We start from the raw sequence: 56,598 nt of genomic DNA, 5'->3' as shown, positions 1-56,598 counted from the left end.
GTTTGACGCCAAATGAATCAGAAAAGAGATATTGGAATTACTATAAACCCGTGGCCAAAAACACTTGACCACTACAAATCTAAAGCTTGTAACTATATCGTGATCAGTTTCGAATATGATGCCATTACCATTATTAAGCTTTACCTCTAGATATTCTCCTTCGGGGGCGATATAAGGATGCGGTGAAACAATAGTATTTGGATAGATAGCCACGACTTCCTTTTTATTTGAGCCCGCACCTAAACCATTGCCAACAACTATGCCTAATTCTTTATCAAATACGTCGAATCTCGCCACCATATCATCTACGACCATGATATGAACTCCCTTCTTACCCTTATTAGAAGAAAGATAATAGCAACTGTAGGGTTCATCATATGAAAGTCTGTCGGAGTAATAATGCTTCAACTGCTGTAAAGCAAGATCGGCTTTCATTCCAATTTTTACGCGTCCATACGCATCATCAGTTAGCTCTCCAGCTAAAGACACCTGACAGAAAAGGACTAAAGAAACTAGGATTAATCTCATAACTCTCACGAAATAAAACAATGTTAACAACACATCTAGATATGCTTGAATTGACAGACTCTAGATATGCTTTTGTGATTCAATTTCATGTTATAACAGAAGTAATGTCAATGTGCGGCTTATTCATTCGCTTCAATCATTCTTGAAAAAGGCTCCATGGAGTGAATTCTCGGTTTTAAAATTAAAGTCTAAAAAATAAATACTTAGTTAAATTCTATTGTTTTTTTGGACGTGTGAAGCCGAAATTAACTGTTTTGTGAGACGCGATTCTTCGCCTTTTACAAAGCAAAAGCCCGCAATATTTCTATAACGGGCTTCTTAATATAACTTGATCAACTTAATTGAGATTCTGTTTTACGAATAAAAAACCTCGGTTCAAGTTTAGTATTGCTTAAACCTTAAATTACTAAACGTCTAAGTTCTCAACGTTCAACGCATTAGTTTCAATAAAGTTTCTACGAGGTTCTACTTGGTCGCCCATTAGCGTAGTAAACAATTGGTCGGCGCTAATGGCATCTTCAATAGTTACTTGCAACATACGACGGCTGTTTGGATCCATAGTCGTCTCCCAAAGTTGATCTGGGTTCATTTCACCTAGACCTTTATAGCGCTGGATATATTGACCACGTTTAGCTTCACCCATTAACCAATCAAGGGCTTCCTCAAAGGTTTTTATTGGATTAACTTTTTCGCCTCGCTTAACATAAGCGCCCTCTTCCATTAAACCGTTGATAGTCTGGTTTAATTTGACGATTTTTTCATACTCAGGAGAAGATATAAACTCTTGATTTAAATGATATTCATAGTCAATACCGTGTTGCTTCATGATTATAACCAAATCATTTTTACCATTTTCATCCAGTCTAACTTCCATGGTAAAAGTATGTGATTCACTATCAGATTCAGTCAATGAACTAATAATTTTTTCACCGGCTGAAGTTAATGCGGCTTTGTTATCTAGTACATCTTGAGTAATAGCATCATTGTAAACAAGCTCAACTAAAATGGATTTTGGAATACGACGTTTGCTCATTCTATCAATCATAGCGAATGTCGTTTGATACAGTTGAACCATATTCTCTAACGCGATACCTTGTATTGCAGGTGAATCTTCTGCCACATGCAATTCTGCGCCATCTACTGCAATGTTAGTTAAGTATGCTGCTAGGCTATCATCATCTTTTAGATATTGTTCTTGTTTGCCTTTCTTCACTTTATAAAGAGGTGGTTGTGCAATAAAGATGTGACCACGCTCAATCATTTCAGGCATTTGACGGTAGAAGAAAGTAAGCAATAAGGTTCTAATGTGAGAACCATCCACATCAGCATCCGTCATGATGATAATGCTGTGATAGCGAAGTTTGTCAGGATTGTATTCGTCTCTTCCAATACCACAACCTAATGCAGTGATAAGCGTCGCGACTTCTTGAGAAGATAACATCTTATCAAAACGTGCTTTTTCAACGTTTAGGATTTTACCTTTAAGTGGCAATATAGCTTGATTCTTACGGTTACGCCCTTGTTTTGCTGAACCTCCCGCAGAATCACCCTCCACTATGTACAGTTCAGAAAGTGCTGGGTCTTTTTCTTGGCAATCCGCTAACTTACCCGGTAAACCAGCTAGGTCAAGAGCGCCTTTTCTTCGCGTCATTTCTCTAGCTTTTCGGGCAGCTTCTCTTGCTCTTGCCGCATCAATAATTTTATTCACAATGGTTTTACTGGCTGAAGGATTTTCTTCAAGGAATTCGGCCAGCTTTTCACCCATAGTAGTTTCAACAGCAGACTTAACTTCTGAAGATACGAGCTTATCTTTGGTCTGTGAAGAGAATTTAGGATCAGGCACTTTAACCGAAACTATTGCGGTTAGGCCTTCTCGAGCATCGTCACCGGTTGCATTCGTTTTGTTCTTTTTATTCAACCCTTCCTTTTCCATATAGTTGTTTAAGGTACGAGTTAACGCCCCTCTAAAACCGGCTAAGTGAGTTCCGCCATCTCGTTGTGGAATATTATTGGTAAAACAAAAAATACTTTCTTGGAAACCGTCGTTCCATTGCATTGCAACTTCTACTGCAATGCCATCTTCTCTATCTACAGTAAAATAGAATGGTGCATCGTGTATTGAATTTTTATTTTTATTTAAATATTCAACAAAGGCTTTAATACCACCTTCATAGTGGAAATGATCTTTACGTCCATCGCGTTCGTCTTCTAGCTTGATGGAAACACCAGAGTTTAGAAATGATAGTTCACGAATTCTTTTGGCAAGGATATCGTAATGAAACTCTACATTAGTAAAGGTTTCTTCGCTCGGCCAAAATCTTATGGTTGTTCCTTTACCTTCGGTTGTTCCGGTAACGGCCAAAGGTTTAACTGGCTCGCCCATAGCATATTCTTGCTCATGAACTTCGCCGTTTCGCTTAATTTTTAACGTTAATTTTTTCGATAATGCGTTAACTACTGAAACACCTACACCGTGCAAACCTCCGGAGACTTTATATGAATTGTCATCAAATTTTCCTCCAGCGTGCAATACAGTCATAATAACTTCGGCTGCACTAACACCCTCTTCTGGATGAATTTCAGTTGGAATTCCTCGTCCATCATCTGATACGGAAACAGAATTGTCAGAATGGATTTTTATAACTATATCCGAACAGTGTCCCGCTAAGGCTTCGTCGATAGAATTATCTACGACTTCAAAAACCATGTGGTGTAAACCAGTGCCGTCATCGGTGTCACCTATGTACATTCCTGGTCTTTTTCTTACGGCATCAAGTCCTTTTAAAACTTTGATACTGGACGAATCATAATTATTTTCAGACATCTTCACTCCTCAAACACGCGATCATGTTTCACGTGAAACACTTTTTTATTGTTATATGCATCAGCAAAAGAGAGTTGCTGCTTTTCAATTGCCGTTACAAAAAGCTGGCTGCTACTTTCAATCGCCTTATCGAGAAAAAACAAACGGGTTTTTTCATCTAATTCTGCGCTAATATCGTCTACCAAAAAGATACAGGTTTTATTACTTCTTCCTTTCAGTAGTTTTACTTCTGCAATTAATAGTAGGGATACAAGAACTCTTAACTGTCCTCGAGACAAAAATTCTGCTGCGCTCTTTCCATTTACTAGAATGTTTAAGTCAGCTTTGTGTGGACCTATTGTTGTGTGACCACGGAATAAGTCTCTATCTAATTTAGACTCCATCGCATCAGATAGACTAGTGTCTCTTTCCCATCCCTGATTATACCTAATTTCTACATTAATCTCAGGATTAAATTCGTTGTATAAGGCTTTTAATTCGTCGTTTAACAAAGAAATATAGTGTTTTCTAAGTTTATCTATGCTTTCGCCCTTTGAAACTATATATTGGCTCCAGGCGTCTTGCTGGACAAATCTTTCAATTGGTGCATTTTGATTTAATTTAAGTAACGCATTTCGTTGTAAAAGTGCTTTATTATATGCACTACTGATGTTGTGAAATTGATGTTCCACGTGAAACAATAACCAATCAATATATTTTCTTCGGGTAATTGGCGCGCCTGTAACCAGCTCACTACTCTGTGGTGTAAAAATTTGAACTGGTAATTTTCGAACCATATCACCTATGCGCTTCGACTTTTCACCATTAATATTAAAAACAAACCCTTCCAATTTATTACGTGAAAATCCTAAAACAGAATCGCCCTGCTGTTCATCTTTAAAATTTGAAAACACAGTGGCTGATTCAGAGGAAGGTGTTTCGTAATGAATAAGATTATCAGATTTGTTAGTACGAAAAGAACGGCCATATCCAAGGACGTGAATGGCTTCTAAAATACTCGATTTGCCTGCACCGTTATCACCATAAATTAGATTCAGGGAATCATTGGGCTGTAATTTTAAGGAAGGAAAGTTGCGGAAGTTATGCATCCGCAACTGAGTAATATGCATAAAAAAGTACTAGAGCCTCATTGGCATTATGACATATTGTGCTGATTCATCTTCTACTAAGGTGTCGTTTACTACTTTCATTCCTTGTACAAGCGTGCTGGCATTTGAGTCTGACAATTTAAAAATAACAGATTCACTTTCTATGACATTTAACGCATCTATTAAATAAATAACATTAAATCCAATTTCCATTGGATCATAATTAAAATCAACTTCAATGATTTCTTCGGCTTGTTCTTGTTCTGGGTTGTTGGCAGTAATCTTTAATTCGTTTTCTTCAAGGTTTAATCTGACACCCTTGAATTTTTCATTGGTTAAGATTGCCGCTCGTGAAAACGCACTTTTTATAGTATTACGATTAACCACTAATCCTTTATCAGCATCTTTAGGTAACACACGATTGTAATCAGGAAATCTACCATCAACCAATTTACTGGTAAAAATAAACAACTGACTAAACACTCGAATATGGTTACTACCAAGTTGTACTTTCACATTGGCATCTGAATCTTCAATCAGACGTGAAATCTCCATTACCCCTTTTCTTGGAATAATGACTTGTTTTTGTGGCAGTACAGAATTTTCGTATTCAACTACCGCCATCGCTAATCTATGACCATCAGTTGCGACTGTGCGAACTTGATTATCGCCAGTTTCTAAACTCATACCGTTTAAATAATAACGAACATCTTGCTGAGCCATAGAAAACTGAACAGAATCGATTAGTCGTTTTAACTGAGACTGGCTGATTTCAAATTCAGACTCGTCTTCGAAGTTTTCTAAATTAGGATAATCATCTGCTGACAAAGTTGATAATGTATATTTAGCTCTTTGTGCTTTTAAGACTGCCTTGTTATCTTGAATTAAAAAATTAATATCAACTTCTTCTGGCAATCCACGCACAATGTCTAAAAACTTTTTCGCAGGTACCGTGATGCTTCCATCCACATATTCCCCTTCTAGAGGAACACTCGACATTAATTCAACTTCTAAGTCGGTACCGGTTAACCAAAGTTTTCCTTCGTGAACACGCAAAAGTACGTTTGCTAGAATAGGTAAAGTGTGTCTACGTTCAACAGCACCTGAGACTAATTGTAGGGGTTGCAACAAATCTTCACGGCTAATAGTAAAATTCATTTTTATTCTCGTTTTGCGTGTAAATTATGATGAAAGCGTTCGTATCAAATTTTTATAATCTTCCATTACATCGTGATCACTAGCACGTAATTCTTCTATTTTTCTCACTGCATGCAATACTGTTGTGTGGTCTCTTCCACCAAAAGCGTTACCAATTTCCGGCAAGCTATGATTGGTAATTTCTTTTGCCAATGCCATTGCTAATTGACGAGGCCGAGCCACACTTCTTGTTCTTTTCTTAGATAATATATCAGCCACTTTAATTTGGTAATAGTCAGCGACCATTTTTATTATATTTTCAATAGTAACTAACTTATCCTGCAAGGCAAGTAAATCACGTAAAGCATCACGCACAAAATCTATCGTAATTGGTCTACCGGTAAAATTAGCATTTGCAATAACACGATTCAATGCCCCTTCTAATTCTCGTACGTTGCTTCGAATACGTTTGGCCATAAAAAAAGCAACTTCGTTAGGTAGCTCAATTCTATTTTCATTTGCTTTGCGCATCAATATCGCAACACGGGTTTCTAATTCTGGTGGTTCAATGACAACTGTTAATCCCCAACCAAAACGAGATTTTAATCTATCCTCAACCCCATCGATTTCTTTCGGGTAACGATCAGAGGTTAAAATAATTTGCTGGTTACCTTCTAACAATGCATTGAAGGTGTGGAAAAATTCTTCCTGAGATCTTTCTTTATTAGCAAAAAACTGAATATCATCAATTAACAAGGCATCAACAGAACGATAGAAACGCTTGAATTCTTCTATGGCATTGTTCTGTAGCGCTTTAACCATGTCTTGAACGAAGCGTTCCGAATGCATGTAGACAATTTTTGCGTCGGGATTTTTGGCCACAATGCCATTACCCACAGCATGAATCAAATGGGTTTTGCCTAGCCCTGTGCTGCCATAAAGAAACAAAGGATTGTAAGATTTTCCTGGATTTTCAGCAACTTGCACTGCCGCGGCTCGTGCTAACTGGTTAGATTTACCTTCGACGAAATTTTCAAAGGTATACTCAGTTTTTACATTACTCTTATGATTATTTAGCTTGGGTAAACTATTTGTTGCAACAGAAACCTCTGCGTTTATTGCTTCTTGATGCAACGGACGATCTGTAATGGCAGGCCCAACTTTGAGTTTATGTGAACCAAACTGATTCCCAGCATTACCAAAAGAAGTTTTATTATGCTCTTCAGTTTGTTTGCTAACCGGCATTGCCGAGTTTGAAGCTTGTGGTGTTGGCGCTCCAACTTTTAATTCTAATTGTGGCGCGTCATTTCCATACAACTGTCTTAAAGTTGCGGAAATCAAATCAAAATATTTATCACGAACCCAATCTAGGATGAAGTGATTACCTGCGAACAATTGAAGTGATGCACCATTATTCTGAGATTTAAGAGGTTTGAGCCACATGTTGAATTGTTCTGATGACAATTCGTGTTTTAGCAGCTCCAAGCATTTATCCCAATCAGTGTCCAAAGTGAAAGCCTTTTCTATTTTTTATGTGCGAGTTTTTAAAAATGGTCGGATAATATAACTAACCTATATAATTTTATCCACAGCTAAGACGGATAATTTGCTATTAATCATACAACTTACCCACATATTTCCATATCTCATTGATTAATATAATTATATTCTAACGATTTTTTCAAAATATACTTATTCACGTTTAGAATAAAGGTTATTTATAACCAATAATTATAGAAATTTAGGAATAAATCTCTTATAAGATGTGGATAAATATGATAAAGAACACCTATCCTGTGGATATCAATTAAACAAAGTGCATAAAATTACAATATTTTATCCATTTTATAGTTGACATTAGGCCGCTAGATCTCTAGTATTCGCCGTCCAAATAAACAGGTGTAGCGGAGCCAAATCTTAGGTACGCGTAAAGTCACCTCAAACTTAAATGAGAATAGGTCATGAAAAGAACTTTTCAACCCAGCAACCTAAAGCGCAAGCGTTCTCACGGTTTCCGTGCTCGCATGGCCACTAAAAACGGTCGTAAAGTGTTAGCAAATCGCCGTGCAAAAGGTAGAAAGCGTCTTTCTGCTTAATGCCAAGCTTTAGTGAAAAAAACACTATATAGTTTTCCGAGGGAGTCACGTTTGTTGACTCCTTCTTGCTTTTCTAATGTCTTTGAAAAAGCCATTCCAGCTGTATCTCCACAACTTACCCTACTTGCTCGACATAATTCACTTGAAAACCCACGTTTAGGCATCACTATAGCTAAAAAGAAAGTGAAGAAAGCTGTACAACGTAATCGCATTAAACGCTGTGTTCGTGAAAGTTTCAGATTAGTCGCGCACAACTTGCCAAATGTTGATATCATCGTGGTCGCAAAACAGGGCGTAGATAGTTTGGATAATAAGGCTATTCACCAGTTATTGGAAAAACAGTGGCAAAAGATAATAAAACGATGTCAGTAGAAACGAGTAAAGCGAGTACTTTCCATAAGGTTACCAGCTTACCATTCGTGGGTGCCATTCAATTTTATCAAACATTAATATCTCCAATGTTAGGGCAAAACTGCCGCTTTCATCCGAGTTGTTCTTGTTATGCCAGTGAAGCCTTAAAACAACATGGTGTAATAAAAGGCTCTGCATTAGCAATAAAACGAATTTCTAAATGCCACCCACTACATCCGGGTGGTTTTGATCCCGTGCCGAGTGCACACAAGGACAACAATTAAATTTTAAATACGAGAGAGTTATGGAATCCCAAAGAAGTATTTTAATTATTGGACTGGCGTTATTCACATTTTTATTGTGGCTTGAATTTCAAGATGCCAACGCTCCAGCACCTGTGAAAACTCAGGAACAAGTTCAACAGGAAATAGCTGCTAATAATGCCGGAAGCGTTCCAGGTGAATCCAGTGATTCCGAAGACAATTTCGTACCTCAAGCAACCAATGCTGCCTTACCCCAAGTAACAAATACAGCTGCTAATGCAAATCGCATAGTTACCGTTACTACAGACACCTTGTCTTTGGAAATAGACACCCATGGTGGTGACGTAATAGAAGCTGACCTACGCAAATATCCTATCACTCAAGACGGTGATGATTCTTATCCTTTGCTAAGCAAAGAAAACGCTACTTATTATGTAGCCCAAAGTGGATTAATTGCGAAGGGAATAGATACACAACAAGGCCGTGCACGCTATTCAGTTGCACAAAACAGTTATGAAATGACTGGGGATACATTAGAAGTTCCTCTGACCATAACCACTGCTGATAACTTAACCGTAGTTAAAACTTTTACTTTTACCAAAGGCAGCCATGCTGTTGATGTTAGTTACACAGTGACAAACAACGGTAACGACGCTGTCCAAGTACAGCAATACGGTCAACTTAAACAAAGTTTAGCTGAGCGTTCAGGCGGAAGCATGTTCATGCCTACCTACAGAGGTGGTGCATTTGGTACTCAAGACGACAGCTATGAGAAGTTTTCTTTCGGCGACTTCGAAGATGAAAAGCTTAATCTAGTGACCACTGGTGGTTGGATTAGTATGTTGGAGCACTATTTCATTTCTGCTTGGGTACCACCACAGGATTTAAGCAATGAAATGTATTCTCGAGTTATCAATAACAGAGCTATCATTGGTTTTAAAGGCGAAGCAGCCAACGTTCAAGCTGGTGAAACTAAAGTTATTTCAAGTATTTTATACATGGGGCCAAAAGACCAAGATGTACTATCAGGTCTTTCAAAAGGACTAAACTTAACCGTTGATTATGGCATCCTTTGGTGGATTTCAGTGCCTTTATTTACCTTCTTGCAATGGATTCACAGCATTGTAGGCAATTGGGGTGTAGCTATCATTATTATCACCCTAGTAGTAAAAGGTGCCATGTACTATCTGACCAAGAAACAGTACGAATCTATGGCGAAAATGCGCGTACTTTCACCCAAGCTTCAACAGTTGAAAGATCGCTTTGGCGACGACAGACAAAAAATGTCACAAGCCATGATGGAGTTATACAAGAAAGAAAAAGTAAACCCCATGGGTGGTTGCTTCCCTCTGCTTCTTCAAATGCCAATATTCTTAGCGCTTTACTGGGTGTTATTAGAAAGTGTGGAACTTCGACATGCAGATTTTGCGTTTTGGATAACTGACCTATCGGTTGCTGATCCCTATTTGGTATTACCAATACTGACTGCGATTTCTATGTACTTGCTGCAAAAGCTTCAACCAATGACGGTTCAAGACCCTATGCAACAAAAGATTTTCCAATTTATGCCAGTAGCCATGGGTATTTTCTTTATGTTCTTCCCTGCTGGTTTGGTTCTGTATTGGTTAATCAGTAACATAGTAACCTTGGTACAAGCGAAAATGATTTACGCTTCAATGGAAAAGCGCGGCTTAAAAACCCGATAAAAAATCAGCATTAATTGAACAAAAAGCCTAAGTTCTACTTAGGCTTTTTTGTATGGACTAGGTTAGAATTAATATACTAGCCTCAGACTTTGTTAGATGTTCTGAACTTCGATTGTAACTGTACACAATATTGCCATTTGAAAGACGCTGTAAACCCATCCATGGGCGCTCTACGAAATCATCCATGATTTCGAAGCTTTCAAATGGCAATATTGTCCACAGTTTTTTACATCAAGTTCTGAACACCTAACAAAGTCTGTAATTGAAAGATATAAGAAAGAAAATGAAACAGGAGCAAGTATGCCGTCTTTTGACATAGTGTCTGAATTAGACAATGTAGAAGTAAAAAATGCCGTCGACAATGCAAACCGTGAATTAGCCACTCGTTTTGATTTTAGAGGCGTTGATGCCTCAATAGAATTTGCAAATGAAGTTGTTACCCTTAAAGCCGAAGGTGACTTTCAACTCCAGCAACTGCAGGATATTTTGCGAAATTCTTGTGCAAAAAGAAACGTGGATCCTCGTGCAATTAAACCTGGTGATAAAGACCACACTGGTAAAACTCACAAGCAAACCATTAGCTTTGTGCAAGGCATTGATCATGAAATGGGTAAGAAAATTAACAAGCTGATCAAAGATAATAAGCTAAAAGTACAATCAAGTATTCAAGGTGACCAAGTCCGCGTTACGGGTAAAAAGCGAGATGACCTGCAAAGTGTTATCGCGATTTTAAAAGCCGAAGATTTCGGTCAACCTTTACAGTTTAAAAACTTTAGAGACTAAGTCTGTTGTGAAAAAAGATACTATTGTCGCTTTAGCCACAGCGCCCGGACGAGCCAGTGTCGGTATCATTCGGGTGTCGGGTCCTAATGCCAAAGCTATCGCAGAAGCCATACTAGGAAGCTGTCCAGCACCTCGACAAGCGGTGTATCAAGCGTTTTACGACCAAGACAAAAATGTCATCGACCAAGGCATAGCATTGTTTTTCGTTAACCCACAGTCTTTTACTGGCGAAGATGTGTTAGAACTGCAAGGTCACGGCGGTCACATCATCATGCAAATGTTATTAGATGCATGTTTAGCTACTGGATTAGTACGTTTAGCAAAGCCTGGTGAGTTTAGTGAACAAGCATTTTTGAATGACAAACTTGATTTAACCCAAGCAGAAGCCATAGCAGATCTTATCAATGCATCTTCAGAGCAAGCAGCGAAAAGTGCGGTGCGAAGCTTACAGGGGGAATTTTCAAAACAAATTCACACCCTAGTGGAAAGTGTTATTCATCTACGCATGTATGTAGAAGCGGCAATTGATTTTCCCGAAGAAGAAATCGACTTTTTAAGTGATGGAAAAATCCAACAGGATTTATTTAGCATTACAGACCAATTGACCAGTATTAAAACTCAGGCGAAGCAAGGTAGTTTATTGCGTGAAGGCATGCACGTGGTTATCGTTGGCAAGCCTAACGCTGGTAAATCGAGTTTGCTAAATGCCTTATCCGGCAAACAAAGCGCCATAGTAACTGAGATAGCCGGCACCACTAGAGACGTATTAAAAGAACAAATTCATATTGATGGTATGCCACTGCATATTATTGATACCGCTGGATTGCGTGAATCAGACGATAGGGTCGAACAAATTGGTATCGAGCGAGCTTGGCAAGAAATAGCCACGGCAGACCGCGTACTCTTCATGTTAGATAGTACCACTGAAAAAGATGCCTTACCTGAGGATATATGGCCAGAATTCTGTGCCAAACTGCCAGCTGAAATTCCGGTTACCATTATTCGCAATAAGGCTGACATTAGCGAAGAACTAATAGGAATCGAAGATAGTCACTACCCCACGATTCGCTTGTCAGCAAAAAGCGGCGCAGGCATGGGTATTCTCAAACAACATTTAAAAGATGCTATGGGGTTTGAGCAAGCAGGTGAAGGTCAAATAATTGCCCGTAAACGCCATTTAACCGCCTTAGAAAATGCAGAAATGCATATTCAAACTGGAAAGTCACAATTGGATGACAACATGGCAGGTGAATTGTTGGCGGAAGAATTAAGAATTGCACAACAATTTTTGAATGAAATTACTGGTGAATTCACATCTGATGATTTACTGGGTAAAATTTTCTCGTCGTTTTGTATTGGTAAATAAGGAATATTAAATTGCACTTTGAAATAGTGGTTGGGTCAGTGTTAGGCGCTAGTGAATATGTCGCAGATGCGATGAATGACCTTTTAATATCAAAGGGTCACAGTTGTAATATCCACTTAGCACCTGTATTTGAAGAAGTAGATTTTTCTCAATCGCTCATGGTTATCACCTCAACCCATGGTGCCGGAGAATTACCTGACAATATTCAGCCATTCGCTGAACAGCTTGCAAATGCAAAATTAGAAAATACCCAATTTATTGTTATTGGTTTAGGTGATACCTCCTATGACACCTATTGCCAAGGTGGGAGAACCATGCAGGAATTGCTTATAAAAGCTGAGGCGAAACCCCTACATGATCCTTTGTATATCGATGTCTTACAACATCCAGTGCCTGAAGAATTAGCAGAAGACTGGTTCTCAAAAGTATTAGAAACACTGTGAATTCCCTTGAGATAGAAGCCCTACAACAACCTTTAAGTAATGAGGCTAGAACCCTGTATTGCGTGTATTTACGCCCGCAATGGTCAATAAATTCACAAAAGATCACAGTAAAAAACAAGACGATTTTGCAGCTATTAAATAGTAAAAAAGAAACTATTACCCTTGGTCGTCAGATTAGTGCTTTGTTCAAAGAATTAGTGGATATTGGCTTGGTAAAATTTATCGAAAACATTGAGTTTTCAAAGAGTTTAAATAATCAGTATATTTATCTTCCGCTGGCAAAAGTGCCTAAAGATGACAAGCATCAAAACTTGCATCAGCAACATGGCAGTATGAGCATAAGTTGGCGACCCGACACTGAATCTTTTACCATGTTGAGCGATTTAGTAGGTTTAATTGATAAAGAATACAGTGCTGATGAGCTGGGAGAATTTATCGCTTACTGGTTGGGGAGACCGGAAGTGACACAAACTCCCTATCAATGGACACAAAAATTTGTGTTACAGTTAAAGCATAGAAGAATAAAACGACCGGTTCACCAAGAGCAAACAAAAGCAGGCCATCAATGGATAACGCCACAAGCGGGAATCGCCTTTGATGAAAATGTTGAAAAACTGGTAAACAAATACAGCGATAAACTATGAAAAGCTTTCAAGATCAGTTGGCTGAATTCAGCAAAAGTATAGGCAAAGATATCAAAGACCTTCCGCAGCAAGAGGCAGGGCTCTCGTATCAGGAACGTAGAAAACTATACGACCAACAAGCAAATCAAGACATTGCTCAGTTACAACAAAAAACCAAACAAGCTCGAATAGAAGCATTGTATGGCGCATCTGATTTGAACAAAAGCTGGACCTTTGATCGCTTGGTCGAGGATTCACAGGATGCTAAAGAAGCTATTAGCATTGCCCGTTCATTTATAGCGGCACACCAAGATCCCAGTTGGCGCAACAGCCGTGCCCACATGATGCTATTTTATGGCGATTATGGACGCGGTAAATCCCATATTGCAGGCGCAATTGCCCATCAGCTCATCAATCAATTTGAAATCACAGTACTTTATCGACAGCTGCAAACCTTGTTGGAAATGCGCTTTTTCTCTTATGATTATCAAGCCAACGACAATGCCTCAGCGAAATTCAGAGAAATCAGCAAACAACTACTAGAAGTCGACCTGCTGATATTGGACGAAGTCTGTGTCAATGAAACCATTCTTAAACAATCCGCACAAAGCTGGTTAGGCAACCTACTGCGTCAACGTTGTGCTGAAAACAAAAACTGCATTTTGATCACCAATCATAATTTAAATGATTTGTCTCATGCCTTAGGTAAATATTGTTTTGAATCCATTAAGGAATACGAAACCTACAAAGTACATTTCCAAGGTCCAAGTCGAAGAGGCGCAGACAGAAACCAATTCGAACCTGAACCTACCCCGAAAAAACAAGGCTACGTCCCCAACCAATTTTAAATAATGAACTACGGCTCCATTTTTTTAATAATGGAGCCGTAGTTCATTATTCATGTTCAATAAGAACCCCGAACTAAAATTCTATTTCCATGTAAATTTTTCATCTATTTTCAAAAATACTACAGTTTGCAAACTGTAGTATTTTGAACTTCAAACCATTAATGACATTTTTAACACAAGTTTTTATCCCAAAGCTCATCTTATAATTTGTGAAATACTATAATTAAAACAGCCAGTTAATCCAATTCAAAACAATCAATATTCACAACCAAACAAGGCTCGCCCTGTTGAATGATGCTCCTTAACAATCAGCTCCTCAATGGCACATAACCTGCTCTAGAAATGAGTATTTAAGAATATTAATGGGTTAACACAAAGTTCTCGGAAAGATAATGACAAACGAAAACAAATACATGATGTGGATTATTAGCCTACTCGGGATATTTATCTTGTTAAGCATTGTTGTGATGTCGGGCAAAACTGCCGGATTTGATGAAGCCATTTTGTTGGTAATGCGCAATGCTGATGATCTGAGCATCGCAATTGGACCTCAGTGGTTAACCGAGACCGCCAGAGATATCACCGCCTTAGGCAGTATCATCTGGCTATTCGGTGTTTCTTTTATGTTCGCACTGATAAGCTTTTTGGGAAATCACAAGCGCATAGCTTATTTCATTATGACAAGCACATTGGGCAGTTGGCTGATCAGCTTTTCCCTTAAATACTTGTTTTCCCGGGCTAGACCTGACCTTATCTCGCGTGAAGCGGAAGTATATTCCCAAAGCTTCCCCAGCGCCCATGCACTGATGACAGTTTCTATTTACAGCGCCCTTTGCTTAGTCATAAGCCGATATTTAATCAATGCAAGTCAAAAAGTGGTTTTGTGGGCGAGCTTTATATTTCTCATTTCCGCGGTGGGCGTTAGCCGCCTATATCTAGGTGTGCATTGGGCAACAGATGTATTCGCCGGATGGATTCTTGGAAGTTTGTTCATAATCATATTGTGCCGTTGGCTCAATCCTATACAGCATGACTCACTGCAAGTGTTCAAACAAAAACAGTATGAATACCAGAATAAATCTGAGGCCTGATTGATAAATGAATACTCAAACTCCTATCAGTTATTTTGCGAAAATTGGCTACAGTGCCAGAGGTGTTATTTATCTAATCATTGGTAGCCTTGCATTAATGATAGCTTTGGGACTCGGCGGCAAACAAACCAATGCGAAGGGCGCAATTTCTACCCTATTAGAACAACCTTTTGGATGGTTTTTTCTCATATTATTTATCGTCGGCCTTTTTAGTTATTCTGGTTGGCGATTTTACCAGGCCATATTTGATCCCGATGAACATGGGTATAGCGTAAAAGGTTTAATGGTGAGATTAGGTCTTTTCGGCAGCATGATTTCTCACGCACTTTTAGGTTACTGGGCAAGCAAATTAGCAATAGGTCTTAAATCCGCTGAAGACAAAAACGTCTCAGTGGCGAATTGGCTTGGTGAAGATTATGCAGTGGCAATATTAGGTGTTTTCAGCCTAGTTACTGCCATTATAGGTGTATCGCATTTGGTAAAAGCGCTAAAAGCGAAGTTTGACGATTATATGGAAATACCAGAAAACCATCGTATTTGGATTTTGCCTCTGTGCAAAACGGGATTAATATCCCGCGGTATTGCTTGGCTTATTTTGAGTTTATTGTTTTTGCAATCAGCGCTCATCACCAAAGACCATTCCATTAAAGGCATGCAAGATGTGTTAACAGCTGTATCAGAAGACACTTTATTCGGAGATTGGTTACTCTCTGCGCTTGCTCTAGGATTAGTTTCCTTTGGCATTTACAGTTTCCTAGAAGCTATCTACCGTAAAATCGAGTTTTAGTGCCATGGCTAAAACATCAAACCCATTTAACCATTAAAATGTTATTTACTCGCGCTAACCTAAACTCAGGTGTTTGTATTGGTAATTCACAGGCTTTAAGGTTTATTAATTGGCCAAGACTGTTTCTAGACTCTTCATGTAAAGTTTGAATGTGATCATTTACTCGTTGCCATTTCCATAAATTAAATGGAAACACATGACGTTTTTCTTCGACCTCGCCTATTTTATAGGAAAGTGTACTTATGCTACGCGGTATCTCGCCTTCGCCATTATCGCTAACCCATTGACTAACTTCTTTGAACGTTTGTTGTATCACGGGAAGCAATTCTAATTGCAACCTTTGTAATATTGGATGCAATGTATTTGGGACCTCATCATTGTCTAAAAACTTGCCGCAAAGCGGATATGGTGTAAGTAAGCGGTCAATCCAAGCACAAAGATTTGGTGCATGCTCTTGCATTAGTCTACCCGACGCTGGATCTCGATAAAGGTGTCCATAAAGCGGGCCAAAGAAACTAAAATCAGCAATGCTTGGACGAGAGCCCAATAAGAATTCATGTTCTTGAAAATGCTTGTTTAAATCTTCCAATAGCTGCAGGTAGCTAGTTTGTATCGCCCCGGCAGATTTATCTGTGATCCCCAAATACGGAAGCGCCCCAGCAAACGGCCCCGCATTTTTTTGACCGATAGTAAATTGTTCTGCCGGCGTTAAATTTGGCGCCGATGTTTTACCAAATTCTCTTAATGCGAAGGCTTTATTTTCTTCAATCCGCCAACGATAAAGCATCGCCGGATTCACCAACCATTCATCACCATAGGCCTCTAATAAATGGGCGACCAAGCGCTGCTTAGGCGTTGAAGGAAAGATATTATTTTGAGTGAACAAGGCTTCTAAATGGTCAATAATATCCGTGGTGTCCTGAAGATAATGACCTTCAGGGGTTTTTAAAACAGGGATAAAAGCCACTCCAGTATTTGGCAAAATAATTTTTTTGTACACTTCACCGGTACTCAAACATTCACTAAAAGGAATCGCTTTATAGCGTAAATAAGCTCTTAATTTCGCTGTGTATAAGGAAACCGGTGACCCAATAAGTTGATACATGCCAAACCTCTGTTGAGTTGATTGCATTGAACATAAGCTGTCTGCATCTTAATAAAATAAAGGGTTGGCAATAATTTTATTTAATCCATAGATCGCCATATCCATTATGAATGGAACATCTAATAATGGAGCCTGACGCCATTATTAGTTTTTTAGCACTATTTCGGTGAGTAGCGGGAAATGGTCTGAATCAATACTAGATAGTCGCTGAATATTCCCTAATACAAAATGATGGCTGATAAAAACATGATCTAATGGCCATCTCAGAAACAGATAATCTGCATGAAAGGTATTAAACATTCCGCGGCCAATACGCGGGTCTAACAAACCACTTTTTTGCCTAAATTGCCTTGTGGTTGGCGACCATGCTACATCATTTAAGTCCCCTGCTACTATGGTTGGCTCATCTTCTGATTGTTCAGATACCTGTTTTGCAATCAATAACAATTCAACATCACGGGGAGTAGATTTTACATTTTCCGTCGGACTAGGAGGCGCTGGATGGGTAAAGTGACATTTCACTTTATAATTTTCATTTAAGCACAAATATCCATGCATTGAGGGAACATCTTTTTCAATTAAATCTACAACCTCAAAATCCTCGAGCGGGTAACGACTGTACAAATGCATACCATAGAGATTTTCTAAAGGTCGAAATTTTCGATAGGGATAATCATCATGAATTTCCTCTAATGCCTCTTGCCACCATTGGTTTGACTCTAAGGTAACCACCACATCAGGCTTGTGTGTATGAATATGTGCAAGTAACTTGTCAGCAGACTTGTTCGGCATTAAAACATTACTGGTCAAAATTTTTAAACGAGGTCCTTTATCATGTTGATTTGAAGATCTCACCTCAATATCCATCAATCCGGTATAGGGCACAATCCACACCAAATGATAAAAAAGAGATAGGACTAAGCCGATAAATAATACGATAAAAAGGGGATCAGGAAACAAAAAGAGACAGGTTGCTGCCGACACAACACAAAGCACTGAAATCTGTACTCGAGGAAACTCCCAACCGCGAAAAAACCAATGATTCGAAGGGAACAAGGGTAATATCGTGATTAAAATTAACCCAAAAAATACTACATACAATGCAGTGTGTAACATAACAAACCTTTAAATCTAATCGCTCGTCCCTCTGGATTAACTTAGGTAAAAAGCCCTAAGTTAATCCAGAACAATTACCTTATATTTACTCGCGCTTAACTCGTAGTGACAGGAATTATTTTCAATTCAACACGTCTATTTTGCTCTCGAGAAGACCGAGTTTCATTGCTAGCAATGGGCGCAGTTTCTCCCATACCTAGCGTTCTTAATCTTGATTCATCGACATTCCGTTGCGCCAAATAAGCAGCGACACTGTTCGCTCTACGAATCGATAAATCTTGATTATAATCTGAATCTCCTACTGAATCCGTATGACCTTCTATGCTCAATCGGGTCTTATCAAACTCTTTAAGCACTGCAGACACATCATTCAATACTGGATAAAAATTAGCAGAAACGGCTGCGCTATCTGTATCAAAGGTAAGATTACCTGGCATTACCAATTTTAACTCATCACCTTGTCTCACGACCTGAACACCAGTATCAGATAATTCTTCTCTTAGCTGCTCTTCTTGCTTATCCATGTAATCACCAATAGCGGCGCCGGCGATAGCACCAATGGCTGCGCCCCACACATAACGACTTTTATCATGGTCACCTGTGGCCTTACCCGCAATTGCACCCACAACTGCGCCAATACCAGCGCCTCTTTGCGTGTTCGATGTATTAGAACAACCTACGGTCAAACTGCAGGCAACGGCTATGGCTAACAAGGTTTTTGTAGTGTACATTTTCATAAAATCTCCTTCATAAATGTAATCTTCTATCCAACACTTACGGCGTTAGATATATTGGAATTGCGAGTTGAAGCTGTGGCTAAATTTTCAATCTTCTCGAATCTAAACTGAAAAATCTGTTTGTCTTGGTCGCAATGCTCAAGCCGCATAAATGCAGCCTTTAACATTTTGACTTGGGCAAAAACTACGACACGCTTTTCTTTGTCTCTCAAGTTGTGCAGAACTAGAATAATGGCGTCCAAAAAAGCTAAAGACACGTCGACTTGTTTTACAGCGTTTTGACGAATCTGACTTAAACCGGTCTCCACTATGCCTTCAAATTTAGCCACAGACCGAATAACCCGCATTTTCCCAGACTGTCCAAGCAAAACAGGTAAGGGTAAATCTCGATTACCAATTAACACTAAACTGCTCGCTATCCTGTTTAAGCAAGTAGTGGCTGTGAAAGGGTCATTAAGGCTAGGAGATAGAGCGCGAAGTGCAATTTCAACCATCTGATTGATGGCAAACTCAGGATCTTGCACAGGGGTTCTATTCCCTCCCACAATAAAAGCGTTCGATAGCTTGTCTTGCAAGTCATCACTATTGTGAGAATTGCCAAGGTGTTTTTGTTCTGTGTAGAAATGTGCAATATCATGTCCACTGCACACATATTGGCCAGGTTTAACATGAATAACGACTAACAGGTCTAATTCTTCTGCGCACCCATTAATTGCATCATAGTCGATACCCTGTACATATCCGTCTGAAGACGCTTTGATTGTGCAATCCACAAGTGAATATTCTGATAAAGAATACGCCTCTCTTTGATCGCTGGTGTCATTGGGAAAGATACGTTCAATATCTTCACAAAGCTTTTGCCAACAGGCACTAATCACATTTTCCGCTTGAATTGCGTTGGCCACATGATGAATTAAAAATATGATGGTAATTAATACAGCGATACTAATGCCAAAGGATAAAAGTAGACCAACGCCTGGCACATATTCTTCGACATCTTGATCTCGGATAAATCCAAGTAATATGAAACAAAAAGCAAAACTCGATACTAAAATCCCTAAAGAGACTTGAGTGTTTTTGTCTTGCATAAAATTGCGGATCAGCCTGGCCCCGAATTGTTTCGACGCTAATGTGAGGGTCACAATGATCATTGAAAAAGCGATACCCGTGACTGAAATGATAGCCCCTGACAATGAAGACAACATAGCTCTAGCATTGTCTGGCCCTATGCTATACATCCAAGATAACACCGGCAGTTCTGTGACGCCTTGAACCGAATCTAGAAACCGAACCACAAATACCATGGCGATTGCGGTAAATAAAAATGTAAAAGGAATCGCCCAGAAATTTGTGCTTAGGTTTTCTAAGACTTTAAAAAGTTTAGGCTTAGATATCTGCATGGGATAAAAAGACAAAAAAGCCCTTTGCATTCATGCAAAGGGCTATGGTGATTACTATTCGCTGTCGGCTGCGTCTTGAATTTCTTCACCTGCTGATTCTATATCTTGTCCCATACCATCGACGGTAGCACAAGCGGACAAAAGCGTTGCGAAAATAGCGAAGAAAGCCAATTTTAATTTTACATAGAATGAATTTCTCATGATGTTCTCCATGACAATTTTTTAAATTAATCTTTTGTGGTTCATGGAAAGCTAAAATAATGCCAATAGTTAAATTATTGATTTAATTGTATATTTTTAAATTTATTAAAACAGATTAGGAATATTATTCACTATAGACAGAAAAATTTTCCAAATGAAAGTTGCCTGTGGATAAGATGCTAATAACCTTGTTCATAATTCAAGGACAGGATCTGAATAAAAAATTATGTTTTTTTCGCTGTGGATAACTAGGGTGGTTATACATAAGATTTCAGCCAGATATACCAGATTTATACATGGATTATGATCGCTGTAACGATATGAAAAATAATATAAAAAATGAGTTTTCCACAGAAACCCTTGTGCTTAATAAGAATAATAATAGAGATCTATATAAAGAGATCTTTTTATATTTAAAATCGAGGTAATTTTAACCAAGGTGAAAAACTCGATAAAAAAACGCCTATTGTTCAATTAATAATCATTTAAAATAAGCGCAGACTCATATACACTATGCGCCCTTTTTTGAGGGTGTCGATAATTTCTATTAATGAGAGTAACCAATGTTTTTCCAAAAAGACTTTGACGTAATTGTTGTAGGTGGTGGTCATGCAGGTACTGAAGCTGCTCTCGCGGCTGCGCGAATGGGTGCGGATACTCTATTATTGACTCACAGTATTGAGACTCTTGGGCAAATGTCATGTAATCCAGCTATCGGAGGCATTGGTAAAGGACATTTGGTCAAAGAAATTGATGCCTTAGGTGGTGCAATGGCAAAGGCCATTGATAAAGCTGGCATTCAATTTCGTACCTTAAATTCATCCAAAGGCCCTGCGGTAAGAGCTACTCGTGCTCAAGCCGATAGATCTTTGTATCGTATAGCTATACGGCAAATGTTGGAAAACCAAGAAAATCTGACACTCTTCCAGCAATCTTGTGATGATTTAATTGTAGAGAACGAAAAAGTAACAGGTGTAGTGACTAAGATGGGGCTTAAATTTAAAGCCCGAACTGTTGTACTTACTGTAGGTACTTTTTTAGGCGGTACAATTCACATTGGATTAGAAAATTACAAAGGCGGTCGCGCAGGCGATCCACCTTCCATTGCACTTGCCCAACGTTTACGCGAAATGCCGTTTCGAGTGGACAGGTTAAAAACGGGTACACCAGCGCGATTAGATGCTAGAACTCTCGATTATTCAGTCATGCAAGAACAACCTTGGGACACTCCACTTCCTGTATTTTCTTTTATGGGGAAGGTAGAAGATCATCCTCGTCAAATTTCTTGTTACATCACCCATACAAACGAAAATACGCATGAGATTATTCGTTCTGGATTAGACAGATCACCTATGTATACGGGTGTTATTGAAGGTGTTGGTCCGAGATACTGCCCTTCAATTGAAGATAAAATAATGCGTTTTTCTGATAAAGATTCACATCAGATTTTCGTAGAGCCTGAAGGCCTTAACAGCATAGAAGTCTATCCAAACGGGATATCGACTAGCTTGCCATTTGATGTGCAAACCAAGCTCATCCACTCTATTAAAGGGTTTGAAAACGCACACATAATTCGTCCAGGCTATGCTATTGAATATGACTTTTTTGATCCTAGAGACTTAAAACAAAGTCTGGAAACTAAATTTATCCAAGGCCTGTTCTTTGCTGGTCAAATTAATGGTACAACAGGGTACGAAGAAGCAGGTGCTCAAGGCCTAATTGCTGGCGCAAACGCTGCCTTACAAGCAATGGAAAAACCGGCTTTAGAAATTCGTAGAGACCAAGCTTACATGGGCGTTCTTATAGATGACCTAGCGACCTTAGGTACCAAAGAACCTTATCGAATGTTCACCAGTCGAGCCGAATATCGTTTATTGTTGAGAGAAGATAACGCAGATGTTCGTTTAACAGAACTTGGTAGACAAGTAGGCTTAGTTGATGACGAGCGATGGGCAGCATTTGAACAAAAAATGGAAGCGGTTGAACAAGAAAAAGCGCGCTTGGCCAAAACTTGGGTGCACCCTAAACATGCCGCGACTGAAAGTTTGAATCAAATTCTTAAGAATCCAATCAGCAAAGAAGCCTCATTAGAGGAATTATTGCGACGTCCTGAAATCAGCTATGAAAAATTAATGACGATTGATTCTTTAGGTCCATCAGTGCTGGATGAAAAAGCGGCTGAGCAAGTGGAAATCCAAATTAAGTACGCAGGCTATATTGCTCGACAACAAGACGAAATTGCTAAGACACTACGCCACGAAAATACCTTGTTACCGGAAGATTTCGATTATAAAAGCGTGAGCGGACTTTCAAATGAAGTTGTCGCAAAACTTGAACAAGCAAGACCTGAAACCATTGGTAAGGCATCAAGAATTTCAGGCATAACCCCAGCGGCGATTTCATTGTTATTGGTGTACTTGAAAAAACATCAAATGTTGCGGAAAAGTGCTTAATGTCGGATTTGCTTCCCGCGCTGCAAGCGCTGATTGCTGAAACAAATTTGTCGGTAACGAATAAACAAGAGCAACAACTCGTAGGCTTAGTGAATCTTATGCATAAGTGGAATAAGGCTTACAATTTGAGTTCAGTACGAGATCCTAACGAGATGTTAGTGAAACACATTATGGATTCCATTGTTGTGACGCCTTTTGTAAGCGGTGCTCGGGTAGCTGATGTAGGCACCGGACCTGGACTACCAGGTTTGCCACTTGCCATTATGTTACCTGAAGTTGAGTTCACTTTGATTGATTCTTTAGGTAAACGTATTCGGTTTATAAAACAAGCGCTGTTTGAGTTAGACATAAAAAATGTCAACGCAATTCAAGCGCGTGTAGAAGAATTTCAACCTTCGATAGGCTTTGATTGCATTTTATCTCGCGCTTTTGCGTCAATGTCTGATATGCTAAGTTGGTGTGAACATTTAGTCGCACCCACTGGCGAATTTTTAGCTTTAAAGGGGCAGTTAAACAAGGCTGAATTAGCAGACATCCCAGCCGGTTTTACCGTTGTAAACACTGAAAAGCTTGTAGTGCCTCAATTAGAAGGCGAGCGCCATTTGGTTAAAATTAGACAACAATAGCAGGATATATTTTGGCCAGAGTAATTTCCATCGCAAATCAAAAAGGTGGTGTAGGTAAAACTACGACTGCGGTGAATGTTGCTGCGTCTATGGCAGCGACTAAACGTAAAGTATTGCTTATCGATCTTGACCCTCAAGGCAACGCTACTATGGGATCAGGGGTTGATAAATATGAAGTCGACAGTACCTGCTACGAACTTCTTATCGAAGAAAAACCTGCGTCTGAAGTGATCATTAAAGATACGTCAGGTAAGTATGATCTAATTGCGGGTAACTCAGATGTTACTGCTGCAGAAATAAAGCTGATGGAAGTCTTCGCTCGAGAAGTCAGGCTTAGAAATGCGATTGCACCTATTTGCAAAGACTATGATTTTATCTTTATTGATTGTCCGCCTTCGCTGAATCAGCTCACGGTGAATGCTCTAGCAGCATCAGATTCTGTATTGGTACCAATGCAATGTGAATACTATGCGCTGGAAGGGATAACCGCGCTTATGGATACCATTGGCAAATTGGCATCAGTGGTAAATCCTAATTTAAAGATAGAAGGTGTGTTACGCACCATGTATGATCCACGTAATCGCTTGGCGAATGATGTATCAGAACAACTGAAACGACATTTTGGCGATCAAGTATATCGCACTGTGATTCCGCGTAATGTTCGCTTGGCTGAAGCGCCTAGTTTTGGTTCCCCAGCCATGTACTATGATAAATCATCAGCAGGTGCAAAAGCTTACTTAGCACTGGCTGGTGAAATCATTCGCAGGCAAAAGCAAACAGAAAAAGCTGCACAATAAAAATAAACAAAAGGTTTATCGAGGTTAATCAATATGGCGCCAAAACCAAAAGGGCTCGGACGAGGACTAGACGCATTGCTTGCCACAAGTCAACGCAGTGCTGATAAACATAATGCCGAAAATGCTGATGCAAATGTTGAAGAAAGTGAACTCCAACAATTGCCAATTGAGTTTTTGCAACCTGGTAAATACCAACCAAGAAAAGACATGGCTACCGAAGCCTTGGAAGAATTATCAGCTTCAATTAAAGCCCAAGGCATTATTCAACCAATAGTGGTTAGAGCTGTCGGTAAAGACAAATACGAAATTATCGCAGGTGAGCGTCGCTGGCGAGCAGCTCAGCTAGCAAGACTGGAAAAAGTGCCTTGTTTGGTTAAGAGTATTCCAGATGATGCTGCTGTTGCGATGGCACTGATTGAAAACATTCAGCGTGAAGATCTAAATGCCATGGAAGAAGCGCAAGCTTTAGAGCGCCTAATGGTAGAATTTAATCTTACTCATCAACAAGTTGCAGATGCAGTAGGAAAATCGCGCACCACAGTCACCAATATTCTTCGCCTCAATGGCTTAGAAGCTGAGGTTAAAACACTGCTCGAGCACGGCGATATCGACATGGGTCATGCTAGAGCGTTGCTAGCCATTGATGGTCAAGAACAAGCCAACATTGCAAAACAAATCGCTGAAACTGGACTTACCGTACGCGAGACTGAAGAGCTGGTACGGAAACTACTGTCTGGTGAACAAGCCCCTGCCGCTGATAAAAAAGCCAAACCTGAAGTTGATCCTGATGTGAAGAGATTAGCCAACAGTCTTACAGACAAGTTCGGTGCACCTGTTAAGATTGCACACAATAATCGGGGTAAAGGCAAGGTGACCATCGAATTTTCCAGCTTGGATCAATTAGACGGCATACTGGCACATTTACAAACCGAAGAGTAAATAAAAAGTGCATTCTTCATTGATTGCACCTTTTTAGTGAGAAGCAAAGTGCAAAGGTATTGATTTAAATACTACTATTGCGCAAATTAATGTTGAAAATGCGTTTAATAATTTGGCTTTATGGTTGAATTTTTTTGCATTCAAAGTATACTTCTCGCGCTCTATATAAAGGTATGACACCTAAGGTGTATAGGTGAATGCAAACACATTTAGCAGCAGATGGAAAATCCCTAGCCTTAAAAGGAGTTTTGGTACAAATACTTACCGGAATCGGGATAATAATTTTAACTGCACTTTTTTGGTCAGCATACGTAATCGCTGTTGTGTTTGGTGTTCTCAGTTTTATCATACCGCATAGTATTTTTGCGTATTGGGTATTCCGATATGCAGGCGCAACCAAGAATCAGGAAGTTGCGCGTAGTTTGAGTCAAGGAATGAAGATTAAGCTTGCTCTTACAACCCTATTTTTTGTTATTGCTTTTGCACAATTTGGCACCCACCCGTTATTTTTATTAGGTGCCTATGCAATAACCATGGTGAGCCAGTGGGCCGCTATGTTTTTTTTACGTCACAGTGCTTAGTTAAAATGGCAACTGAATAAAAGAACGTAGAAAAGAAAGTAAAGATTTTTAAATTACACAATTTGGGGTAAACAATGGCGTACGATAGTACCGAAGAATACATCAAACACCATTTAACCAATGCAAAAATGTGCTCTACCGAAGAAGGTATCGGCTTCAACTATGCTTGTAACGATGCTGGTTTTTGGGTTTGGCATATAGATACGCTTGCGATATCGATTTTGCTAGGTTTGGTATTCATTTTCATTTTCCGTAGCGTTGCAAAAAAAGCCACTACTGGCGTGCCGGGTAAGTTACAGGCATTTGTCGAGTTAGTGTACGACTTTGTTGACGACAACGTAAAAAGTACCTTCCACGGTAAAAGTGCATTAATTGCACCACTAGCCTTAACCATCTTTTGTTGGGTTCTGCTCATGAACCTTATGGATTTGGTGCCGGTAGATGTACTTCCAATGTTAGCGGGTTTAGTTGGGCAATATGGATTTGGAATGGAGCCTTCTCAGGTATATTTCAAGTTTGTACCTACTACTGACTTAAACCTTACATTTGCACTTGCATTAGGTGTGTTTGTACTAATTCTATACTATTCAATCAAAATGAAAGGTGTGGGTGGTTTCACTAAAGAACTTACTATGCAGCCTTTTGGTCATTGGGCGTTTATTCCAGTGAACTTTATTCTTGAAACCGTTACCTTGCTTGCTAGACCATTGTCGTTAGCACTGCGTTTGTTCGGTAACCTATATGCTTCAGAATTGATATTTATTTTGATAGCGACAATTGGTTTAGCACAATTGCCGTTACACTTTATGTGGGCCGTATTCCACATTTTGGTACTTCCATTACAAGCCTTTATTTTCATGATGTTGACCATCGTGTATCTAAGCTTGGCTAGTGAAGACCATTAGAAATAACTGTTTTTAGCTATATATTTTTTAACTTTTAATTTTTAACTTAACTATAAATCGGAGATTTAACATGCTTGCAATCGCTGTTGCTATTCTAATTGGTATGGGTGCCCTTGGTACCGCTATCGGTTTCGGTCTTTTGGGCGGCAAATTCCTTGAGTCTGCAGCTCGTCAGCCTGAATTGGCACCTACTCTACAAGTAAAAATGTTTATCGTAGCAGGTCTTATCGACGCCATCGCGATGATCGGTGTAGGTATCGCATTATTCCTATTGTTCGCTCCACCGGAATATTTACTTTAATCCACGTTTTTAGCGAACTTATTAAGGAGGAGCGGACGTGAATATTAACGCCACTCTTATCGGTCAGTTAATTGCTTTTGCTGTGTTTGTTTGGTTCTGCATGAAATATGTATGGCCACCACTGATGAAAGCAATTGAAGATCGTCAAAAGACTATTGCAGATGGTTTGGCTGCGTCAGAACGTGCTGAAAAAGATCTAGAACTTGCTCAAGCGAAAGCAACTGAGCAACTTAAAGATGCTAAAGCACAGGCTGCAGAAATCATCGACCAAGCGAAGAAGCGTGCTAACCAGTTAGTTTCTGAAGAAACTGAAAAAGGTAACGCTGAACGCGAAAAAATTATTGCGCAAGGATACGCAGAAATCGAAGCAGAAAAGAACCGTTTGAAAGAAGAACTTCGCAAACAAGTAGCAGCATTAGCTATTGTGGGTGCAGAGCGTATTCTTCAACGTGAGATTGATGCTCAGGCACAAAATGACATTGTTGAAAAACTTGTCGAAGAATTGTAAGGGAGAGCGAAATGTCTGAATTGACAACTATCGCTCGTCCCTATGCAAAAGCTGCTTTTGATTTTGCGGTAGAAAAATCCGACGTAGAAAACTGGCAACAAATGTTAGTTTTTGCTGGTGAAGTTGCGAAAAATGAAGAAATGCAAGGCTTACTTACTGGCGCAGTAGCTGCCTCTAAGCTTGGCGAAATTTTTGTTGCTGTATGTGGTGACCAATTAAATGAACATGGCCAAAACTTAGTAAAAGTTTTAGCTGAAAATGGCCGTTTAGTTGCACTACCTGCAATAGCAGATAGCTTCATTCAACTTAAGACAGAGTATGACAAAGTATTAGATGTTCAAGTGACATCTGCTACAGAACTTAGCTCTGAGCAACAAGCCAACATCGGTGCCGCACTAGAAAAACGATTTGCGCGCAAAATACAGCTTAATTGTAACGTGGATCCAACATTAGTTGCCGGGGTAATTATCAGAGCCGGTGACACAGTGATCGATGGTTCCGTACATTCTAAATTGAACCGTCTAAAAGACGCGTTGCAAGCATAACGGGGATAAGAGCATGCAACTTAATTCCACTGAGATTGCAGAACTGATCAAAAAGAGAATTGAACAGTTTGATGTAAAAAGTGAAGCGCGAAATGAAGGAACTATCGTTGGTGTAACTGACGGTATCATTCGTATTCACGGCCTTGCAGATGTTATGCAAGGTGAAATGATTGAACTTCCTGGCGGACGTTACGCCATTGCACTAAACCTTGAAAGAGATTCAGTAGGTGCGGTTGTAATGGGTCCATACGCAGACCTTCAGGAAGGTGTAAAAGTTAACTCAACAGGTCGTATTCTTGAAGTACCAGTAGGCGAAGCTCTACTTGGTCGCGTTGTGAATACGCTTGGTGAGCCAATTGATGGTAAAGGCGCAATTGACGCTGAAGGTTTTGAACCTGTAGAAAAAATTGCCCCTGGTGTAATCGAGCGTCAATCAGTAGACCAACCAGTACAAACTGGTTATAAGTCTGTTGACTCTATGATTCCAATCGGTCGTGGTCAGCGTGAGTTGATTATCGGTGACCGTCAAACAGGTAAAACGGCTTTAGCTATCGATGCCATCATTAACCAGAAAACTACTGGTGTTAAATGTGTATACGTAGCTATCGGTCAAAAAGCATCTACTATTGCTAACGTAGTACGTAAGTTAGAAGAACACAACGCAATGGCGCACACTATTATCGTTGCTGCTTCTGCGTCTGAGTCTGCTGCATTACAATATTTGTCAGCATATTCTGGCTGTACTATGGGTGAATACTTCCGTGACCGCGGACAAGATGCACTTATCGTATATGATGATTTGTCAAAGCAAGCGGTTGCTTATCGTCAAGTGTCACTACTTCTTCGTCGTCCGCCAGGTCGTGAAGCTTATCCTGGTGACGTTTTCTATCTTCACTCACGTCTACTTGAGCGTGCAGCTCGTGTAAACGCGAACTATGTAGAAAAATACACTGACGGTGAAGTGAAAGGTAAAACAGGTTCATTAACCGCACTACCTATCATCGAAACACAAGCAGGTGACGTATCAGCCTTCGTACCTACAAACGTAATATCAATTACCGACGGTCAGATCTTCTTAGAAACTGACTTGTTTAACGCGGGTATTCGCCCTGCGGTTAACGCCGGTATTTCGGTATCTCGTGTTGGTGGTGCTGCACAAACCAAGATCATCAAAAAGCTTGGTGGTGGTATTCGTCTAGCACTAGCACAGTATCGCGAACTAGCAGCTTTCTCTCAGTTTGCATCTGACCTTGACGAAGCAACGCGTCAACAGTTAGAGCACGGTGAGCGAGTAACTGAATTAATGAAGCAAAACCAGTATGCACCACTGTCTGTGGGTGAAACTGCAGTTTCATTGTTTGCTGCTGAAAAAGGCTATCTAAAAGATATCGAGCTAAACAAAGTATTAGATTTTGAAGCTGCCCTACACTCTTACATGAACAATGAAAGAGCTGAGTTGATGAAGACAATCAACGAAACGGGTAACTACAACGATGATATTGAAAACCAACTAAAAGAAGCTTTTGATACATTCAAAGCAACCCAAACTTGGTAATCAATTCGCCTCGTTAAATGCGGGGCGCATTGTTGAGTAATCGGAGAGATTGTCATGGCTAGCGGAAAAGAGATAAAAGGTAAAATTGGGAGTATTAAAAATACTCAAAAGATTACCAGTGCAATGGAAATGGTTGCTGCTTCAAAAATGAAGCGTGCACAAGAGCGTATGAGCTCTGGCCGTCCATATGCAGAAGCAATGCTAAAAGTGATTGGTCATATTGCAAACGGTAACCTCGAATATCGCCATCCATATTTGGAAGAGCGTGAGGTGAAAAACGTAGGTTTTATCGTAGTGTCAACGGATCGCGGTCTATGCGGTGGTTTGAACACTAACGAGTTTAAAGCTGTTGCTCAAAAAATTCGTCATTATAAAGAACAGGACGTAAACGTTAAGTTTGCAGCCCTTGGTTCAAAAGCGATTGGATTCTTTGGGCGATACGGTGGTGAAGTACTTGCTGCTGAATCAGGCTTAGGTGACAAACCAACGTTAAGCAGTGTCGTTGGTGTAGTAAAAGTCATGTTAGAAGCATACGACAAAGGCGAATTAGATCGCATTTATTTATGCTACAACAGCTTTGTGAATACTATGTCGCAAGAACCATTGATCAATCAACTGTTGCCTTTGCCTAAATCGGAAGATCAGGCGCTGCAACATCGTTGGGACTACATCTATGAACCAGACCCGAAAGAAATTTTAGAAGGTTTGATGAAGCGTTACATAGAGTCTCAGGTTTACCAAGGCGTGGTAGAAAATGCAGCTTCAGAACAAGCTGCGCGAATGGTAGCAATGAAAGCCGCTACCGATAACGCTGGTAACCTTATTGATGAGTTGCAGTTGGTATATAACAAAGCGCGTCAGGCCGCAATTACGCAAGAAATCAGCGAAATTGTCGGTGGTGCTGCTGCGGTTTAGGTAAAGAATTTTAAGTTTAAGAGGACAAATTATGAGTCAAGGTAAGGTCGTCCAAATCATAGGTGCTGTTGTGGATATTGAATATCCACAAGATCAAGTACCTCGTGTATACGATGCACTAAAAGTGACCGAAGGTGACTTAGCAGGACTAACATTGGAAGTACAACAACAGCTTGGTGGTGGTGTTGTGCGTTCAATCGCGCTAGGTACTACCGATGGTTTACGACGTGGTATCCCAGTAGATAACACTGGTGAACCAATTCAAGTTCCAGTAGGTACAGCTACTCTAGGCCGTATCATGGACGTATTAGGTAACCCTATCGATGAAGCTGGCCCAATTGGTGAAGAAGAGAAAATGTCTATTCACCGTGAAGCGCCAAGCTACGAAGACCAATCAAGTTCAGTTGAATTACTTGAAACTGGTATCAAAGTAATCGACTTGGTATGCCCATTCGCGAAAGGTGGTAAAGTTGGTCTGTTTGGTGGTGCCGGTGTTGGTAAAACTGTTAACATGATGGAGCTTATCCGTAACATCGCAATCGAGCACAGCGGTTATTCAGTATTCGCTGGTGTTGGTGAGCGTACTCGTGAGGGTAATGACTTCTACCACGAAATGAATGAATCAAACGTACTAGATAAAGTATCACTAGTATATGGTCAGATGAATGAACCACCGGGTAACCGTCTACGTGTTGCTTTGACAGGTCTAACTATCGCTGAAAAATTCCGTGATGAAGGCCGTGACGTTCTTTTCTTCGTAGATAACATCTATCGTTATACTCTAGCGGGAACAGAGGTATCTGCATTGTTAGGTCGTATGCCTTCTGCGGTAGGTTACCAGCCAACACTTGCTGAAGAAATGGGTGTTCTACAAGAACGTATTACGTCAACTAAAACGGGTTCAATAACTTCAATCCAAGCGGTATACGTACCAGCGGATGACTTAACTGACCCATCACCAGCCACTACCTTTGCTCACTTAGATGCAACAGTTGTATTGTCTCGTGATATCGCGTCTTTAGGTATTTATCCAGCGGTTGACCCACTAGATTCTACTTCACGTCAGCTTGATCCTCTTGTAATTGGTCAAGACCACTACGACACTGCACGTGGTGTTCAATCAGTTCTTCAACGTTATAAAGAATTGAAAGACATCATCGCAATCCTAGGTATGGACGAGCTTTCAGAAGAAGACAAGCAAGTGGTATCACGTGCTCGTAAGATTCAACGTTTCTTATCTCAACCTTTCTTCGTAGCAGAAGTATTTACTGGTTCTCCTGGTAAGTATGTAGCGCTAAAAGATACGATTGCTGGTTTTAAAGGCATTCTTGAAGGTGAGTACGATGACCTACCAGAACAAGCGTTCTACATGGTTGGTTCTATCGAAGAAGCAATTGAGAAAGCGAAAAAGTAATCACCTAACGGCTAGATTACAGGAGGCCCAACATGGCAATGACAGTTCACTTGGATGTAGTTAGCGCAGAGGATTCGATTTTTTCGGGTCTTGTTGAGCACATGCAAGTTACAGGTACAGAAGGTGAGTTAGGTATTTATCCTGGTCATACACCTTTAATTACTGGAATTAAGCCTGGTATGGTGCGAGTCGTTAAGCAATACGGCGAAGAAGAGCTCATTTATGTAGCCGGCGGAACGCTAGAAGTTCAGCCTGGTCAAGTGGTTGTACTGGCTGATACAGCAGTACGAGCTGATGACTTAGATGAAGCTGCTGCCCTTGATGCTAAAAAACACGCTGAAGATAAAATAGCAAATGCTAGTGCGTCTGACTTCAATTATGCTGAAGCAGCCGTAGAATTAGCAGAAGCCATTGCGCAACTTAGACTGATTCAAAAGTTACGTAAATAATCGCTTTACCAGTCAAATCTAAAAACCGGTGCATCGCACCGGTTTTTTTATGCCTGTGAATATGTTCCATATGGAACATATTTGATCAATGGGTATAAAAGAAGAGTATATTCTAGAATTAAGCAAATAATGTTTTCTCAATAGCATAAACCTGTAGTCTATGCCGATGAGCTTCACTTATCTTGAACCAACTGGATTTAAAAATGGCAAAAAAATCAGACAAATTCGACTTTATTCTTTATGGAGCGACTTCATTTGTAGGTCAAATCATGTGTGAATACTTGGCAGACTATGATGACGAAAAGATAAGCTGGGCGATGGCCGGGCGAAACGAATCGAAATTGCTAGAAGTAAAAGAAAAATTCGGATTAGAACAGGTACCGCATTTTGTCGCTGATGCAGAAAACGAAGTACTAATTGAACGAATTTGCCTAAAAACAAAGGTAATTATTTCAACCGTGGGTCCATATGCTTTATATGGCGAACCTATGGTGAAAATGTGTGTTAAAACTGGCACTGACTACTGTGACTTAACCGGCGAACCACAGTGGATTTACGCAATGATTAATAAATATCATGAACAGGCTAAACAGACAGGTGCACGTATTATCAATAGCTGCGGTTTTGATTCCGTTCCTTCTGATTTAGGCGTTTTTAAGTCGCAACAATTAGCCTTAGAGAAAACCCAACAACCAGCCCTAAGCATTAAAATGCGCGTGAGAAAGTTAAAAGGCGGTGCATCTGGTGGCACTATTGCCAGCATGATGAATATTTTGAAAGAGACTAAACGTAATCCAAAACTAAAAAAGGTATTAGTGAATCCTTATGTTTTATGTCCAGAAGATCATAACTACACCCAGCGCCAGAAAAATCATAAAAAAGCCGAATTTGATAAAGAACTGAATATCTGGACTATGCCCTTTGTGATGGCTTCGATCAATGAACGTATAGTCCACAGAAGTAACGCACTTTTGGGCGATATGTATGGGGAAAACTTTTTATATGACGAGGCGATGTCGGCTAAAAACAGTAAGCAAGCGAAGAAGTTTACCTTTGGCTTAGGTGCCTTTTATTTAGGTGCGAGTATCAGCCCAATTCGCAGCATATTGGAAAAGTATGTGCTTCCCAAACCTGGCGAAGGTCCAAGTAAAAAAGAACAGTTAAAAGGGATGTTCGACATGCGTTTTTACGCTGAGCTATCAAATGGCGAAAATCAAGTAGTGCAAGTAACAGGTGATAGAGACCCTGGATACGGTTCTACTGCAAAAATGTTAGTGCAGGCAGCTCTATGCATTGCTAAAGATATACCAAAGGTAAAAGGTGGCTTCTGGACACCCGCTTCTGCTATGGCTGAACCCCTGACGCAAAGACTGGAAAAGCATGCAGGTATTGAAATACAGCAGTTAGACTAAGTTCTATGAAGGTGAACCTGATTCAGAGCTTGTAGAATATTTGTATTTGGTACTGAATCGGTTTCTAACCAATAATGTTCGGGTTCATACTCAAGGTAAGCTTCTGAAAACTGTAGAATTACAGTATCAACAAGGTGGTATATGGCAACCGGTGTTCTAACATCACTTAGCAAGGCGAAGCAGCGAAGCTCAAGCAATAAGCGCTTGTGCTTGACTTCTATAACGTTCAGTCGCTGTTTGCGACGTTAGCTATTCTAAGGGAGAGAGTGATTGACGGTGAAAACTTTCAAATATTTTGTATTCATATCTATATTAAGCCATTTGGTTATTCAAAATTGCTTTGCAACATCTGATTTCTTTGAGCAATCAAGTGACGAACTTAAGGAAGGGATCGAGAGCAAACACCCAGCTACTTACTTGATCCTAGCAGCCAAACTTTTCGGAGAAGATGAGAAAAACGAGGCTGTAAAATGGTATTACGTTGGTCAGATTCGATTTAGGGCATACTTAATGGCGAATCCAGAATTAGAACCATCTGGAGATCCTGCTCTTTATTCTTCTCTTAAATATATGATTGGCTCCCCAATAAATGAATATGCAGGCTCAGACCCTGACAATTGGGTTGCACTGATTGATAGTGCTTTGATTTGGCATGCTGAAAAACCAAACCATTTCACACCCAAAGACACAAATAAGGAAATTTATAAAGAAATCGAAAATGGCTTCAATGAAATTCGTAACAGAGTTGAATCAAGCAAAGACGAAATCAGAAAGCAAAGAGCAGAAAATGGGCTGGAGAACGGCTAACGACACGTTTAACAGAAATTATCATCACGATAAGCTACTTGCTTCCGTAACAGTCACGCCATAACTGGCTAACTCGTTTACCAACCGAGATAAGCGCTTTTACCAAAAAAGATTCTCCCATTAAAAGAAATGGATCATCTTCAGAACACTATCGCTGGCATAGGCTTCATATATTTGTTATTAGTAAAGAAAAGAGGAACATGGGCTTACTTTTGAGATAATAACGTTCCTTTGGGTCAAGATTTAATTGTCATATAGCTAAGAGGATTGAATAGCATTGGAAACAAGCACCATTATTTTAATTCTCACAGGCCTTGTGTACTCATCGATACTCATTTCTGTCGGTATCTCAGTTGCTGAGGATTTATTTCTATCTTCCTTAGCAAAAAAGTGGCTTATTTTTATCATGATAGCTGTTCCAATATTTGGAGTAATACTAGCAAAGTTCAAAACGCGACAATTAGGATTATCCCCAAATTGCAATTCCCATGGCGATACATTATCAACGTCGGGAAGTAATTACAGTGATTCTGGTGATTGCGGTGGCGGCGGTGAGTAAATGTCATATGTAGACAGATGTTCCACCAATGCGCCGTCCTACAGCTTAAAATGGCGTTATATGCTAAAGAGTAGATTACTTACTATCTTTATTTTTTTAGTAATGTCATTTCATGCAAACTCCGGTGGTAGTACATTTCCTGTTAAAGTTATTGAATTGCGAAATACTGAAACTGAGTTTAAATTGATTGCCAAAGTAGTAGGCAAATTTAATTATGATTCTTCTGGTTGCGAGATAATTTCAATCACTGGCAACTATGATTCCGAAAAATGGAAATCATACGTGAATTTGATCAATCGAAGTCTTCACATAGAAGCTTTGGGAATATTAGAACGAGCAAGCAGAACGCAAAGTCTAGTTAATTTTGGATATATTGGTGCTGGTTTAAAAAAGAACGGTGAATGTAAATATGAGAGCAAAGGATTGTTTCATGATGAGAATGGTGTTTTTTCAATTTACGAAAACATATAACAAGTGTTAAGTAAAAAATGATAACTCGCGACTTTGATATTTCAGTAGATTTAAAGTTTTTGAGCACTAGTGATGGTGGCAGAAAAACACCAGTATTTTCATCATACCGTGGAAAGCATGATTTTGGATTGGAAGAGGTTTTATTAGATGCTGTCCATGAATATGTAGGGACAAATCAAATAATGCCTGGTCAGTCTGCTTATGCTTATTTTACTTTTTTAAGTCCTGAACTCTTGAATGGTAAGTTAACGGAAGGATTTAAGTTTAAAGTTCAAGAGGGGAATAAGATTGTTGCTACGGGGAAAGTATCAAAAATATTCAACAACGCACTTCGATGTAACGCCAAACAATCGATTAAAAACGAATAATAGGCTTTTAGATTAGCAAAGATAGAATAAGGTAAGTATTCACCATAAAAATATCCCTAATTTCTAGGTATGTGTATATTAGCAATAAGTATTTGATTAAATTGTTGGCAATGTTCCCTAGTCAACTTTCCTTATCTAATACCAAACTCAAATAAGGCTGATGCAAGGATAAAACTTAAGGAACAAGATGATTAGAACTCTTTTTGCTACCGCTAGACCCCCATTTTTAGTTCTAGCACCGCTTTGTGTATTAGTGGCATTAGCCTATGCTAGTCACAAAGAATATTCCTATGATCTTGTTAGTGTTGTTTTATGCTTTATTGCTGCTGTGCTCGCTCACGCTAGCGTGAATATGCTAAATGAATATCAAGATTTTAAATCAAACCTAGACACCAACACACAACGTACACCATTCAGCGGAGGGAGTGGCGCTCTACCTATAAATCCCAAAGCGGCTAATGCAGTTAAATGGACAGGTTATTTACTTGCAGTAATAGTCTTCTGTATAGGTTTATTTTTTGTGATCAAAGTAAGCTGGGTGCTGATTCCATTGGGCTTACTTGGTTTAGCTTGCGTGTTATTTTATACACCCTTGATCAACCGAATGCCTATCTTGTGTTTGATTGCTCCTGGTATTGGTTTCGGGCTAGTAATGGTGGTTGGAAGCTTTTTTGTAATGACAGGAAGTTTTGATGACCAACTGCTTATTTACAGCATCCCGGTGTTTTGCCTAGTAAACAATTTATTGTTATTGAATCAATATCCGGACGTAGAGGCAGACAAACAAGCGGGTCGTAAACACTTCATCATATTTTATGGAGAAGAAAATGGGAAATGGATGTATCTGTTGCAGTGGATAATCGCAACCTATACCTGTTTTTTAATTTTGACGCTTAACGACCTCCCAAATTGGTCTTACCTTTTATTAGTTTTGATGTCACTGGGCTTATTTTGTTTTAAAGGCTTATCAAAATATTTGAAACACAGGGATATAAGAAAATTAATCCCTTTTATGGGAATAAATGTGATCATCAGTCTTGCCTATCCGCTACTAATGTCGGTAATATTGTACGTTGATTAATCAAATGATGCGCGAATAATAATCAGAGAAAACTATGAAATACCAAGGAAGTTGCCATTGTGAATCGGTGAAATTCGAGGTTGAATTGCCCGATTCAGTAGAGTGTGAAAGATGTAATTGCAGTATTTGCAAAATGTTCGGCTTGGTACAGATTATTATTCCACTACGAGACTTTACACTATTGTCCGGTGACGATTCTCTTAGCAATTATAAGTTCAACACTGGTGTTGCCCAACACACTTTTTGTAAACATTGTGGCGTTAAAGCATTTTATACTCCGCGCTCAAATCCAGATGGCATTAGTATCAATGTGAATGCGCTTAAAAGATTGCCCAAATATGTCAGTATCGTCGACTTTGATGGGCAAAACTGGGAACAAAATGCAGCTAAGCTTGCGTATAAATCAAGGTAGCTTTTTACAGATTAGTAGTATTTCAATTCGTCCGCTTTTCCTCGGAAAGTAAAATACGCAAACACTGTGTAAGCAGCAATCACAGGTACAACAAATACCGCGCCTATAAATATAATATTCAGAGACTCAGCTGAACTCGCCGCTTGATAAATAGTTAACTGATTCGGTACCACATAAGGGTAAAAGCTCAAGGCTAATCCGACAAAGCTGGTAAAAAATATTACGCAACTCATTAAAAATGGCAGTCCAGCACCCTGATCATCCTCTAGAGGTAAATCTTTCAACACCTTGTATCCAATGGCAAACATGGCGAAACAAGTGATAGGGATAATGGCAAAGAAGTAAGCAAAAGGTGGAGACGTCCACACATTCAGCACATTGACGTTTACAATAGGATTAATCAAGCTTACCGCTAAGATACCGAAAAAGGCCAACATGCCTGACTGCCTGCAGCGCTTGATAGCGTGAAGTTGAATTTCATCTGTGGTTTTTAATATCAACCAAGCGTTTCCGATCAACGCATAAGCAGCAGTGACACAAAAACCACTGAACAAAGCAAAAACCACATTAAGATAGGTATATTCCAATCCAACTACATATAAACCCAGCATAAAGCCTTGGCTAAATGAGGCGATTATTGAACCAATTTTAAATACCCAATCCCAACGTAGTTTATGTTCAGGTTTTACCTTGGCACGAAAATCAAATGCCACTCCGCGCAGTATCAAGCCTATTAACAAAAATGAGGCTGGTAAATAAAGCGCTTTTAGGATGGCACTATGGGCTGCAGGGAAAGCAACCAAGAGCAATCCTACGGCTAATACCAACCAAGTTTCATTCGCATCCCAAAAGGGACCAATAGAAGCAATAGAAGTGTCGCGCCATGCCTCATTGTTCATTGGCAGAGTGATTCCGACGCCTAAGTCGTATCCATCTAGCATTGCATAAAGTAAGATCGAAAAAGCGGTTAACCCTGCAAATATCAATGCTAATGTGTGTTGATCTAACCAGTTCATGCTGCTACCTCCTGAGCGTCACCTTTTTCACTTTCAGGAAGTCCCGGTGGCGTTAAATCATATTCTTCTTCTTTCACCGCTTTTCCAGCCATGCGGAAAATGGTGCTGATATAGGCAATAAGTAAGACTATATAAATTGAGATATACATGGCCAACGTAAAGGCGACGTTTTCACCCGCGATAGTGGTTACCGCATCAGCAGTTTTTACCACGCCATGCACAATGAAAGGTTGCCTGCCAATTTCGGTTACATACCAACCGGCTAAGGTAGCGACCCAGCCAGAAAAGGTCATACCAATTAAGATTTTTAGTTGTAACTTACTCAACGATTTTTTCCGTAAGACGGTAGCTGTGCTCCACCAAGAAATAAAAATCATCAGCAACCCTATGCCAACCATGACACGGAAACTAAAAAACACCGGTGCCACGGGCGGATGTTCACCTTCAAATTCATTTATGCCTTTTAACTCGCCATCGAAATCATGGGTTAAAATAAAACTGGCCATTCCGGGTATTTCCAGAGCATATTTATTAGTTTGCGTTTCAGCATCTGGGATGCCAAATAACACCAAAGGTGCACCATTTACGGTATGCCACAAACCCTCCATAGCAGCCACCTTCGCCGGCTGATGTTCAAGGGTATTTAGACCATGCATATCACCTACAAAAGCTTGAAGAGGAGCCAGTATGGCAGCTGTAATCACAGCGGTTTTTAACGTTAATCGTGGGGCTTTTTTATGATCTTTATATAGCAAACGATAAGCCGATATACCTGCCACTAAAAAGCACACTGTGAGACCAGAACTTAACAAAGTATGTGTGAGTCTGTAAGGAAACGAGGGATTAAAAATAACGGCAAACCAATCAGTGGCGTGAGCGATTCCGTCTCGCATTTCAAAACCGTCTGGGGTTTGCATCCAAGAATTTAGGGCCAGAATCCAAAAAGCTGACATTGTTGTACCAAAGGCTACTAAAAAGGTGGCTAGGGTATGTACCCAACTAGGTACCCTATTTGAACCAAACAACATTATGCCTAACATGGTGGCTTCTAAGAAAAATGCTGTGAGTATTTCGTATGCCAACAAGGGGCCAGCAATATTCCCCACTGACTCCATATATCCAGGCCAATTTGTGCCAAATTGAAAAGACATTGTGATGCCGCTGACAACTCCCATAGCGAAAGACAAAGCAAATACCTTGACCCAAAATCTATAAGCGCGCATCCACACTGGATGGCCGGAAAAATTAAAACGCAGTTTAAAATAAAACAGCAGCCACCCAAGGGCGATAGTGATGGTAGGAAACAGAATGTGAAAACTAATGTTCGCAGCAAATTGAATGCGCGAAAGGATGAGGGCATCCATTAAAAATACCTCGATAAAAAAATAAAAAATCTATTAATGGCTAGCTAATCGACTTTCTTTTGGATCAGCTTATCTTTTAAATCCAACACCTTACCTACACCAGATCCCAGCTTCATTAAGGCATTGAGTTTTTCTGGCGAAAGACTTTGTAAACTTTGGGTCCAGTGGGTGATGTTTTCGAGCAAATCGTGAATCTGATGAATTTGCTGTTGTGCATAGGCTTCTTTTTGATTCGCCGCTTCGTCTAGCATAATGTCGCGCAAAATAGACATGGTAGGGTCTATTTCCCGTTTACGACGTTCTTCGAATACTTTATTGGCCATATCCCAAATACTGCCTTTGGCTTGGTAATAGTCTTTACGATCACCGGCCTTGTATTGGGTTTTCACCAATTGCCAACTGCTCAGTTCTTTTAATCCCATGCTTACATTACCGCGAGATATTCCAAGGCAGTCGCCAATATCGTTTGCACTTAAAGGTTCTTCAGAAATCACCAGTAATGCCAGTATCTGACCAACGGTTCGGTTAAATCCCCATCTGCTACCCATTTCACCGAAATGGAAAACAAAGGTCTCTATCATAGGTGTCATTTGCATCATTTAATTAATTCGGAAGTTTCAGAAATTATTGAAAGTATATAATAAGATTGATTTAGATCAATAAAAATTTCACCATAATTTAAAAATAACAGGTTTGATTTTTAAAAAGAACGCAGCTTATTAGGCGTTAAACCGGTCCAGCGCTTTACCGCTTTTCTAAAATTATTCACGTCGGTAAAACGCATTTTACTGGCTGTTTGCTCGTTTTTTAATTTTTGAATCTGCAAGTAATACATGGCTTCTTGGCGGCGCAATTCATCATGTAATTGTTGAAAGCTGGTACTATGCTCTTTTAACAGACGTTTGAGTGAAGCAGGGCTCATATCAAATAATGCAGCAGCATCAGGCAAGGTGGTTTGGGGCGCTTTTCGCAATATTAAGCGTACTTGTTCAAGCAAACTGTAGCGAACTTTGTATTGGGTTTTAACTTGCTTAAGAGCGTAACTATGTAATTTAGGATTGGCGTCTTTGCAAGTAATTTGGGTGTCATTGTGCGCTATTTTGACCATCAAGGTTGGTGCTTGAAATTCCAATCGCGTGCCTAAGCTTTCTTCATACTCATACATATATTTAGGTCGAGCAAACGGAAAACTAAAGGAAAATTTAAGGCGTCGCCCCGTACAAAGTTTAGATAAACTTACTAGAGCTGCACAACTAGCTTCTTGAATAAACCGCTGCTGTTTCCCAAGCCCAATGGGATCAAAAAACTGTAGGTATAGGGTATCTTCATCTATGTGGTTAAAGGAAGACATAAAGGGATAAAGTTGGGGTTTTAGTAAGGCCATCAACTTTAAGCAATGATGGAAATCCTTAGCGCTAGAAAGCACGTCTTGAATGTCATCAGGCAATAAGTCAATTAGGGTGCGCCCAAACTGAAAACCTAGATCCTGACCCTGACTCAATGTTTGTGCGTTAGCAATTAATGTCAGTAACTGATTACAACTTACTTGAGAATCGTTTTCAAAATCTTGTAAGAATATTCCCGTACCAACAAGCAATTTTTGAGCATCAGCACCTCTTGCTACTGCTAGCTCATATAAGGCTTTAGGCAGCAAGTTAGCCGGTAAAAATTTATCCTTGTTGGTGAAATATTCTAATGGCATCAAGCAGCAACTTCACTCATATTATCAATAGCTTGGTTCAAGGCTTGTAAACTTTGTTCCAGAGGTTGGCCTTGGTTCAAAGTATCAAAGACAAATCTCATGTGGGTAAACAAGGGCGCATTTGCTTTGTGGGGTTTAAAAGCAACAGATTGAATACTTTTTTGTATTTGTAATGCGATAGACTGGGCATTATCAAAATCCGTATTTGGTAGTAAGACAACAAATCTGTCTCCGGCATAACGACATGCCAAATCAGAACTACGCAAATTCATCACTAACAGCTGAGCTACTTCTCGTAAAATTCTATCGCCTTCGGCTAAACCAAATTGACGATTAATTGAGGAGAAACTGACCAAATCAAACACCACTAAACTGGTATTTTGATGCAGAGGAATTTGCTGTTTCGCGCGATCAATAAAGTAGTTACCTCTGTACAGCAAGGTAATAGGGTCGATTTCTTTGTGCCATCGATAATCTAATTCACGACGGTACAACTGGCGATTCAAGGACAATTGTTCTTGATGCCACCAATACAAAGCAACCGACATTACAAGCATACCAATTGCCGCCGGAATCGATTCAACGAAACTCAACCAAGTACTCGACGAATAAGGATCGGTAAATTCGTCTAAGAAATCGATTAACGAAGATGCGGTAAATAAGGTAAGCCCAAGCACCAGAAAAGTGGTAACTCGACCCGGAGGTCTGCTTACCAATACAGCAAACGCCCAAAAGCCGCTTAATAGCAGTATGCTGCCCTCACCTATTACATCCGAGAATTTTATTTGTTGCCAACTGACTAATTCTCCAGACATTGAACACACCATAAAAACCGCTATTACAGTGAACAAATAAGTGATTATCAGCGGCTTGTGCTGAGATAACATTGAAAATGACATGAGCGAATCCAACTAAAAATTTTGCTACACCATGTATAGGGTGCAACATAGATACAAGGGTCATATTGGCTCAAAGATATGACAAAAGCATGAATGTAAAACAAAAGGAAGAGTAATATTTTGCCTAAATAGCCGTATTTTATGGTCTTGCAAGGGGGTCATTTTGGCTCAAGGAGTTTTTAAAACAGCAATTTCTAGCTGAATAAAGATGCCATTCAATAAAGTGAAAAAAATCTGTCACGAATCTGTCATTTAGCCTCAGTAGGGTGTCCGCGATTTTTATTAATATTCACTAAAGGAAAAAGTCCATGAGCATCAAGTTCAGCACTGTGGCGGCGGCAATCAGCCTTTCATTGGCATCTGCACAGGCAATATCACAAGAATCTGCAAGCTTGTATGGAAAGCTGGTTGATCAAAATAACCAAAGTGTCTTTGCTGGCGCTAAGGTTGAAATTAAATCGTTGAATCGTAATTCCCTTTCAAAAACCGATGGCACCTTTAGATTTCCAAATTTACCCACAGGTGAATATGAACTCACTATTACGTATTCTGGCTTTGAACCAATCACTCAAACGGTGACCTTGAGTCAGGGTGAAAACCTCTTACCCAGCATAGTGCTTGTTCCAAAGGGCCAGGTGATTGACGAAGTTATTACTCGCGGTCAACGCAGTGGAAAGGCTAGCGCAATTAATCAGCAAAAAAATTCGACCAACATAGTATCAGTAGTATCTGCCGATGGTATTGGTGATTTCCCAGATCAAAATGCTGCTGAATCTTTACAGCGTTTGCCCGGTATTTCTATTGAACGTGACCAAGGTGAGGGTCGCTTTGTTGGTATCAGAGGTATAGATCCTAACCTCAACAATGTCACCATCAATGGTTTGAATATTCCTTCACCCGAGGCTGGCGTGCGCTCAGTGGCATTAGACGTTATCCCCTCTGAGCTGATTCAAACCTTAGAAGTGTCAAAGTCGATTTCAGCAGATATGGATGCTGACGCTGTAGGTGGTGCTATCAATGTAAAAAGCATCAGTGCGTTTGACCGTACCCAAGATACAACCATAGTATCTTTGCAGGCGAGCCATAATGAGCTTCGATCAGAAACCTCTCCAAAGGCCTCTTTAACAGCAACGCGTTTATTCGATGACAAATGGGGAGTTGCTGCGGCGCTTTCCTATTTCAAGCGGGATTTCGGTTCTGACAACATAGAATCAAATGCTGAAGATGAAGTTGAACAACGTCATTACGCCATTACGCGCGAGCGAATTGGCGGCGCGTTAAACATCGATTATCGTCCTAACTTTAATGATGCTTATTTCCTACGCACCTTATACAGCGAGTTTTCAGATGACGAATATCGTCAGGCAAATATCTATGTGTTAGACGGTGAAGATTCAGAGATCGAAAGAGAATCAAAAGATAGAGAAGAGACCCAAACAATTTTCACTGTTTCTGCTGGCGGTGAACACGAGCGCAATCAATGGTTATTCGACTATCAGCTTGGTTATGCAAAGTCAGATGAGAAAGAACCAAGCGCGTTATATTACACCTTAGTCACTGAAAACCCGAGTGTAGAAGCTGACTTACAGCGCGTGATTCCAAGCGTTTCAGTGAATAGCGATGCAAACGACTTCTCTACCTATGAAGTTGACGAAATTAGTTTCGAAAACAATTTAGCCGAAGATACCGAGCATAGTATACAAGCAAACCTTACCCGATTATTTAGTGCTAAAAATGGTCTAACAAAAATTAAATCTGGTTTTAAATACCGTGATCGTGAAAAACAAGCCATTGCAAAAATTGATATATATGGTGGTGATTTTGATGACTTAGATCCAACACAATTTGCAGACGTCACGCCAGACTATGGATTGGGTGATTTCGGTCCCGGCCTTAACCGTGGTGTTTTACGATCTTTTTATAACCAGAGTCAAAGCGTCTTAGAATTAGAAGAACTGGATTCAGAAATCGAATCAAAAGGTGCTTCTTATATAAACAATGAAGACATTTTCGCTGTTTACAGTATGGGGCAGTTTGATTGGGATAAAGTGCGCTTAGTTGCTGGTGTCAGATACGAAAAAACCGATTTTAGTACTTCGGGTTCTAGAGTTGAACTAATCGAAGATGAAGAAAATGATATTGAAGAAGTGGTAAATACGCCATGGGAAGTAGACAGAGACTATGATCATCTCTTATTCAGTATGAATGCTCGATATGCATTTTCCGATAAGTTAATTTTACGCGGTGCATTTGCCCAAACTATCTCACGCCCTATTTTTGAACAATCCGCAGCCTTTCAGATAATTGAAAGTAAAACCGAAGAAGATGACGGCGAATTTGTCACCGAAAGAGAAGCTGAAGTAGGTAACCCAGAACTACAACCTTATGAAGCAAACAACTTCGATATATCCTTGGAATACTATCCGGATACCATAGGTGTAATTTCGGCCGGTATCTTCTATAAGCAAATTGATAATTTTGTGGTGTTAGCAGACGTGGCTGGCACGCCAGATTGGGTCGGCTTTGACGAAGTTATTCAACCTATTAACGGTGATGAAGCCACCCTCTCTGGTGTAGAGCTTTCTTGGGTAAAAACCTTTGATAACGGCCTATTATTTTCAGTAAACGGTACTTTTTCTGATAGTGAAGCCACAACTTTCTTAGATGGCGAACGCTTTGAAACTAGTTTACCCAATCAGTCTGACACTGTCGGCAACTTAACTGTAGGCTATGAAGACAACGCATGGTCACTGCGCTTAACCATGACTTACAAGAGTGAAAACTTTGAAGAGATTGATGGGGACTTCCTACGCTATGAAGATGACCATCAACAGGTTGATTTTTCAGGCAAATATTTTATCAATGACGATTTGAATTTGTATCTCAATGTAGTGAATTTAACGGATGAGCCTTTCTATGGATACTTCGACCAACGCAATCAAAACGCGCAGTACGAAGAGTATGGTAGAACAATAGAGTTTGGTTTCAGGTGGCAGCTCTAGTCGGCAGTATTGTCGGCTATTCGAATCATTCATGAATAATCAAAATGGGACAGTACAAACAAAATGCTAAGAAATTCATGTAAGACATTGATAACTCTTGCTGCGCTAAACCTGTTAATTTCGGGCTGTAGCGCAGCGCAAAATTCAACTACCATTGCACCAAAACAAGTAGGTGTAAAAGGTCAGGAAATTCACCCTTTGATAGTTGAAAAACAGGTTAGCTATCTTGTTTCTGATAATAAAACGGGTATTCAATGGCGTAAAACTAACGCTCAGGCTGATGCTAGCTGGTCGGGTAGAGTCGCCAGCATGGACTGGCGCTTTGTCGATACGAAAAAACAACAACTGCTAATAGCGGCACTTGATAGTGAAACGTCAGATGTCGATATTATTGAATTAGACCTTACCAGCTCTCAATTCACACCGAAATTGTTGCTTAAGGCAACGGATGCCGATGTAGAAGCGGTTTGTTTAGCCAATATCGAACAAAAACTCTATCTATTTACTGTTGATGCATTAGGCCAAGCTAACCAGTTTTTAATAGCGAACTCCCATGATGCTCAACCAAGGTTAATCAATATGCGACAGCTAACTGTTGGCTACAACGTGAAAGACTGCGCCGTAGACGATAGCCAGCAACAATTATTGACGGTGGAAGAAGAACTTGGGATTTGGTCAATGGACGCCAAACCTGAGGGGCAGTTAGAACGAAACTTGTTACCTTTTAACGCAATAGAAGTAGAAAGTATCAGTGTTGTTGCCCCTGGTGTAGTTTCTTATGTGAGTCAGGATGCCAATGACATTATCTTTACTAGCCTTGGAGAAGAGCCAGTAAAGGTAAAAGTTTCAGCAGGGTCTTACAACAATATTAACGCTTTCCCATTAACTCAAGGTGAATATAGCGAGGTTGTTTTAGGGCTTTATAACGAAGACAAAGATGAGTTGACGACTAAAGTAATTGCCATCTCAGAGTTATCGCCGTTGAATTTAATGCCGACAAAACATCTTGAGAAAACAGTCAACGCAACCTTTGTAGCTGCGGCACAAACTCATCCAGTGCAACGACATGGTGATGCTGCGGATGATCCCGCTATTTGGATAAATTCGGATAATCCAGAAAAGAGTTTGATTTTAGGTACTGACAAAAAGTTTGGCTTAAATGTTTACACATTGGCAGGAGAGCTTTTGCAAAGTATGGACGTCGGAAGAATCAATAACATCGATGTTCGTAAAGGTGTGCTAGTCGGCGACACTAAATTGGATATTGCCGTAGCAAGTAACCGCACTCACCAGTCCATGACTATTTTTGGCATCAGTCCTGACGCAGGCGAAGTAAGTTATCTTGCTGATATTGATACTAACTTGGATGATGTTTACGGCATTTGTTTGTATCAGCATGCACAAGGCTTAGATGTTTTGATCAATGACACTAGTGGAACTTACAATCAATATAGGTTGAATACCAAAACCGCTGATCATTTTACCGCAGATTTAATCCACTCGTTTACAGTGGATAGTCAACCAGAAGGTTGCGTAGTAGAAGATGCCAGTGGGCGCCTGTTTTACGGAGAAGAATCAACTGGCGTTTGGTTAAGAAATTTAGAAACGCCAGCACAAGCACCTCAACTTATCGCCTTAGCCGAAAATACAGTAGAGCCAGATATTGAAGGTATGGGGCTATATTATGTCGACAATCAAGCATACTTGGTCGTTTCAAGTCAGGGAAACAACAGCTTTGCAGTTTATGCGGTGGACAATGGCAATAAGCTCTTGGGCACCTTTGATATAGGTATCAATTATGACCTCAACATAGACGGTGTTTCGGAAACAGATGGACTTGAAGCCACAAGCGTAAACTTAGGGCGTCAATTTCCTAAAGGTTTATTGGTCGTGCAAGATGGTCATAATGTCATGCCATTATCCGCGCAAAATTTTAAATTAGTGTCGGGCGAGTTGTTACATAAATTTATTCTCGAAAACAGGTAATTTAACATGCCAAAATATGCCATGGTATTGATGGTTTATTTAGACATAAAAAACAGCTCATAAAGGGGCTGTTTTTTTGTTTTTACGGACCATTTTGAGCATTAAAAAAAATAGCGAAAAAAGGTAATGTTTTCTGCAGATTTTCCGATAGTAAAAAGTAATGCATGAACCCATTACTGAGTTTTTAAATTTTCACAAGCACTTAGAACTGAGTAATAACTTTAAAATACTATCCCGGAAGTATGACTATGACACTCTTTAACAAGTTTAAATTTAATTTGAGCAACGAAGAATCGCAAAGGGATGATGCGAAAAAAGCCCAAGCGGATCTGACTCAACTTAGACGTATCTCTCAAGCACTCGCGCTTAGTTCCACTGCAGTAATGATTTCTGATAACGATTTGAACATCATTTATACCAATGATTCGGTGGTCGATTTGCTCAAGGATCACGAAAGAGAAATTCAAAAAGAACTCCCACATTTTGAAGCGAACAATTTAGTCGGTAAAAATATCGATATTTTCCATAAGAACCCTGCACATCAGCGCCGTATGCTAGCAGATATGAATAGCAAGAGCGTTTCTTCCATTACTGTAGGTGAACTTAATTTAAAACTGACGTTAGTGCCTTTATTTGACGAACAAAATACTCGCATTGGGTTTATGGTGGAGTGGTTAGAACAAACGGATATTCTTAAAAAGACCGCGATGTTAGATGCACTTGATCGTTCACAAGCGGTTATTGAATTTTCGCCCAAGGGTATCATTAGAGCTGCCAACAAAAATTTCCTAGACACCTTAGGCTATAAAGAATCTGAAATTGTTGGTAAACATCACCAAATCTTTATGCCGCAAGAAGAAAGAAATACTTCAGCCTACAGAGAATTCTGGGAAAACTTAGCTAAAGGCAAATTTGCTGCTGGTGACTTTAAGCGTATCGATAAAGATGGCAGAGAAGTTTGGATTAATGCTAGTTATAATCCAGTAATGAATGAATCCGGACAGGTTATGGCGGTAGTAAAATACGCCAGTAACATTACAGAGCAAAAAGTTAAAGCGGCGGATTATGAAGGTCAAATAGAGGCCATCAGTAAATCACAAGCGGTAATTGAATTTGACTTAGATGGCACCATCCTCACTGCAAACCAAGCCTTCCAGGATACTATGGGTTATTCATTGGATGAAATTCAAGGTAAACACCACAGTATGTTTGCGGAAAAAGAATTTGCAAGAAGCCCTGAATACGCAGCATTTTGGGAAAACCTAGGTGCTGGTAATTTCTTCTCAGACGAATACAAGCGGGTCGCCAAAGGTGGCAGAGAGGTATGGCTACAAGCTTCATATAATCCTATTTTAGATATGAACGGTCGCCCAGTAAAAGTGGTAAAATATGCCACTGATATCACTGAGCGAAAAGTCGCTGTTGCAGAAATAAAACGTGTGTTGATGAATTTGTCGGATGGTGATTTAACCACAGGTATTGATCAAGACTTCGGGCCAGAGTTTGCCGAATTGAAAGATGCAATAAACAACTTTATTACCGGCATCCATAAAACAGTATCCACAATCAACAGCGCTGCTAGTACCATAAGTATTGCTGCCAGCGAGATTGCGAAAGGCAACTCAGACTTGTCTGCACGTACAGAAGAACAAGCATCTAGTTTGGAAGAGACAGCTTCTACAATGGAAGAGCTCACTTCAACGGTTCGCCAAAACTCAGATCACGCTGGACAAGCAAGCACCTTAGCTACAGACGCGACTGATATCGCAATTTCCGGTGGTGACTTAATTTCTCAGGTTGTCACTACAATGTCTTCTATTAATGAGTCAGCCCAGAAAATCTCTGACATCATAGGGGTCATTGACGGAATTGCATTCCAAACGAATATCTTGGCATTAAACGCAGCAGTAGAAGCCGCTCGCGCCGGTGAACAAGGCCGCGGATTTGCCGTTGTTGCTTCTGAGGTAAGAAGCTTGGCACAACGTTCAGCAAATGCAGCCAAAGACATTAAAACCCTGATTTCAGATTCTGTAGGAAAAATTGAAAACGGTAACTCGTTGGTTGGTCAATCGGGCGAAACCATGGAAAAAATTGTTGAATCAATCAAGCATGTTAGTCAAATCATGAGCGAAATAGATGCCGCGTCGAAAGAGCAATCAACAAGTATTGATGAAGTCAGTAAATCTGTTATTCAAATGGATACTGTGACTCAGCAAAATGCTGCCTTGGTTGAAGAAGCCGCAGCGGCCTCTGAGAACATGCAAAACCAAGCGGTTGAGTTATCTAAAATGGTTTCATCATTTAAAATTTAAACCGTTAATAGCAGTTGACGAAGCCAGCGAATTCGCTGGCTTTTTTTATTTCTATCTCTCCCATTCCCAGAACATAAAACTTCAATATCAATCATAAAGTTAACATTTTGATTGATAGTGAGTGAAGTCGAGCATACAATGAATTAAAATTCTGCGGAATTACGGTACAGAGGAAATAACATGCTCGAAAAGCAACGCCAACAACTTATTTTGGATATTTTAGACGAAAATACTTTTGCCAGTGTGCACGAACTCTGCTCGCAACTAAATGCCTCAGAAGCCACTATCCGTAGAGATTTAAATAAACTTCAAGAACACAACAAATTACGCAAGATAAGAGGCGGCGCTCAAGTATTAGAAGCTAAACCCGTCTCCAATATCAAGCTTTCTGGCGGTGCTTTTTTGGTAGATAAAGAAAGGAATGCCGACGCTAAACGCTTAATCGCTAAAGTCGCTGTTGAAATGTGTGAGGATGGCGACTCAATTATTATAAACGGCGGCTCATCAACCTTTATGATGGCAGAGTTTCTCAGTGATAGACGACTCAACATATTAACCAATTCCTTTGTGCTGGCGGATGAATTATTGGAAACGAGTCAGAATCAAGTAAGCGTGCCTGGCGGCGAGATCTATCGAAAACAAAGCATCATTCTGAGTTCATTTGAAAATGATACCACTCAAAACTATCACGGAAGTAAGATGTTCATGGGATCACCAGGGGTCAGTGAATTTGGCATAATGGAGACTGACCCATTATTGATCTTAGCAGAACAGAAATTGCGAAAACGCGCTGACAAATTAGTCGTTTTGGTGGATAGCACTAAAATAGGCATCAGAGGAAATCTTATATTCTGTTCTCTTAGTGATGTGGATACTATTATTACAGACTCAAAAGCCGACCCTGGGTACATTGAGAAATTCAAACAACAAGGGATCACAGTAATTATTGCCGATGCCCCCGAAGAATAAAAAGGCTCTTCAGCTCCTTCACTAGCTTCAAATGTCAAAATAATTCCCAGTAAAGATGTAAGCAAGTTGTTAAATTAAATGATTGAATATGATTGACAAAGATTGAAATGTCGGTATATTAACCCTGTGAGTTAGCTTTTTATTACATATTCAATCAAATATTTACTATTTTAAACAGGGAATCTTCATGTCTTATCAGTCAAATGACTACAAACACGTCAATTACCTCTGGCAAGACGAGATAGCTGACAAGTTAGATCCTTTAGAGAATCTAGTCTATCGTTCAAATATTCTCGGCGCCGACCAACGCATTACAAACACAGGGGGCGGCAATACTTCAGCAAAGCTAATGGAGAAAGACCCTCTAACAGGCGAAACTGTAGAAGTGTTATGGGTAAAAGGATCTGGCGGCGATCTCAGAACTGCAACGTCAGAAAATTTTTCTTCCTTATATGAAGATAAATTGCGTGATCTTGATAATTTATATCAAAGTTTTGAAGATAAAGGCTATAAGTCTGCCGGAGAGGATCGCATGGTGGGCATGTTCAAGCATTGTAATTTTTGTCTGAACGCTCGTGCTTCATCCATAGATACGCCTCTACATTCAATGATTAATGAAAAGCATGTGGATCACCTCCACCCAAATGCAGTGATTGCAATTGCATCTTGTAAAGATCAAGAAAAACTCACAGAAGAAGTATGGGGCGGCAAACTTGCTTACATTCCTTGGATGCGACCGGGTTGGGAAGCAGCCAAATTATGTGAAGAAAAATACCAACAAAATCCCGATATTCTGGGGATTTTGCTAGGTCAACATGGTCATACGAATTGGTCATCCGAAAGTAAAAGTTGCTATGACACCTCGCTTTGGGTCATTGAAACTGCAGCCCGATATTTAGAAGCTAAAGATAAAGGTGAAAATACCTTTGGTGGTAAGAAATATGACAGTTTACCTGAAAATGAGAGAACCGCGTTATTACGAGAGTTTTTACCTGTCGCTCGAGGCATGATTTCCAACAAAGTGAAGTTTATTGGTACAGTGCAATATTCAGATGCCACCATGGAATTCGTCAACAGTGTTGATGCCCCACGTTTGGCTGAATTAGGCACCTCTTGCCCAGATCATTTCTTAAGAACAAAAATAAAGCCTTTATATATTGATTTCAATCCTCAAAAAGAAGGGGTTGATAGTTTAATTACCAAATTTGAAGCCGGTTTAACGCAATACAGAGAAGATTATCGAGCATATTACGAAAATTGTAAGCGCGACGATTCTCCCGCCATGCGAGACCCTAGCCCTACCGTCATGTTAATTCCGGGTGTTGGCATGGTCACTTGGGGCAAAAACAAGAGCGAATCAAGAGTCACAGCCGAGTTCTATACCTGTGCAATTGAGGTAATTCGAGGAGCGGAAGCTGTATCAGAATACACCGCTTTACCTGCTCAAGAAGCTTTTGATATTGAATATTGGGCGTTGGAAGAAGCAAAATTACAAAGAATGCCTGCAGAAAAAACACTGGCCAGAGATGTTGTTGTAGTTATTGGCGCTGGTGATGGTATTGGAAAGGCCGTTGCGCATAGAGTCGCCAAGGAAGGCGCACATGTTGTATGTGCTGATTTACAAATCGAATCTGCACAGAAAACTGCAGCAGAGCTTGTTGCTAAATATGGGGAAGGAATTGGTGTAGCAGGCAGTGAAGTTTCTGCATGTGGCCCTGCAATTGCTCTCCCTGTTGATATAACTAAAAGAGAAACAGTACAAGCACTGTTCACCCAAGTGTTATTGGCTTATGGTGGAATAGATAAAGTAGTTGTAACCGCCGGTGTCTTTATGGCAGAAGGTGAAGATTACGCGCTTAATGACAGAATATTTGATAAGAGTTTTGGGGTAAATGTAAAAGGTGCTTATATTGTCGCCTCAGAAGCGCAACGCATTTGGCAAAAACAATTAATGAAAGGCGCTCTAGTATTAACTACCAGTGTAAACGGGGCAGTTTCGAAGCGCGGCTCTTTGGCATACGATACAAGTAAAGCAGCCGCTAATCATTTAGTTCGAGAGTTAGCGGTAACCCTAGCCCCGCAAATAAACGTAAATGCGCTAGCACCAGCCACTGTCGTGCAAGGTAGCAGTATGTTTCCTCGAGATCGCGTTATGTCGTCTTTACGTAAATATGCAATTGAACATACAGAAGAAGAAAGTACCGAAGTGTTGCGCGAAAAACTTGCCAATTTCTATGCGCAGCGCACTTTGACCAAGCAACCAATAACACCAGAAGACCAAGCCGAAGCCGCATATTTGTTAATTTCAGGTCAATTAAGTAAAACAACAGGCCAAGTCATAAGCGTAGACGGTGGTTTGCAAGAAGCTTTCTTGCGTTAAGGAGTAGTAATAAATGAAAAAAATTGATCAAGGCCTTATTGCTAATGAAAACAGTAAGCTCGAAGAAGCATTAGATTACGATTATGCCGCTTTGGGTGAAAAGTTAGCCAGAGACAATATTGATATTGAAAAATTAACCGCAGCAGCGCAAGCTTTTGATGTTGCGATTCCCTCATGGGGCACCGGCACCGGCGGAACCAGATTCGCACGTTTTCCTAATGAGGGTGAACCAAGAAATATCTTTGAGAAGTTGGCTGATTGTTCGGTTATTAATGAATTATCAGGATGTACATCTAGTGTATCCCCACATTTTCCTTGGGACATAGTGGATGATTTTTCAGAGTTAAAAGAGCAAGCCGATGCTTATGGTTTAACCTGGGTTGCGGTTAATTCAAACACCTTTCAAGATCAGCCAAATCAAGAAGTAAGTTATAAATACGGCAGCTTGAGTCATACCCAAAAACCGAATAGAGAAGCCGCAATAGCGCATAACCTTGACTGTATTGAATATGGTAAGCAATTAGGCGCAAAAAGCCTAACAGTATGGATTGGTGATGGTTCTAATCATCCTGGTCAGCAGCACTTTCAACGAAGTTTCGAACGTTATTTAGATAGTATGTCGATGATTTACCGTGAACTACCCGATGATTGGGAAATGCACATTGAACATAAAATGTTTGAGCCTGCTTTCTATTCCACGGTTATCCAAGATTGGGGAAGTAACATTCTGGCGGCCATGCACTTAGGTCCTAAATGTAAATCTTTAGTGGATTTAGGCCATCATGCGCCTAACACTAACATTGAAATGATAGTATCTCGGCTGATTCAATTTAAGAAATTGGGCGGTTTCCATTTCAATGATAGTAAATATGGCGATGATGATTTAGACAGTGGTTCTATTCACCCATATCAACAATTTTTGATCTTTAATGAGCTAGTCGATGCGGAACATCGCCAACAAGACGAGTTCCACCCAGCCTACATGTTAGATCAATCTCACAATGTCACCGATCCTATTGAAAGCCTTATAATCTCTGGTATAGAAGTGCAACGCTCTTATATAAAAGCCCTCATGGTCAATCGTGACAACCTTTATGGTTATCAAGATAGCAATGACGCCATTATGGCTTCTCAAGAGCTGAAAAAAGCCTTTAATATGGATATTTCTCCCATTTTAGCTATGGCGAGAGCGCGCAAAGGTGCGGCAGTGGATCCTATTAACCTTTACCGTAAATCAGGTTATCGTCAAGACGTTGCGAAAGTACGTTTTCGTGATCCTTCAGCGTCAGGTTCCGGCATTGTTTAACAATAACAAGAAGTTCTGCTTGCACCGGTAAATCCGAATTTACGGTCAAGCAGTGTACTAGCATGTAAACCGACGATAGTACTGCCTCATCTGATGCGTTAGCTTAACTTAAATATGCTTATGGACCGAAAAAATGTCAGGGGATTGTTGTTTCAAACTTGACAAAGGGAGTCATACCTACAAGTTGCATTAGGGCAATGGCGACGTACTCACTACCAACTACCCCACGTAAACTAATAATCTTACCTACGAAGCTCCGTCGCTATTGTCCCGTTTCATGCTATGGTTAGTAGGCTATCTTCCTGCAAACCTCAATTTTCGAATAGCACCTACAATGCCTCTAGAGCCCACCGTAAACCATAGCCCCATAATTAACGTAATGATATAGCCAGTTAACCAAGCTATATAAGAACTAGGAAGACCTTCAAAAGCTGGGCCTTTATCGATATTCACAATAGCGAAAATCTGATTCACTAGTGGGACGATCGTAGAAACAACGATGAAAATCCCCATCAATGATAAAAGCATCGCCTTCCATTCAGCTATTGATATTTCGACCGCTCTATCCGCTTTGTCTTCTAAGGAGATTAACTTCTTCCCAAGGCTCTTTGCGCTCAAAAACAAAATAATGCCAACAAATATAGGTCCTATAATAGGCCCAATTCCCGAGGAAATAATTATATCGATGGGTGGCATACTCTCAATAAAGAAATAGCTCGAGTAATAACCAACATGGCTAATTGCATAAACAAAGCAAAGAATAGCTGCTACTTTTAAAACGAGCTCTGATACTTGATGAATACTCATATATCTATGTTTATAGCCTTCTAACACCGTTGTATGCGGTAAAATCCGCTCTTGTTTTTATCCGTCATAAAAACCTTGTGAACGACCAGCATGGATATGAACTTATGAGGTGAAAGTCCTCTGTAGGAAAATCACCGTCTTTTAACATCTAGTTATTAGACGCTAACTACTAGCGAATGGCAAGTGCAATCCCGCGAGAAATTGTGTGGAGAAAGCCGCTAGCAAATCTGCGAGCTGATGAACCCGTTAGCGCTTTCAGGGACAACTCTATAAGTGATTAAGCAGAAATCAGCAAACGGCATAGTAGCCAATATCTAAGAGGCAGGATAACCTATTTTTGGCATTGCCAGTGGATATCAACCTTGTGTCGAACTTGATCATTTAACATCCGAAGGTTTTTATTTACTGCGCGATGGGTGGATCGCACTTCACCATCCTAAGAGAGAGCACCCTGTTAGGAGCCGCATACAGGGTGTTGTAGGGGCTGAGAGGGTTAGAGACCCTTGGCTACCCGATTATGCGACTTTTAACTCGATCTTAGTTATTTTACCTAATTCAATAGTCTGCTTGGCTTGCCATAAATCGTAGTGATCCTGCATTGCGAGCCAGCTTTCTGGGCTGCGACCAAGAACTTTAGATAAACGTATAGCCATTTCTGGACTAACACCACTTTGGGTTTTCAAAACACGATTCAATGTCGAAGCAGCTACGTTTAAGTGCTTAGCAAGCTGTCGACAACTTAAGTTAAACGGTTCCATGTAAGTTTGAGAAATAAACTCGCCAGGATGAGGGGGATTGTGCATATTCATTAGTGGTAATCCTCGTAATTTAGGATATAAACATTTCCGCTTTCAAATTCGAATGTAATCCGCCAATTACCATTAACTGTAATTGACCACCAGTTACTTCGTTTTCCTTTTAACGGATGAAGTCTATATCCAGGTATATCTAAGTCATTAATTTCTCTTGCCGAATGCAAAGCTGCAAGCTGCATCCGTAGCTTTGAAGCATGAGCGGCTTGAATACCTTTGGTACTTCCTTTTTCAAAGAATAGCCTTAAGCCTTTGTGTTTGAATGACCTTATCATTTGAACATTGTAGCACGTTGCGCAACACTATCAAGTCGCATAAGAATTAAAACAAAGCAGAAATTTTAGCAACAGGTAAGAAGGTTAACTAATTGCAACAGGGGTGTGTCTATGCAATACCAAATCTTTAAGCTCAGCCAATATCTAAGAGGCTGGATAAACTACTTTGGTATCGCC

55 protein-coding genes and 1 pseudogene are annotated in these 56,598 nt (G+C 40.0%); 38 read left to right on the top strand and 18 right to left on the bottom strand.

From position 1 onward, the window contains the following. From ACNKW3_RS18790 to dnaA, 5 genes are all read right to left on the bottom strand, one after another. Nucleotides 1–528, bottom strand: a 528-nt coding sequence (locus ACNKW3_RS18790; protein WP_427400875.1) for a hypothetical protein, incomplete at its 3' end; no start/stop codon positions are given. A 406-nt stretch (nucleotides 529–934) separates the two neighbouring features. Continuing rightward, nucleotides 935–3,352, bottom strand: coding sequence for a DNA topoisomerase (ATP-hydrolyzing) subunit B (gene gyrB, locus ACNKW3_RS18785; RefSeq protein ID WP_427400874.1), 2,418 nt, complete (start codon nucleotides 3,350–3,352; stop codon nucleotides 935–937). 2 nt (nucleotides 3,353–3,354) lie between these two features. Next, the gene (gene recF / locus ACNKW3_RS18780) at nucleotides 3,355–4,461 is read right to left on the bottom strand and encodes a DNA replication/repair protein RecF (RefSeq protein WP_427400873.1); all 1,107 of its coding nucleotides are present in this window, start codon (nucleotides 4,459–4,461) and stop codon (nucleotides 3,355–3,357) included. A gap of 9 nt (nucleotides 4,462–4,470) precedes the next feature. After that, a complete protein-coding gene (gene dnaN, locus ACNKW3_RS18775; RefSeq protein WP_427400872.1) occupies nucleotides 4,471–5,598 on the bottom strand; it encodes a DNA polymerase III subunit beta in 1,128 nt (375 codons plus the stop codon). Between the two features lie 24 nt (nucleotides 5,599–5,622). After that, nucleotides 5,623–7,086, bottom strand: coding sequence for a chromosomal replication initiator protein DnaA (gene dnaA / locus ACNKW3_RS18770; RefSeq protein WP_427400871.1), 1,464 nt, complete (start codon nucleotides 7,084–7,086; stop codon nucleotides 5,623–5,625). 452 nt (nucleotides 7,087–7,538) lie between these two features. Here dnaA and rpmH point away from each other — a divergent pair, with 452 nt between their 5' ends. The 11 genes from rpmH to ACNKW3_RS18715 all read left to right on the top strand — a co-directional run bounded on the left by rpmH (nucleotide 7,539) and on the right by ACNKW3_RS18715 (nucleotide 15,934). Further along, complete coding sequence (gene rpmH, locus ACNKW3_RS18765) at nucleotides 7,539–7,673, top strand: 50S ribosomal protein L34 (protein WP_084407325.1); 135 nt, start codon at nucleotides 7,539–7,541, stop codon at nucleotides 7,671–7,673. 12 nt (nucleotides 7,674–7,685) lie between these two features. After that, nucleotides 7,686–8,045 carry a ribonuclease P protein component gene (gene rnpA, locus ACNKW3_RS18760; RefSeq protein WP_427400870.1) on the top strand — a complete coding sequence of 120 codons (360 nt, stop codon included), beginning with the start codon at nucleotides 7,686–7,688 and terminating at the stop codon, nucleotides 8,043–8,045. Further along, nucleotides 8,036–8,308: a membrane protein insertion efficiency factor YidD gene (gene yidD / locus ACNKW3_RS18755; protein WP_427400869.1), complete on the top strand. Its 273-nt coding sequence runs from the start codon at nucleotides 8,036–8,038 to the stop codon at nucleotides 8,306–8,308. Before rnpA ends, yidD begins: the two co-directional genes overlap by 10 nt. A 20-nt stretch (nucleotides 8,309–8,328) precedes the next feature. After that, entirely contained in the window at nucleotides 8,329–9,993 is a 1,665-nt protein-coding gene (gene yidC, locus ACNKW3_RS18750) for a membrane protein insertase YidC (protein WP_427400868.1), read from the top strand. 300 nt (nucleotides 9,994–10,293) lie between these two features. Continuing rightward, entirely contained in the window at nucleotides 10,294–10,776 is a 483-nt protein-coding gene (locus ACNKW3_RS18745) for a YajQ family cyclic di-GMP-binding protein (protein WP_427400867.1), read from the top strand. 7 nt (nucleotides 10,777–10,783) lie between these two features. After that, nucleotides 10,784–12,142: a tRNA uridine-5-carboxymethylaminomethyl(34) synthesis GTPase MnmE gene (gene mnmE / locus ACNKW3_RS18740; protein ID WP_427400866.1), complete on the top strand. Its 1,359-nt coding sequence runs from the start codon at nucleotides 10,784–10,786 to the stop codon at nucleotides 12,140–12,142. Nucleotides 12,143–12,153: 11 nt separating this feature from the next. Then, a complete protein-coding gene (gene mioC / locus ACNKW3_RS18735; protein WP_427400865.1) occupies nucleotides 12,154–12,585 on the top strand; it encodes an FMN-binding protein MioC in 432 nt (143 codons plus the stop codon). After that, nucleotides 12,582–13,229: a DnaT-like ssDNA-binding domain-containing protein gene (locus ACNKW3_RS18730; protein ID WP_427400864.1), complete on the top strand. Its 648-nt coding sequence runs from the start codon at nucleotides 12,582–12,584 to the stop codon at nucleotides 13,227–13,229. The genes mioC and ACNKW3_RS18730 overlap by 4 nt, the downstream gene beginning before the upstream one ends. Next, nucleotides 13,226–14,056, top strand: a complete 831-nt coding sequence (locus ACNKW3_RS18725; RefSeq protein ID WP_427400863.1) for a DnaA ATPase domain-containing protein — start codon at nucleotides 13,226–13,228, stop codon at nucleotides 14,054–14,056. The genes ACNKW3_RS18730 and ACNKW3_RS18725 overlap by 4 nt, the downstream gene beginning before the upstream one ends. 392 nt (nucleotides 14,057–14,448) lie before the next feature. Next, a complete protein-coding gene (locus tag ACNKW3_RS18720; RefSeq protein WP_427400862.1) occupies nucleotides 14,449–15,147 on the top strand; it encodes a phosphatase PAP2 family protein in 699 nt (232 codons plus the stop codon). A 7-nt stretch (nucleotides 15,148–15,154) separates the two neighbouring features. Continuing rightward, on the top strand, nucleotides 15,155–15,934 hold the full coding sequence (locus tag ACNKW3_RS18715; protein ID WP_427400861.1) for a DUF1206 domain-containing protein: 780 nt from the start codon (nucleotides 15,155–15,157) through the stop codon (nucleotides 15,932–15,934). Between the two features lie 16 nt (nucleotides 15,935–15,950). Here ACNKW3_RS18715 and ACNKW3_RS18710 read toward each other — a convergent pair whose 3' ends face one another. The 5 genes from ACNKW3_RS18710 to ACNKW3_RS18690 form a co-directional block, all read right to left on the bottom strand. Further along, on the bottom strand, nucleotides 15,951–17,066 hold the full coding sequence (locus tag ACNKW3_RS18710) for a glutathione S-transferase family protein (protein ID WP_427400860.1): 1,116 nt from the start codon (nucleotides 17,064–17,066) through the stop codon (nucleotides 15,951–15,953). Between the two features lie 117 nt (nucleotides 17,067–17,183). After that, nucleotides 17,184–18,155, bottom strand: coding sequence for an endonuclease/exonuclease/phosphatase family protein (locus ACNKW3_RS18705; RefSeq protein ID WP_427400859.1), 972 nt, complete (start codon nucleotides 18,153–18,155; stop codon nucleotides 17,184–17,186). A gap of 95 nt (nucleotides 18,156–18,250) precedes the next feature. Next, on the bottom strand, nucleotides 18,251–18,886 hold the full coding sequence (locus ACNKW3_RS18700) for an OmpA family protein (protein WP_427400877.1): 636 nt from the start codon (nucleotides 18,884–18,886) through the stop codon (nucleotides 18,251–18,253). Between the two features lie 32 nt (nucleotides 18,887–18,918). Further along, nucleotides 18,919–20,307 carry a DUF2254 domain-containing protein gene (locus tag ACNKW3_RS18695; RefSeq protein ID WP_427400858.1) on the bottom strand — a complete coding sequence of 463 codons (1,389 nt, stop codon included), beginning with the start codon at nucleotides 20,305–20,307 and terminating at the stop codon, nucleotides 18,919–18,921. A gap of 39 nt (nucleotides 20,308–20,346) precedes the next feature. Then, nucleotides 20,347–20,493, bottom strand: a complete 147-nt coding sequence (locus ACNKW3_RS18690; protein WP_427400857.1) for an entericidin A/B family lipoprotein — start codon at nucleotides 20,491–20,493, stop codon at nucleotides 20,347–20,349. Between the two features lie 563 nt (nucleotides 20,494–21,056). Here ACNKW3_RS18690 and mnmG point away from each other — a divergent pair. The 20 genes from mnmG to ACNKW3_RS18590 all read left to right on the top strand — a co-directional run bounded on the left by mnmG (nucleotide 21,057) and on the right by ACNKW3_RS18590 (nucleotide 37,591). Next, the gene (mnmG, locus tag ACNKW3_RS18685; RefSeq protein ID WP_427400856.1) at nucleotides 21,057–22,946 is read left to right on the top strand and encodes a tRNA uridine-5-carboxymethylaminomethyl(34) synthesis enzyme MnmG; all 1,890 of its coding nucleotides are present in this window, start codon (nucleotides 21,057–21,059) and stop codon (nucleotides 22,944–22,946) included. Continuing rightward, entirely contained in the window at nucleotides 22,946–23,572 is a 627-nt protein-coding gene (gene rsmG, locus ACNKW3_RS18680) for a 16S rRNA (guanine(527)-N(7))-methyltransferase RsmG (RefSeq protein WP_427400855.1), read from the top strand. Before mnmG ends, rsmG begins: the two co-directional genes overlap by 1 nt. Nucleotides 23,573–23,583: 11 nt before the next feature. Beyond that, entirely contained in the window at nucleotides 23,584–24,369 is a 786-nt protein-coding gene (locus ACNKW3_RS18675) for a ParA family protein (protein WP_427400854.1), read from the top strand. A 33-nt stretch (nucleotides 24,370–24,402) separates the two neighbouring features. Beyond that, entirely contained in the window at nucleotides 24,403–25,308 is a 906-nt protein-coding gene (locus ACNKW3_RS18670; protein ID WP_427400853.1) for a ParB/RepB/Spo0J family partition protein, read from the top strand. Between the two features lie 197 nt (nucleotides 25,309–25,505). After that, a complete protein-coding gene (locus ACNKW3_RS18665) occupies nucleotides 25,506–25,889 on the top strand; it encodes an ATP synthase subunit I (RefSeq protein ID WP_427400852.1) in 384 nt (127 codons plus the stop codon). 74 nt (nucleotides 25,890–25,963) lie between these two features. Then, the gene (gene atpB, locus ACNKW3_RS18660; protein WP_427400851.1) at nucleotides 25,964–26,794 is read left to right on the top strand and encodes a F0F1 ATP synthase subunit A; all 831 of its coding nucleotides are present in this window, start codon (nucleotides 25,964–25,966) and stop codon (nucleotides 26,792–26,794) included. A 70-nt stretch (nucleotides 26,795–26,864) separates the two neighbouring features. Next, entirely contained in the window at nucleotides 26,865–27,095 is a 231-nt protein-coding gene (gene atpE / locus ACNKW3_RS18655; protein ID WP_427400850.1) for a F0F1 ATP synthase subunit C, read from the top strand. 37 nt (nucleotides 27,096–27,132) lie between these two features. Next, nucleotides 27,133–27,603, top strand: a complete 471-nt coding sequence (gene atpF / locus ACNKW3_RS18650; RefSeq protein WP_427400849.1) for a F0F1 ATP synthase subunit B — start codon at nucleotides 27,133–27,135, stop codon at nucleotides 27,601–27,603. Nucleotides 27,604–27,614: 11 nt separating this feature from the next. Beyond that, complete coding sequence (atpH, locus tag ACNKW3_RS18645) at nucleotides 27,615–28,148, top strand: F0F1 ATP synthase subunit delta (protein ID WP_427400848.1); 534 nt, start codon at nucleotides 27,615–27,617, stop codon at nucleotides 28,146–28,148. A 13-nt stretch (nucleotides 28,149–28,161) separates the two neighbouring features. Then, on the top strand, nucleotides 28,162–29,703 hold the full coding sequence (atpA, locus tag ACNKW3_RS18640) for a F0F1 ATP synthase subunit alpha (protein WP_427400847.1): 1,542 nt from the start codon (nucleotides 28,162–28,164) through the stop codon (nucleotides 29,701–29,703). Nucleotides 29,704–29,757: 54 nt separating this feature from the next. Then, entirely contained in the window at nucleotides 29,758–30,618 is an 861-nt protein-coding gene (atpG, locus tag ACNKW3_RS18635; protein ID WP_427400846.1) for a F0F1 ATP synthase subunit gamma, read from the top strand. 31 nt (nucleotides 30,619–30,649) lie between these two features. Next, on the top strand, nucleotides 30,650–32,032 hold the full coding sequence (gene atpD / locus ACNKW3_RS18630; protein ID WP_427400845.1) for a F0F1 ATP synthase subunit beta: 1,383 nt from the start codon (nucleotides 30,650–30,652) through the stop codon (nucleotides 32,030–32,032). Nucleotides 32,033–32,064: 32 nt separating this feature from the next. Further along, nucleotides 32,065–32,481 (top strand): F0F1 ATP synthase subunit epsilon, encoded by a 417-nt coding sequence (locus tag ACNKW3_RS18625; RefSeq protein ID WP_427400844.1) that lies wholly within the window; start codon nucleotides 32,065–32,067, stop codon nucleotides 32,479–32,481. Nucleotides 32,482–32,684: 203 nt separating this feature from the next. Beyond that, entirely contained in the window at nucleotides 32,685–33,893 is a 1,209-nt protein-coding gene (locus ACNKW3_RS18620) for a saccharopine dehydrogenase family protein (RefSeq protein WP_427400843.1), read from the top strand. Nucleotides 33,894–34,169: 276 nt separating this feature from the next. Then, entirely contained in the window at nucleotides 34,170–34,700 is a 531-nt protein-coding gene (locus ACNKW3_RS18615) for a hypothetical protein (protein WP_427400842.1), read from the top strand. A gap of 277 nt (nucleotides 34,701–34,977) precedes the next feature. Then, complete coding sequence (locus ACNKW3_RS18610) at nucleotides 34,978–35,259, top strand: hypothetical protein (protein WP_427400841.1); 282 nt, start codon at nucleotides 34,978–34,980, stop codon at nucleotides 35,257–35,259. Then, nucleotides 35,260–35,730 carry a hypothetical protein gene (locus tag ACNKW3_RS18605; RefSeq protein ID WP_427400840.1) on the top strand — a complete coding sequence of 157 codons (471 nt, stop codon included), beginning with the start codon at nucleotides 35,260–35,262 and terminating at the stop codon, nucleotides 35,728–35,730. It begins immediately after the preceding gene. 17 nt (nucleotides 35,731–35,747) lie between these two features. Next, nucleotides 35,748–36,098 carry a hypothetical protein gene (locus ACNKW3_RS18600; protein WP_427400839.1) on the top strand — a complete coding sequence of 117 codons (351 nt, stop codon included), beginning with the start codon at nucleotides 35,748–35,750 and terminating at the stop codon, nucleotides 36,096–36,098. 187 nt (nucleotides 36,099–36,285) lie between these two features. Further along, nucleotides 36,286–37,179, top strand: coding sequence for a prenyltransferase (locus tag ACNKW3_RS18595; RefSeq protein ID WP_427400838.1), 894 nt, complete (start codon nucleotides 36,286–36,288; stop codon nucleotides 37,177–37,179). 34 nt (nucleotides 37,180–37,213) lie between these two features. Then, nucleotides 37,214–37,591, top strand: coding sequence for a GFA family protein (locus ACNKW3_RS18590; RefSeq protein ID WP_427400837.1), 378 nt, complete (start codon nucleotides 37,214–37,216; stop codon nucleotides 37,589–37,591). Between the two features lie 11 nt (nucleotides 37,592–37,602). On the opposite strand, the gene cydB is transcribed toward ACNKW3_RS18590, so the two are convergent. From cydB to ACNKW3_RS18565, 5 genes are all read right to left on the bottom strand, one after another. Next, the gene (gene cydB / locus ACNKW3_RS18585; RefSeq protein ID WP_427400836.1) at nucleotides 37,603–38,607 is read right to left on the bottom strand and encodes a cytochrome d ubiquinol oxidase subunit II; all 1,005 of its coding nucleotides are present in this window, start codon (nucleotides 38,605–38,607) and stop codon (nucleotides 37,603–37,605) included. After that, entirely contained in the window at nucleotides 38,604–39,971 is a 1,368-nt protein-coding gene (locus tag ACNKW3_RS18580; RefSeq protein WP_427400835.1) for a cytochrome ubiquinol oxidase subunit I, read from the bottom strand. Before ACNKW3_RS18580 ends, cydB begins: the two co-directional genes overlap by 4 nt. A gap of 44 nt (nucleotides 39,972–40,015) precedes the next feature. Next, entirely contained in the window at nucleotides 40,016–40,567 is a 552-nt protein-coding gene (locus tag ACNKW3_RS18575; RefSeq protein WP_427400876.1) for a GbsR/MarR family transcriptional regulator, read from the bottom strand. A 104-nt stretch (nucleotides 40,568–40,671) separates the two neighbouring features. After that, nucleotides 40,672–41,673 (bottom strand): helix-turn-helix domain-containing protein, encoded by a 1,002-nt coding sequence (locus tag ACNKW3_RS18570; protein WP_427400834.1) that lies wholly within the window; start codon nucleotides 41,671–41,673, stop codon nucleotides 40,672–40,674. Next, nucleotides 41,673–42,572 (bottom strand): GGDEF domain-containing protein, encoded by a 900-nt coding sequence (locus ACNKW3_RS18565; RefSeq protein ID WP_427400833.1) that lies wholly within the window; start codon nucleotides 42,570–42,572, stop codon nucleotides 41,673–41,675. Before ACNKW3_RS18565 ends, ACNKW3_RS18570 begins: the two co-directional genes overlap by 1 nt. Before the next feature lie 308 nt (nucleotides 42,573–42,880). On the opposite strand from ACNKW3_RS18565, the gene ACNKW3_RS18560 reads away from it, so the two are divergent. The 6 genes from ACNKW3_RS18560 (at nucleotide 42,881) to rhaI (ending at nucleotide 54,527) form a co-directional block, all read left to right on the top strand. Further along, nucleotides 42,881–45,574 (top strand): TonB-dependent receptor, encoded by a 2,694-nt coding sequence (locus tag ACNKW3_RS18560; protein WP_427400832.1) that lies wholly within the window; start codon nucleotides 42,881–42,883, stop codon nucleotides 45,572–45,574. A 63-nt stretch (nucleotides 45,575–45,637) separates the two neighbouring features. Further along, nucleotides 45,638–47,560: a phytase gene (locus ACNKW3_RS18555; RefSeq protein ID WP_427400831.1), complete on the top strand. Its 1,923-nt coding sequence runs from the start codon at nucleotides 45,638–45,640 to the stop codon at nucleotides 47,558–47,560. A 248-nt stretch (nucleotides 47,561–47,808) separates the two neighbouring features. Next, nucleotides 47,809–49,872, top strand: a complete 2,064-nt coding sequence (locus ACNKW3_RS18550; RefSeq protein WP_427400830.1) for a methyl-accepting chemotaxis protein — start codon at nucleotides 47,809–47,811, stop codon at nucleotides 49,870–49,872. A gap of 180 nt (nucleotides 49,873–50,052) precedes the next feature. Then, nucleotides 50,053–50,841, top strand: coding sequence for a DeoR/GlpR family DNA-binding transcription regulator (locus ACNKW3_RS18545; protein ID WP_427400829.1), 789 nt, complete (start codon nucleotides 50,053–50,055; stop codon nucleotides 50,839–50,841). Nucleotides 50,842–51,028: 187 nt separating this feature from the next. Further along, entirely contained in the window at nucleotides 51,029–53,221 is a 2,193-nt protein-coding gene (locus ACNKW3_RS18540; RefSeq protein ID WP_427400828.1) for a bifunctional rhamnulose-1-phosphate aldolase/short-chain dehydrogenase, read from the top strand. A gap of 13 nt (nucleotides 53,222–53,234) precedes the next feature. Further along, a complete protein-coding gene (gene rhaI, locus ACNKW3_RS18535) occupies nucleotides 53,235–54,527 on the top strand; it encodes an L-rhamnose catabolism isomerase (protein WP_427400827.1) in 1,293 nt (430 codons plus the stop codon). 294 nt (nucleotides 54,528–54,821) lie between these two features. Here the strand turns inward: rhaI and ACNKW3_RS18530 are convergent, their stop codons facing one another. The 3 genes from ACNKW3_RS18530 to ACNKW3_RS18520 all read right to left on the bottom strand — a co-directional run bounded on the left by ACNKW3_RS18530 (nucleotide 54,822) and on the right by ACNKW3_RS18520 (nucleotide 56,421). Further along, nucleotides 54,822–55,334 carry a hypothetical protein gene (locus tag ACNKW3_RS18530; protein ID WP_427400826.1) on the bottom strand — a complete coding sequence of 171 codons (513 nt, stop codon included), beginning with the start codon at nucleotides 55,332–55,334 and terminating at the stop codon, nucleotides 54,822–54,824. Between the two features lie 515 nt (nucleotides 55,335–55,849). Beyond that, the gene (locus tag ACNKW3_RS18525; RefSeq protein WP_427400825.1) at nucleotides 55,850–56,143 is read right to left on the bottom strand and encodes a HigA family addiction module antitoxin; all 294 of its coding nucleotides are present in this window, start codon (nucleotides 56,141–56,143) and stop codon (nucleotides 55,850–55,852) included. Then, nucleotides 56,143–56,421, bottom strand: a complete 279-nt coding sequence (locus tag ACNKW3_RS18520) for a type II toxin-antitoxin system RelE/ParE family toxin (protein ID WP_427400824.1) — start codon at nucleotides 56,419–56,421, stop codon at nucleotides 56,143–56,145. The genes ACNKW3_RS18525 and ACNKW3_RS18520 overlap by 1 nt, the downstream gene beginning before the upstream one ends. Nucleotides 56,422–56,502: 81 nt before the next feature. Between ACNKW3_RS18520 and ACNKW3_RS18515 the strand changes: the two are divergent. After that, nucleotides 56,503–56,598: pseudogene (locus ACNKW3_RS18515) on the top strand (group II intron maturase-specific domain-containing protein); the annotation flags it as partial.

Origin of the sequence: Glaciecola sp. 1036, assembly GCF_050306235.1 — a bacterium.
In the GTDB taxonomy this organism is placed as follows: domain Bacteria; phylum Pseudomonadota; class Gammaproteobacteria; order Enterobacterales; family Alteromonadaceae; genus Glaciecola.
This window is presented reverse-complemented; position numbering and strand designations above follow the sequence as displayed.

Bases quoted from the DNA above. Each gene is read 5' to 3' on its own strand.
- gyrB (WP_427400874.1), bottom strand. From the start codon at position 3,352: ATGTCTGAAAATAATTATGATTCGTCCAGTATCAAAGTTTTAAAAGGA.
- recF (WP_427400873.1), bottom strand. From the start codon at position 4,461: ATGCATATTACTCAGTTGCGGATGCATAACTTCCGCAACTTTCCTTCC.
- dnaN (WP_427400872.1), bottom strand. From the start codon at position 5,598: ATGAATTTTACTATTAGCCGTGAAGATTTGTTGCAACCCCTACAATTA.
- rpmH (WP_084407325.1), top strand. From the start codon at position 7,539: ATGAAAAGAACTTTTCAACCCAGCAACCTAAAGCGCAAGCGTTCTCAC.
- yidD (WP_427400869.1), top strand. From the start codon at position 8,036: ATGTCAGTAGAAACGAGTAAAGCGAGTACTTTCCATAAGGTTACCAGC.
- yidC (WP_427400868.1), top strand. From the start codon at position 8,329: ATGGAATCCCAAAGAAGTATTTTAATTATTGGACTGGCGTTATTCACA.
- ACNKW3_RS18745 (WP_427400867.1), top strand. From the start codon at position 10,294: ATGCCGTCTTTTGACATAGTGTCTGAATTAGACAATGTAGAAGTAAAA.
- ACNKW3_RS18725 (WP_427400863.1), top strand. From the start codon at position 13,226: ATGAAAAGCTTTCAAGATCAGTTGGCTGAATTCAGCAAAAGTATAGGC.
- ACNKW3_RS18720 (WP_427400862.1), top strand. From the start codon at position 14,449: ATGACAAACGAAAACAAATACATGATGTGGATTATTAGCCTACTCGGG.
- ACNKW3_RS18715 (WP_427400861.1), top strand. From the start codon at position 15,155: ATGAATACTCAAACTCCTATCAGTTATTTTGCGAAAATTGGCTACAGT.
- ACNKW3_RS18710 (WP_427400860.1), bottom strand. From the start codon at position 17,066: ATGCAATCAACTCAACAGAGGTTTGGCATGTATCAACTTATTGGGTCA.
- ACNKW3_RS18705 (WP_427400859.1), bottom strand. From the start codon at position 18,155: ATGTTACACACTGCATTGTATGTAGTATTTTTTGGGTTAATTTTAATC.
- ACNKW3_RS18700 (WP_427400877.1), bottom strand. From the start codon at position 18,886: ATGTACACTACAAAAACCTTGTTAGCCATAGCCGTTGCCTGCAGTTTG.
- ACNKW3_RS18690 (WP_427400857.1), bottom strand. From the start codon at position 20,493: ATGAGAAATTCATTCTATGTAAAATTAAAATTGGCTTTCTTCGCTATT.
- mnmG (WP_427400856.1), top strand. From the start codon at position 21,057: ATGTTTTTCCAAAAAGACTTTGACGTAATTGTTGTAGGTGGTGGTCAT.
- rsmG (WP_427400855.1), top strand. From the start codon at position 22,946: ATGTCGGATTTGCTTCCCGCGCTGCAAGCGCTGATTGCTGAAACAAAT.
- ACNKW3_RS18670 (WP_427400853.1), top strand. From the start codon at position 24,403: ATGGCGCCAAAACCAAAAGGGCTCGGACGAGGACTAGACGCATTGCTT.
- ACNKW3_RS18665 (WP_427400852.1), top strand. From the start codon at position 25,506: ATGCAAACACATTTAGCAGCAGATGGAAAATCCCTAGCCTTAAAAGGA.
- atpB (WP_427400851.1), top strand. From the start codon at position 25,964: ATGGCGTACGATAGTACCGAAGAATACATCAAACACCATTTAACCAAT.
- atpE (WP_427400850.1), top strand. From the start codon at position 26,865: ATGCTTGCAATCGCTGTTGCTATTCTAATTGGTATGGGTGCCCTTGGT.
- atpH (WP_427400848.1), top strand. From the start codon at position 27,615: ATGTCTGAATTGACAACTATCGCTCGTCCCTATGCAAAAGCTGCTTTT.
- atpA (WP_427400847.1), top strand. From the start codon at position 28,162: ATGCAACTTAATTCCACTGAGATTGCAGAACTGATCAAAAAGAGAATT.
- atpG (WP_427400846.1), top strand. From the start codon at position 29,758: ATGGCTAGCGGAAAAGAGATAAAAGGTAAAATTGGGAGTATTAAAAAT.
- atpD (WP_427400845.1), top strand. From the start codon at position 30,650: ATGAGTCAAGGTAAGGTCGTCCAAATCATAGGTGCTGTTGTGGATATT.
- ACNKW3_RS18625 (WP_427400844.1), top strand. From the start codon at position 32,065: ATGGCAATGACAGTTCACTTGGATGTAGTTAGCGCAGAGGATTCGATT.
- ACNKW3_RS18620 (WP_427400843.1), top strand. From the start codon at position 32,685: ATGGCAAAAAAATCAGACAAATTCGACTTTATTCTTTATGGAGCGACT.
- ACNKW3_RS18605 (WP_427400840.1), top strand. From the start codon at position 35,260: ATGTCATATGTAGACAGATGTTCCACCAATGCGCCGTCCTACAGCTTA.
- ACNKW3_RS18600 (WP_427400839.1), top strand. From the start codon at position 35,748: ATGATAACTCGCGACTTTGATATTTCAGTAGATTTAAAGTTTTTGAGC.
- ACNKW3_RS18595 (WP_427400838.1), top strand. From the start codon at position 36,286: ATGATTAGAACTCTTTTTGCTACCGCTAGACCCCCATTTTTAGTTCTA.
- ACNKW3_RS18590 (WP_427400837.1), top strand. From the start codon at position 37,214: ATGAAATACCAAGGAAGTTGCCATTGTGAATCGGTGAAATTCGAGGTT.
- cydB (WP_427400836.1), bottom strand. From the start codon at position 38,607: ATGAACTGGTTAGATCAACACACATTAGCATTGATATTTGCAGGGTTA.
- ACNKW3_RS18580 (WP_427400835.1), bottom strand. From the start codon at position 39,971: ATGGATGCCCTCATCCTTTCGCGCATTCAATTTGCTGCGAACATTAGT.
- ACNKW3_RS18575 (WP_427400876.1), bottom strand. From the start codon at position 40,567: ATGCAAATGACACCTATGATAGAGACCTTTGTTTTCCATTTCGGTGAA.
- ACNKW3_RS18570 (WP_427400834.1), bottom strand. From the start codon at position 41,673: ATGCCATTAGAATATTTCACCAACAAGGATAAATTTTTACCGGCTAAC.
- ACNKW3_RS18565 (WP_427400833.1), bottom strand. From the start codon at position 42,572: ATGTCATTTTCAATGTTATCTCAGCACAAGCCGCTGATAATCACTTAT.
- ACNKW3_RS18560 (WP_427400832.1), top strand. From the start codon at position 42,881: ATGAGCATCAAGTTCAGCACTGTGGCGGCGGCAATCAGCCTTTCATTG.
- ACNKW3_RS18555 (WP_427400831.1), top strand. From the start codon at position 45,638: ATGCTAAGAAATTCATGTAAGACATTGATAACTCTTGCTGCGCTAAAC.
- ACNKW3_RS18550 (WP_427400830.1), top strand. From the start codon at position 47,809: ATGACACTCTTTAACAAGTTTAAATTTAATTTGAGCAACGAAGAATCG.
- ACNKW3_RS18545 (WP_427400829.1), top strand. From the start codon at position 50,053: ATGCTCGAAAAGCAACGCCAACAACTTATTTTGGATATTTTAGACGAA.
- ACNKW3_RS18540 (WP_427400828.1), top strand. From the start codon at position 51,029: ATGTCTTATCAGTCAAATGACTACAAACACGTCAATTACCTCTGGCAA.
- rhaI (WP_427400827.1), top strand. From the start codon at position 53,235: ATGAAAAAAATTGATCAAGGCCTTATTGCTAATGAAAACAGTAAGCTC.
- ACNKW3_RS18530 (WP_427400826.1), bottom strand. From the start codon at position 55,334: ATGAGTATTCATCAAGTATCAGAGCTCGTTTTAAAAGTAGCAGCTATT.
- ACNKW3_RS18525 (WP_427400825.1), bottom strand. From the start codon at position 56,143: ATGAATATGCACAATCCCCCTCATCCTGGCGAGTTTATTTCTCAAACT.
- ACNKW3_RS18520 (WP_427400824.1), bottom strand. From the start codon at position 56,421: ATGATAAGGTCATTCAAACACAAAGGCTTAAGGCTATTCTTTGAAAAA.